At 40.3% G+C, this 57,671-nt stretch carries 34 protein-coding genes and 1 tRNA gene (2 of these 35 cut by a window edge); 12 read left to right on the top strand and 23 right to left on the bottom strand.

Annotation, left to right across the window (positions count from 1 at the left end):
* On the top strand, window positions 1-229 hold the 3' portion of the coding sequence (locus QZ574_RS04635; RefSeq protein ID WP_297087273.1) for a bifunctional riboflavin kinase/FAD synthetase. It extends 707 nt beyond the left edge of the window; 229 of the gene's 936 nt are visible here — the last part of the coding sequence; the start codon falls outside the window, past its left edge; it ends in the stop codon at window positions 227-229.
* On the opposite strand, the gene QZ574_RS04630 is transcribed toward QZ574_RS04635, so the two are convergent.
* Window positions 226-1,290 carry an endonuclease/exonuclease/phosphatase family protein gene (locus QZ574_RS04630; protein WP_297087272.1) on the bottom strand — a complete coding sequence of 355 codons (1,065 nt, stop codon included), beginning with the start codon at window positions 1,288-1,290 and terminating at the stop codon, window positions 226-228. The two genes, QZ574_RS04635 and QZ574_RS04630, sit on opposite strands and share 4 nt — an antisense overlap.
* An 83-nt stretch (window positions 1,291-1,373) precedes the next feature.
* The gene (gene prmC / locus QZ574_RS04625) at window positions 1,374-2,213 is read right to left on the bottom strand and encodes a peptide chain release factor N(5)-glutamine methyltransferase (protein WP_297087270.1); all 840 of its coding nucleotides are present in this window, start codon (window positions 2,211-2,213) and stop codon (window positions 1,374-1,376) included.
* Between the two features lie 40 nt (window positions 2,214-2,253).
* Between prmC and ribD the strand changes: the two genes are divergently transcribed.
* Complete coding sequence (ribD, locus tag QZ574_RS04620; RefSeq protein ID WP_297087268.1) at window positions 2,254-3,309, top strand: bifunctional diaminohydroxyphosphoribosylaminopyrimidine deaminase/5-amino-6-(5-phosphoribosylamino)uracil reductase RibD; 1,056 nt, start codon at window positions 2,254-2,256, stop codon at window positions 3,307-3,309.
* On the opposite strand, the gene QZ574_RS04615 is transcribed toward ribD, so the two are convergent.
* Window positions 3,296-3,727 carry a DUF6146 family protein gene (locus tag QZ574_RS04615; protein ID WP_297087266.1) on the bottom strand — a complete coding sequence of 144 codons (432 nt, stop codon included), beginning with the start codon at window positions 3,725-3,727 and terminating at the stop codon, window positions 3,296-3,298. The genes ribD and QZ574_RS04615 overlap by 14 nt on opposite strands.
* 82 nt (window positions 3,728-3,809) lie before the next feature.
* Between QZ574_RS04615 and cls the strand changes: the two genes are divergently transcribed.
* Window positions 3,810-5,261, top strand: a complete 1,452-nt coding sequence (cls, locus tag QZ574_RS04610) for a cardiolipin synthase (protein WP_297087264.1) — start codon at window positions 3,810-3,812, stop codon at window positions 5,259-5,261.
* Between the two features lie 490 nt (window positions 5,262-5,751).
* Here the strand turns inward: cls and QZ574_RS04605 are convergent, their stop codons facing one another.
* The 11 genes from QZ574_RS04605 to sppA all read right to left on the bottom strand — a co-directional run bounded on the left by QZ574_RS04605 (window position 5,752) and on the right by sppA (window position 16,186).
* Window positions 5,752-6,624: a hypothetical protein gene (locus tag QZ574_RS04605; protein ID WP_297087262.1), complete on the bottom strand. Its 873-nt coding sequence runs from the start codon at window positions 6,622-6,624 to the stop codon at window positions 5,752-5,754.
* A gap of 272 nt (window positions 6,625-6,896) precedes the next feature.
* Window positions 6,897-7,229, bottom strand: coding sequence for a hypothetical protein (locus QZ574_RS04600; protein WP_297087260.1), 333 nt, complete (start codon window positions 7,227-7,229; stop codon window positions 6,897-6,899).
* A 172-nt stretch (window positions 7,230-7,401) separates the two neighbouring features.
* Window positions 7,402-8,010 (bottom strand): hypothetical protein, encoded by a 609-nt coding sequence (locus QZ574_RS04595; RefSeq protein ID WP_297087258.1) that lies wholly within the window; start codon window positions 8,008-8,010, stop codon window positions 7,402-7,404.
* Window positions 8,011-8,444: 434 nt separating this feature from the next.
* A complete protein-coding gene (locus tag QZ574_RS19415) occupies window positions 8,445-8,570 on the bottom strand; it encodes a T9SS type A sorting domain-containing protein (protein ID WP_363313503.1) in 126 nt (41 codons plus the stop codon).
* A gap of 52 nt (window positions 8,571-8,622) precedes the next feature.
* Window positions 8,623-9,258, bottom strand: a complete 636-nt coding sequence (locus QZ574_RS04590) for a hypothetical protein (RefSeq protein WP_297087256.1) — start codon at window positions 9,256-9,258, stop codon at window positions 8,623-8,625.
* 417 nt (window positions 9,259-9,675) lie between these two features.
* Window positions 9,676-10,620 carry a pyridoxal-phosphate dependent enzyme gene (locus QZ574_RS04585; RefSeq protein WP_297087254.1) on the bottom strand — a complete coding sequence of 315 codons (945 nt, stop codon included), beginning with the start codon at window positions 10,618-10,620 and terminating at the stop codon, window positions 9,676-9,678.
* 2 nt (window positions 10,621-10,622) lie between these two features.
* Complete coding sequence (locus QZ574_RS04580) at window positions 10,623-11,327, bottom strand: PrsW family glutamic-type intramembrane protease (protein ID WP_297087251.1); 705 nt, start codon at window positions 11,325-11,327, stop codon at window positions 10,623-10,625.
* 7 nt (window positions 11,328-11,334) lie between these two features.
* The gene (locus QZ574_RS04575) at window positions 11,335-12,279 is read right to left on the bottom strand and encodes an SMP-30/gluconolactonase/LRE family protein (RefSeq protein ID WP_297087249.1); all 945 of its coding nucleotides are present in this window, start codon (window positions 12,277-12,279) and stop codon (window positions 11,335-11,337) included.
* Between the two features lie 164 nt (window positions 12,280-12,443).
* A complete protein-coding gene (locus tag QZ574_RS04570; protein WP_297087248.1) occupies window positions 12,444-13,259 on the bottom strand; it encodes a purine-nucleoside phosphorylase in 816 nt (271 codons plus the stop codon).
* Window positions 13,198-14,304, bottom strand: a complete 1,107-nt coding sequence (lpxK, locus tag QZ574_RS04565; protein WP_297087246.1) for a tetraacyldisaccharide 4'-kinase — start codon at window positions 14,302-14,304, stop codon at window positions 13,198-13,200. The genes QZ574_RS04570 and lpxK overlap by 62 nt, the downstream gene beginning before the upstream one ends.
* 94 nt (window positions 14,305-14,398) lie before the next feature.
* Entirely contained in the window at window positions 14,399-16,186 is a 1,788-nt protein-coding gene (gene sppA / locus QZ574_RS04560; protein ID WP_297087244.1) for a signal peptide peptidase SppA, read from the bottom strand.
* A 168-nt stretch (window positions 16,187-16,354) separates the two neighbouring features.
* Here sppA and folK point away from each other — a divergent pair, with 168 nt between their 5' ends.
* On the top strand, window positions 16,355-16,849 hold the full coding sequence (folK, locus tag QZ574_RS04555) for a 2-amino-4-hydroxy-6-hydroxymethyldihydropteridine diphosphokinase (protein WP_297087243.1): 495 nt from the start codon (window positions 16,355-16,357) through the stop codon (window positions 16,847-16,849).
* Between the two features lie 33 nt (window positions 16,850-16,882).
* Here folK and hflX read toward each other — a convergent pair whose 3' ends face one another.
* The 3 genes from hflX to QZ574_RS04540 all read right to left on the bottom strand — a co-directional run bounded on the left by hflX (window position 16,883) and on the right by QZ574_RS04540 (window position 19,744).
* Complete coding sequence (hflX, locus tag QZ574_RS04550) at window positions 16,883-18,094, bottom strand: GTPase HflX (protein WP_297087241.1); 1,212 nt, start codon at window positions 18,092-18,094, stop codon at window positions 16,883-16,885.
* Window positions 18,095-18,167: 73 nt separating this feature from the next.
* Entirely contained in the window at window positions 18,168-18,857 is a 690-nt protein-coding gene (locus QZ574_RS04545) for an energy transducer TonB (protein ID WP_297087239.1), read from the bottom strand.
* A 110-nt stretch (window positions 18,858-18,967) separates the two neighbouring features.
* Complete coding sequence (locus QZ574_RS04540) at window positions 18,968-19,744, bottom strand: energy transducer TonB (RefSeq protein ID WP_297087237.1); 777 nt, start codon at window positions 19,742-19,744, stop codon at window positions 18,968-18,970.
* 145 nt (window positions 19,745-19,889) lie between these two features.
* Here QZ574_RS04540 and QZ574_RS04535 point away from each other — a divergent pair.
* Window positions 19,890-19,963, top strand: a tRNA-Ala gene (locus QZ574_RS04535).
* 89 nt (window positions 19,964-20,052) lie between these two features.
* On the opposite strand, the gene QZ574_RS04530 is transcribed toward QZ574_RS04535, so the two are convergent.
* Complete coding sequence (locus QZ574_RS04530) at window positions 20,053-21,183, bottom strand: PAS domain-containing sensor histidine kinase (protein WP_297087234.1); 1,131 nt, start codon at window positions 21,181-21,183, stop codon at window positions 20,053-20,055.
* A 413-nt stretch (window positions 21,184-21,596) separates the two neighbouring features.
* Here QZ574_RS04530 and QZ574_RS04525 point away from each other — a divergent pair, with 413 nt between their 5' ends.
* The 7 genes from QZ574_RS04525 to QZ574_RS04495 all read left to right on the top strand — a co-directional run bounded on the left by QZ574_RS04525 (window position 21,597) and on the right by QZ574_RS04495 (window position 35,821).
* On the top strand, window positions 21,597-22,799 hold the full coding sequence (locus tag QZ574_RS04525) for a PAS domain-containing protein (protein WP_297087232.1): 1,203 nt from the start codon (window positions 21,597-21,599) through the stop codon (window positions 22,797-22,799).
* 114 nt (window positions 22,800-22,913) lie between these two features.
* Window positions 22,914-28,841, top strand: a complete 5,928-nt coding sequence (locus QZ574_RS04520) for a PAS domain S-box protein (RefSeq protein WP_297087230.1) — start codon at window positions 22,914-22,916, stop codon at window positions 28,839-28,841.
* Complete coding sequence (locus QZ574_RS04515) at window positions 28,832-32,257, top strand: PAS domain S-box protein (protein WP_297087228.1); 3,426 nt, start codon at window positions 28,832-28,834, stop codon at window positions 32,255-32,257. Before QZ574_RS04520 ends, QZ574_RS04515 begins: the two co-directional genes overlap by 10 nt.
* Window positions 32,244-32,888 carry a B12-binding domain-containing protein gene (locus tag QZ574_RS04510; protein ID WP_297087226.1) on the top strand — a complete coding sequence of 215 codons (645 nt, stop codon included), beginning with the start codon at window positions 32,244-32,246 and terminating at the stop codon, window positions 32,886-32,888. Before QZ574_RS04515 ends, QZ574_RS04510 begins: the two co-directional genes overlap by 14 nt.
* 7 nt (window positions 32,889-32,895) lie before the next feature.
* Complete coding sequence (locus QZ574_RS04505) at window positions 32,896-33,357, top strand: hypothetical protein (RefSeq protein ID WP_297087224.1); 462 nt, start codon at window positions 32,896-32,898, stop codon at window positions 33,355-33,357.
* A gap of 6 nt (window positions 33,358-33,363) precedes the next feature.
* Complete coding sequence (locus QZ574_RS04500) at window positions 33,364-34,626, top strand: ATP-binding protein (RefSeq protein ID WP_297087222.1); 1,263 nt, start codon at window positions 33,364-33,366, stop codon at window positions 34,624-34,626.
* 7 nt (window positions 34,627-34,633) lie between these two features.
* Window positions 34,634-35,821 carry a hybrid sensor histidine kinase/response regulator gene (locus QZ574_RS04495; RefSeq protein WP_297087220.1) on the top strand — a complete coding sequence of 396 codons (1,188 nt, stop codon included), beginning with the start codon at window positions 34,634-34,636 and terminating at the stop codon, window positions 35,819-35,821.
* A gap of 56 nt (window positions 35,822-35,877) precedes the next feature.
* On the opposite strand, the gene QZ574_RS04490 is transcribed toward QZ574_RS04495, so the two are convergent.
* The 5 genes from QZ574_RS04490 to QZ574_RS04470 all read right to left on the bottom strand — a co-directional run.
* Window positions 35,878-41,037: a PAS domain S-box protein gene (locus QZ574_RS04490; protein ID WP_297087218.1), complete on the bottom strand. Its 5,160-nt coding sequence runs from the start codon at window positions 41,035-41,037 to the stop codon at window positions 35,878-35,880.
* A 205-nt stretch (window positions 41,038-41,242) separates the two neighbouring features.
* Window positions 41,243-41,656: a hypothetical protein gene (locus tag QZ574_RS04485; RefSeq protein WP_297087216.1), complete on the bottom strand. Its 414-nt coding sequence runs from the start codon at window positions 41,654-41,656 to the stop codon at window positions 41,243-41,245.
* Window positions 41,657-41,678: 22 nt separating this feature from the next.
* Window positions 41,679-42,947, bottom strand: coding sequence for a tetratricopeptide repeat protein (locus QZ574_RS04480; RefSeq protein ID WP_297087214.1), 1,269 nt, complete (start codon window positions 42,945-42,947; stop codon window positions 41,679-41,681).
* A 17-nt stretch (window positions 42,948-42,964) separates the two neighbouring features.
* Window positions 42,965-43,936, bottom strand: coding sequence for a type IX secretion system membrane protein PorP/SprF (locus QZ574_RS04475; RefSeq protein ID WP_297087212.1), 972 nt, complete (start codon window positions 43,934-43,936; stop codon window positions 42,965-42,967).
* Between the two features lie 8 nt (window positions 43,937-43,944).
* On the bottom strand, window positions 43,945-57,671 hold the 3' portion of the coding sequence (locus tag QZ574_RS04470; protein ID WP_297087209.1) for a Calx-beta domain-containing protein. Its footprint extends 13,288 nt past the window's final position; only the last 13,727 of its 27,015 coding nucleotides appear in the window; its start codon lies off the right edge, out of view — the gene reads right to left on this strand; its stop codon occupies window positions 43,945-43,947.

Here is a 57,671-nt window from a genome sequence, read left to right as displayed (position 1 = left end):
CAAGGGAATGTTAAACATTGGAACCCGCCCCACTTTTAATAACAACGCCGACAACCGCAGCATTGAAGTAAATATTTTTGATTTTGCTGAAAACATTTACGGCAAAAGCATCACACTTGTTTTTATTGACAAAATACGTGAAGAGAAAAAGTTTGCGGGAGTTGATGCCTTGGTTGAACAACTAAAAACAGATAAGGAAGTGGCGCAAGAACTGCTGCTATCGCTTTAATTGATTTTTCTCAGCTTGCAGCTAACGGGCAAATGGTCTGATTTCCGGTAATCCAACGTTTCAAAATCAAACGATTCAAAAGCATCACCGTGCATAATATAATCAATACGAAACGATGGCAATTTGCCAATGTAGGTACGCCCAATTCCCTGCCCCGATTGAACAAAAGCATCGCTTAATCCATTGCTTAAATTGCGGTACGAAAACGAAGCGGGTGTATCATTAAAATCGCCACAAAGGATGACATTATGGGGCGATTCGTCAATGTATTTTCTGATTTCGCGCACCTGCCTTGCCCGCAGCTGAAACGCATCCTTAAATTTGGCTCCCATCTCTCTCACCTCATCCAGGTCTTTCTCTTCGTTTAAGCCCGGCGACTCAATTATTGAATACTTATCAGGATCAATCAGGTACGATTGCAGATGGATATTAAAAATGCGAACGGTATCAAAATCAATCAACACATCGGTATAAATGGTAATGTTCCGGGAGTCTTCAAACCTAATTTCGCCCATATTTACAATAGGATAGCGGGTCATTGTTACCGAGCCGTAACTTGTGCTGGAACGCGCAAACTGGTAGTGTTTAATCGATTCGAGGTCTTTAACGGTTTGTGCCAGGTTAAAAATATTGTTTCGGCGCAAACGTGCTTCCTGCAAACAAATAATATCGGCATCCTGCCCGGCTAAAAATGTAATAATCTCTTTCGCATTTTCTTTCTGATTGCCCGTGCCATCAGCCACAAAATGTTTTACGTTATACGAAACTACTTTAATAGCTGCCTCGGTACTACTTTTGCCTTTTACCTGGTAAAAGCGGGTAACAAACCCCCAGCCAACAGCTACAACAATTAACGACAAAAGCGCATAGCGGGGTTTAAACAGCAACCAAAACAGTACGAACGCGAGGTTAGCCCCCAAAAGAAACGGATAAGCCAAACCAAATAGAGATGGAATCCAGAAAACATCCGGTGGAATATGTACCGACAGGTAGGATACAACCAATGCACTACATGCTAAAAAATTAAAAAGTAGCAGTATTTTAAGGATAACTTTTTTCACAGCTTTTGTTTACACGAATACAAGATAAAAAATCGTTCGAATTAATAAACGATAAAAAATGCTTTTACTGATACTGTCCGGTATTATTTTCTGCACCGCAACATCCGATTTTTATTTTCCAAATCCCGTCTTAATTCTACCGAACTAAATCCCAACGACTTAACCAGGTTCACCATTTCTTCGCCAAAACTCTCGTTAATTTCGAAAAACAGTAAGCCACCGTTTTTTAAGTGGTCTTTAGCAAACTGCGCAATGGTGCGATAAAACAACAACGGATCGTTATCGCTCACAAACAAGGCCAACTCGGGTTCGTGCTCCAGCACATTGGCCTGCATTTGTGCTTTCTCGCTTTCGCGAACATACGGAGGATTGCTCAGCACAACATCAAACTGTGGCCAATGCTCTTCCTGCCAGTTTAATATATCTGTCTGTTTAAAATGTAGCTGCAGATTATTTGTTTTCGCATTTTTTGCGGCAAGCTCCATAGCTTTTTCCGACTTGTCAACCGCCCAAACTTCGGCATCGGGTATTTCGTTTTTTATAGCCAGGGCAATACACCCGCTACCGGTTCCAATATCGAGTACACGTGCCTGTTTTGGCAATTGGGTTTGGCACACCCACTGCACCAGCTCTTCCGTTTCGGGCCGTGGAATTAAAACTCCGGGTTCAAGCTCCAGTTGTAATCCGTAAAATTCTGTTGCACCTAAAATATATTGAATAGGTTCGTGGTTTTTCAGTCGGCTAACAATGGTTTTAATTTTTTTGACATCCTCTTGCTCCAACATACGTGTTTTAGCCAAAATCATTTGTGTGTAAGAAAATCCAAGCACCTGGTCGAATAGTAGCTTTGTAAACCCCAGAATCTCGCTTTCGGGGTAAATCCCTTCCAATTCTGTTCGGATATATTGAATAGTTTGTTGCATTGTTTACTTTTGTTGCTGCAAATTTAGTTTTTCCTTGAAAATGACAACCGACGAAAAATACATGGCCCGTTGCATCCAACTGGCTAAAAAAGGGTCAGGTGCTGTTTCGCCAAATCCAATGGTTGGCTGCGTTATTGTTTACCAGGGGCAAGTTATTGGCGAAGGATATCATCAAAAATATGGCCAGGCGCATGCAGAAGTGAATGCCATAAATGCGGTTGACAACCCGGAACAACTAAAATCAAGTACCATTTATGTTTCGTTAGAACCCTGTGCCCATTTTGGGTTAACCCCTCCCTGCTCCGACCTGATTATCAGAAAACAAATACCAAAGGTTGTAATTGGCAGTATCGATCCGTTTGCCGAGGTGGCCGGTAAGGGGATTGAAAAACTTCGCAAAGCCGGCCTTGAGGTGAAAACAGGAGTATTAAAAAAAGAATGCGACGAGCTAAACCGACGTTTTTTTACTTTTCACCGGAAGAAGCGCCCGTATATTTTACTTAAGTGGGCACAAACTACCGATGGCTTTATTGATATCGACCGCAAGGAGGAAACTTACGGAGAACCTACCTGGATAACCGGTTCTGAAGCCTTGCTTAGCGTGCATAAAATGAGGGCTGCCGAAGATGCCATTCTGGTTGGTACCAACACGGCCGAAAAAGACAACCCCTCGCTAACGGTGCGGCATTGCAGTGGAAAAAATCCGCTGCGTATAGTTATTGATCGTAATTTACGACTGGAAAAAACACTGCACCTGTTTGATAACGCAAGCGATACGCTTATTATTAACGGAATTAAAAACCGGGTTGAAGAAAAAACAAGCTATGTTAAAATTGATTTTTCGGAAAATATTCTGCCACAACTAATGAATGTGTTGCACCAGAAAAACGTATTATCGCTAATTGTTGAGGGAGGAAGGCAGCTATTAAACAGTTTTATAACTGAAGATTTATGGGATGAAGCCCACATTTATACCGGCAATAAAACATTTGGCAGAGGCATAAAAGCACCGGAGATAAATCATTTACAAGGCGTACGCTCACAATTGGGCAACGACACACTTTTGCTTGTAAGCAATGCCACTAATAAAAAGTGAGCTTAGGCCCACCCGGGATAATTTTTACTTTTAGCACATTCTCAACGTACATAAAATAGTAAAACAGCTTATGGTTCATTTCAAAGCCGTAATCTTCTGTTGGATTGTAACCTACCACGGGTTCAAAGGTCCAGCTTGACGATGCCGTTGCGCATTTTGCATTCCAGGCAGAAACATATTGCCTGTTCCAGTTTTCGTAGTAGGTTTGCGTGCGGTATGCGGCCGAAGTGTTTTGCCGTTCGTACCACATATCAAATTTTGCATTAAACGTTTCAACGTCGTACTCAACACTATCCTCAGCACTTACCTCAATGCTCGATTTTTCTGATTTGGCACTATTTTTTGTACCTGAACATGCGTAAATAAGCAAGAAACTACCAGTAATAGCCCAAAGAAATATGTTTGTTAATTTTTTCATCTCTACCTGTAACTACGAAAATTATGCAAATATTGTTTTTACTCAAATAAATTTGGAAATTTACCCTAACAAATTACAAAATATGTTTGATTGGAGTCAATTCTGGAACTGGTTTTATTTTATTTTTCTGCTCACAGCTATTCCTGTTGCGCTCATGATTATTCTGGAAAAACGCTCGCCTTTTAAAACTGCAGCCTGGATTCTGGTACTTATTCTGCTCCCCATTTTTGGTGTGGTTTTTTACCTGGTTTTCGGGCAGGAATACCGGAAGCGCAAAATGTTTTCGCGGCGGGGCATTAAAAGCCTCAAAGAGCTGCGCCGGTTGAGTACAGAACAACTTAAAAATATCGAACAGAAACAACTCATTTCAAAAGCAGGCCTTAACAATCAGGCGCAACTTATTCGGTTACTGTTAAACAATTCCGACTCGTTGCTAACCACGGGCAACACCCTTAAACTGTTAAAAGACGGAGAAGAAACATTCGAAAATATATTTTATGCCATTGAGCAGGCCCGTCACCATATTCACCTTGAATATTACATTTTTGAGGATGACAAAATTGGCAACCGCCTAAAAAATTTACTGATAAAAAAACGCAACGAAGGTGTTGAAGTACGCATTATAATTGACGATGTTGGCAGCTGGGGGCTATCCAGGCGCTTTTTCAAAACTTTTCAGGCAAACAACATCGAAATTCACCCATTTATGGAGGTTCGGTTTCCACGTTTTACATCGCGGGTAAACTACCGCAACCACCGTAAAATTATTGTTATTGATGGAAAAACGGGCTTTATTGGCGGGGTAAATATTGCCGACCGCTACCTTGAAGGACTTAATGGTATAGGGGCCTGGCGCGACACTCACCTGCAAATAAATGGCGATGCTGCAACAACCCTGCAGGTTATTTTTGCTGCCGACTGGTATTTTATAACCAAACAAAACCTTTACGGTTACCGGTATTTCCCTCCGCTTTCTGATGCGCCGGGAGTTCCGGTTCAGGTTTCGGCCAGCGGCCCCGATTACAGCTGGAAAAGTATCGAACAAGGTTTTTTTGCTGCCATTGCCGGGGCACATAAAAAAGTATACCTGGTTACGCCTTACCTGATGCCTCCGCAGGATTTAATTACCGCCCTAAAAACCGCTGCTCTCAGCCAGGTTGATGTTCGAATTATCATTCCCGAAAAATCGGATGCCACCATTTCAAAATGGTGTTCTTTCTCTTATGTCGAGGAATTATTGGAGGCCGGCGTTCGTATCTTTTTCTATCAAAATGGCTTTATCCATAGTAAATACCTTTTGGTCGATGATCATATTTCAAGTGTTGGAACAAGCAATTTCGACTTCCGAAGTTTTGAAACCAATTTTGAGGCCAACGCTTTTATTTACCAGAAAGAATTCGCGGATGAGTTGGAAGAGCACTTCCTGTCGGACATGAAGAATTGCCGTGAAATAAAATACAGGGAATGGCGTAAACGCTCGCTGTTTTTCAAAGTACGCGAATCGCTCGCACATATTATAAGTCCGATGTTTTGATGCTGGATAATGGATGCTGAATCGTTGGTTATTGATTATTGATCATTGGTTATTGGATATTCGACAATGTCATTCTGAGCGCAGCGAAGAATCTGTTACAGCAGAGAACAACTTCCCGCAAAATTGCGCCGCTATTTTTTTGTGCAAAAGTTGCCCGTTGCAAAGTTGCAGGAGCCTACCCGGCATAGAAAGTTAGCAGTCGCACAACTGCAGGAGTCAATCTTTTGTAAAAATTCCTCTCTCGCTGATTTGCAAGAGCATTTCTGACGAAAAAAGTTGGCTCTCGCTGAGTTGCAGGGGTAAAACCTACGCCTCGGGTAAGCTCCCGCTGATTTACAGCTGGCAATCCTACGGAAAAAGTTACTAGCCGCAGATTTGCGCGAGCCTATATTTCAGCATCTTACGATTAGTTCCAAAAAAAAGACCTTCAAGGTTTTAAAAACCTTGAAGGTCTAAAAAACTACTAACTACTGAGACTGTAAACTGAATCCTATTTCTTCACCACCAGCTTACCGGTAAGTATATCATCCTTGTATTTTACACGCACCATATAAACGCCCTCTTTCCAGCCTTGGGTACTAATGGTTGTGCTTTTACCTTTTAGTTTTTGTTTTTTAAGCTTCAGACTCTGAACATTATCATATACTTCAAGAGCCCACTCGGCATTCTCATCGAAAATTGTTTCGCTTGAGGCTGATTTTAGAGTTTCGTCTTCGCTAACTTCAGGCTCAATACTTACAATAGTCTCGCCACTGGTTGGATTGGGACTCATTTGAAGCATTAAACTACCACTTTGGATAAAATAAAAATCCTGAGATTTAATATCTCCCCATCCACATCCATTATTGAACTTAAGATTCACAGTGTAATATCCTTCATGACTGGCAACAAAATAGCCACCTGTACCCGAAGGACACAAAGTCATTATTTGCTGTTGCTGATCCCAAACAGTCCAAATATAATCTGCAGCATCATCCGAAGGGTGTGGTAAACTGGCTCTAAATTCAAACGGAGTTCCTGTTGTTAAATACCAGTTATAGGCATTTTGGTTTAAATCGAAAGGGCTGAACACCGTGGCCTCCTCCGTGCCTACCCAAATATTTTTCCGTGGCAAAGTTATTTCCCCACAACCAGTAGTGGTTAGGATTGCCTCAACCCATCCTGCTCCTGAACCAATAGCGGTAAAAGTTCCAGGGTTCAGCGGGTCTTCAGTGAGGTTTCTTGATTCATTCCAGGTAACGGTGGTGCCGTCAGGTGGATTGTTGACGGTAAATGTGCCAGAAGAGCAGACTAGGGAGGGGCCAGAGATAGTCGAATGAAATACATTTTGAAGAATTGTTGTATTATCTATAAAATCTTTCATTCGTTCTATTTGCAATTCAGAGAATAAACTCCGGCAAGGTTTATATGCATATGACATAAGATTAGAGGCATCAGGTGAATATTCATCACCATTTGCATCCGTACCAGTTCCTGTATAAGTACAACTGCTACTTGACCATACGTTGGGATCAGCAGCGGTATCTTCAATATAATCACCGCATGTCAAGGAATTATCACCATTAACTAATTCGGCACATTGATCAAGATCACCACCTCCCTCATTCATAGTCCCGTGATGAGTATGATAAAGGCCTAAACAATGCCCATTTCATGAGGCAAACTTGATGTATCATAATAATCGCCATGGATAATTAATGCAGTTGAAGGGATGTCATCTGCCATTCCTGCCGCTATCCAATTTGTTGACTCGCCAAGAACATAGATATCAATGGCTTCGCAATGTGAATTAACACCGAAAAGCTGATTTTCTTTTCCACTAAAATTCACATAATAATAGTCATTATCAATAAATTCTGATCCTAACAACGAAAACTGGATATCAGCATCCGAATAATTACTATTTAATGAGTTTACAATTGTTGATAAAATTCCTGTATCAAAACCTTGACCACTACTACTCCTCACAATATGGACAAAATATTCAATGAGTATGATCGAATAGTCAATAAGGATCTTGCTGATTTATTATAAATCCATTGGGGAGGCTCAGGTGACGTGGTTAAGCATTGTTCTTGAGCATTTACTATTAATACATTTAAAATCAATAAAAAGAAAATAATAATTTTTTTCATAAAATTTAGTTTTTAGCGGTTACAATGAAGACAAATTGATAATCATCAATAGTTGCATCGGGTTGGTTATAATTTGTTGGCGATGCTTTTGCCATAAAAATTCGGAATGGTGTATCTTGAATTAACGAGCCTTCACCAAATAGATTAGTGAACGCATCAACGAAGTAGGAACTATCATTTAAATTTGCCGGAGCAGATTCTAAATCGTCAATCAAATCATTTACATCCTGGATATCATGTCCATCATTTTCGTAAAATAAGGCTCCACAAGGTTTGGATGCTATTTTCACTATTTTGTCCTGATTATTTATTTGCAAATAGGAATAAACTCTTACGGCCAAAGATCCATCTACGTTATTACTAAAATCAGTTAAAGAACAATCTACATTAACACTATCGTCAACATCTGTAATCGATAGTTCTACTTTTTCTCCTTTGTAAGCAACCTCCATTGAATCGCCATATTTGAGTTCAAAGACACGTACTAAATCACCTATATCGTCAGAAATACTGGTGTCTAATCCATCATCATTACACCCTGCCCCAAGCAACACCACACAAAGCGGCAAAAGGAACAGGAGAATTGTTAATAGTTTTATTTTTTTTGATTTCATATTTTAAAAGATTTTTAGATTGTGAGTATTTAGTACAGAGTACTTTAAAAAACAGGTTCTTGTAAGATTAAGAACTGAAAAAAGAGCGCATTAAAAAAGGTCGGTTTCTGTTGCTTTGGCAACGCAGGGTTTGCGGCAATGTGGGTGGCTAACTTTACAAACGGTTTGTTTTGTTTTTTCTGAGTTTTACGAGGTATTCATGGTTGGTTGTATTTTTATGTTTATGGAATTAAGATGTTTAAAGATAAAAGAGGGTTGCGTCAAAAGCAATAATTTGGGCTTATGTTTAGTAACAGATTAAGTGGTCACTGGAAAATCAAAAGCCCATCATGTTTCTACAAACCGTGAAGGGCTAAAAACTGCGAATTGTGATTGCAACTCTACATGCGAAATAAATGATTAAATTAGTACTTCACACAATGTCAAAAGGTAAATTACTTTTTAACTATCAGCTTACCGGTAAGTATTTCATCCTTGTATTTTACACGCACCATATAAACACCTTCTTTCCAGCTTTGGGTGTTTATTCCTGTACTGCTGCCTTTTAGTTTTTGTTTTATCAGTTTCAGGCTTTGAACATTATCGTATACTTGATACGATTCCGAGGATTCATTAGAAACTAAAGTTAAAGGTTAAACTATAAGGTAATTCAATTCGGGAAAGATAATTGGTGTGTTTAACTCTATTATCTGGAGCGACATTTGTTCCTTCCGTTTTCCAATATTCGAATTTGTTTTCAATACCTGTTTCAAAAGCTAACGATAGATTATTTGTTAGCAATATTTTTACCCCTGCAAAAGGGATAAAATACAATTTAAAATAATCATCAGTTTTAGGGTAGTCCATATCATCGGTAACGCTGAAATATGATCCAATATCAGCTCCATAATAGAAAATAGCTTTATTGAGTTGTTTTTGAAATTCATATCCGAAAGAGAACGAGAAATTGGTTTTTTCTACTTTTCCCGTTAATTCATAGTTATCATCGTCTTGAGTAACATGATACTTATCCACTAAATAAGTGGCTCCAATACCAAAGCGGTAAGCCCCTTTTATTTGGTTATCTTTAATATTGTTTAGTTTAAACAGCACTTTATCGGGAATGCCATCGGAGAAGAAGTTCTGAAGGTCTACAGCTATTTCATATTTGTTTGTAGCTGTAGTTGGGTTTTGAGCTTTACTATTAGTAATACCCGTAAAAAATAAACATAGTATACCAATAAATAAGGCAATTTTTTTGTTTTCCATTTCTTTACATTTTTTTGATTTAATGATTAATAATGCTTGAGGCAGTATAAACTTATAATACAATTTCCGGTTCAACTATTTATTGAACAAAATTTAGTTAATGATTGAATTTGAAGATGAAAATTAAGGGGTTCGTGGCATGGCAATCTGCTAAAAGGTTTATATATAAATTTGTGTTTTAAAAGTATATTTTCTTTGGTCAACTTCAAAATTATGAGCCTATGTTAAATAGCACAATTAGTTTAGTGTTATTTGCTACTAATTTGCAAAGGGTAGAAAGGGTGCCTTCTTTCTCTGTATAAAATGAATAAAGATGGTATTCTAAAAAAACCTGATACCGGATATTCGATACTGGATAATTTAATACTGCCAACTGAGACTAAAAACTTGTTACTGGCTTAATAAGACTATCATCAGCTAAAACGGCAGCTTCCCTAAATCCAGATTTCCGCCCGAAAGAATAATACCCACTTTTTTGCCTTGCACATCCACTTTCTTTTCCAGGATAGCAGCCAGTGGCACCGCCGACGATGGTTCGATAATTATTTTCATTCGCTCCCAAATCATGCGCATGGCTTCCACAATACTTTCTTCCGAAACGCATACAATATCATCCACCTTGTCGAGTATTATTTTGAAATTCCGTTCGCCTAACGAAGTCAGCAAACCGTCGGCAATTGTTTTAGGATTTTCGGAAGGCACCCATTTTTTAGAATGAAACGAACGATAAGCGTCATCGGCTCCGGCCGGTTCGGCAGCAATAACTTTGCAGGCGGGCAACAATTGTTTGCTTGAAATTGCCGTTCCGCTTAACAACCCGCCACCACCAACGGGTGCCATAATAATATCAAATTTGCCTTTGTCTTCAATCAATTCTTTGGCGGCTGTTCCTTGTCCGGCAATTATATAAAAATTATTGTAGGGATGAATTTCTGTTGCTCCGGTTTCTTCAATCACTTTTGCCAGCGTACTTTCGCGTGCCTGCAAAGTAGGTTTGCAAAATGTAATTTTAGCACCATATCCGGCTACAGCTTTCTTTTTTATTTCGGGCGAGTTTTCGGGCATTACAATATGCGCATCAATGCCACGCATACGGGCTGCCAGCGCCAGTGCTGCGGCATGGTTTCCAGACGAATGTGTGGCCACACCTTTTTGCGCTTCTTCTTCACTTAACGAAAACACGGCATTACAAGCTCCCCGAAATTTAAATGCTCCTACCTTTTGCAGATTTTCGCATTTAAAATACAACTCGGCTCCGACAATTTTATTAATACCTGCCGACGACATCACCGGTGTACGATGGGCATATTTTTGTACAATTTTGTGTGCCTGTTCAACGTTGATATAATTCGGAATATCCATAGCTACTTTGATTTCCCCAGTTTGTCGTTCAATAAATTATAATCGGTGTTGTAAATCGATTGTTTCGAAAGTTCGCGCATACGTTTAAGGCCCGAAACATAGAGGTAAACCACAAACCCCACAAAAACTATTGTTAACCAGGCAATTTCGGTAAACAAAATAAAATCGTAAATACCATGTAAAACAAGGGGTAACAACAGCGCTTTCTGCTTGAGTTTTTTCTGTTCCTTTTCGTAAAATCTTGCCAGGCCAAAATAAAAACCCATGGTAATTCCGAAAATAGCATGCGCCGGCACAGCAGTTACCGCCCGCATAAGTCCGGTGCTTAATCCGCCATCCATTACGTACAGTACATTCTCAACTGCAGCAAACCCTAACGACACGTAGGTGGCATAAACAATGCCATCAAATTTTTCGTTAAACTCGGGGCTTTTCCAGATCAGGAGATACAAGGCCAGGTATTTAAAGAGTTCTTCAGAAAAAGCGGCCACCACAAATGCTTTCCATGCTGCCGAAAGCAATCCTGGAAATTGCAGGGTAAACCGGTCTAAAAAACCTTCAAGAAAAAGAATTGGAATAACAGTAAGCCCTCCGGCCAACAATGCAAAAAACAAGAGGCGTAGAGGTTCCTTTTCGTATTTATCGCGAAAATAAATATAGGCGGCAATAATAACAACAGGCGCAAGTGCCAATACAAGCAGATTCATAAACCAGTTAGTTTACATCGTTAAAATAAAAAGCCTGCACGCCTTTAACACCGGGTCTAAACTTAAACACACCACCGGCATGTGGCCATTTCTCCAGTTCTTCGGGGCTGGTATTTTGCCGGGCCGAGGTAATGTAGAGTGTTCCAAGGTCGTTATCGCCAAAGGCACACGAGGTGACATTTTTTGCCGGAACTTCAATTTTATCAATCAGCTCTCCACTTTCGGGATTCCAGCAGCCAACTGCCGAACCTCCCCAAAGGGCTATCCAAAGGTTATCGTTTTCGTCGATGGTCATTCCATCGGGGCCACCCAATTCGTTTGGGATAGTTAGGGCCACTCGTGGATTTGAGATTTCACCGGTGGTGTCGTCATAATCGTAAGCCATAACTTTGTGGGTAGGCGTATCAATGTAGTACATTTTTGTTTTGTCGCCCGACCAAACAATGCCATTTGAAATACTCACCTTATCCACCATTTTATGAATTGAGGTATCCGGATCGAAGCGATACAATGCGGCCACTTCGCGCTCGCCTTTGGTACTTATCGTTCCGGCCCAGAACCTTCCTGAAGGGTCGCACTTCCCATCATTAAACCGGTTGGCAGGCTTATCGGGTTCAGGGGCAGCCAGTAACTTTTTACTCCCGGTTTCAATGTCGAAAAAATAAATGCCTTTTTGTAAAGCCACCAGCGCATTACCACTTTCGGCAGGCACTACGGTTCCAATCATTTGCCCGGTAAACATTTCTTTGTTAAAAGCCGATGCCGGATTATAAATATTCAGAATCTCCTTTTTTATATCTACCCACATTAACTCGCCGGTTTTGTAATTCCAGATGGCTCCCTCGCCCAATACCGATTGCGAGTCGAGCACCAATTCTGCAGTTTTAGTTTTGTTTTCGGTACAACTAAAAAGCGCAAGTGCCATTATTAAAATAAAAACTAAATTTTTCACGTGTATAATTTTTAATTTCATGAGCTATAAAAGAATCGAATCCGACGGCTGAAACCGCTCTGGTTGTTACACTTCACCGGTGTTCTTTTATTCAAAAAAGCCTGGTGAAGGAATGATTTTCCTTCCTCCTTCTCAATCAAAATAAGAGAAAGACGATGTGTTATCTACTCAATACTCTGTATTAGTTCTTTCATAATCAGAGTCATATTCGGTTCTGCTTTCATTGCAACTTCCTGCACTTCTTCGTGCGATATTTCAACAATTTCGCCGGGCACTCCGCTGTCGGTTACAATTGAAATTCCAAAAACGCGCATGTCCATGTGTCGGGCAACAATTACCTCGGGCACGGTTGACATCCCCACAATGTCGCCACCCAAAATGCGGAACATTTTATATTCGGCAGGAGTTTCAAAGGTAGGCCCCGAAACGCCTACATAAACACCTTCTTTTACATCAATACCGTTTTGCAGAGCAATAAGCTTAGCCTTGTTGCGCAAACGCTGGCTGTATGCCTTACTCATATCCGGGAAACGCGGTCCGAGTTCCTCCTGGTTTTTACCACGCAGCGGATGATCGGGGAAGAAATTAATATGATCGGTAAGCAATACAATTGCGCCAACCTGCCAATCGGGGTTTAATCCGCCACTGGCATTGGAAACAAAAAGATTTTTTACACCAACAAATTTCATTACCCGCACCGGAAAGGTAACCTCTTTCATATCGTAACCTTCGTAATAATGAAAGCGACCTTGCATGGCCAACACTTCTTTATTTCCCAGTTTGCCGTAAATTAACCGGCCGGCATGTCCGTCAACTGTCGACACCGGAAAATTCGGAATATCAGTATAGGGTATCGAATCAATTATTTCAATTTCGTTAACCAGGCCTCCAAGACCGGTTCCAAGTATAATACCAATCTCAGGACTTGCCTGAATTCTTTCTTTTATGAAGCTCGCGGTTGCTTTTATTTTCTCCAACATAATTCAATATCTTCTTATTAAACGATTTTTTTTCTTCTTCAAGGAAATCAACTTTTACCGGCAGGTAGTACATGGCCGCTTTTAAGGCATCGCTTATTTCCTCGATGTCTTTAAAACGCATAGCATCCTTTTCGGTTGTAACAATTATCTTTTTTTCTGAGTTTATTGCCTGAAATCGTTTTTCAATTTCAACAATATCGTTGGTTGTATAGGCATGGTGGTCAGAAAATGTAAGCGTTTCCATTTGTGTGCCCATTTTTTTAATAAACGAGTGCATTTGTTTTGGCGATGCAATTCCGGTTACTACCAGCATGTGGCAGCTTACAGTTCTGTAACTGGCCTCATCCAATTCAGGCGCATTAAAAATGGGCTGCAAGGTTCCGTATACCAGCCGGGTAAAATACAATTTCTGGTAGGGCAGCAAATTTACATCGTTTTGCAAAATACGGCGCATTATTGGCGTAACCTCTTCGGGGCATTTTGTAAATAAAATAATATTTGCACGTCGCATTTGGTATACACCTTCGCGTAAGCGGCCGGCAGGCAATAGGGTATCATTTTTTATTTGCCGGTTGTAATCAATCAACAAAATATTTATTCCCGGTGTTATCCTCCGGTGCTGAAAGGCATCGTCGAGCAATACCACATCGGGTGTTTTTCCTTCGGCAGGTTCGAGTAATTTTTCCACACCTTTTACCCGATCTTCGCATACCGACACTGTTACGTCCGGAAATTTATTTTTAATCTGCAAAGGTTCATCGCCAACTTCAAGGGCGGTAGATTGCTTTTCAACCCAACGAAACCCTTTTGTTTTTCGTTTATACCCCCTGCTTAAAGTAGCCACTTCGTAGGTATCTTTTAGCAGATTTACCAGGTATTCCACATGAGGAGTTTTGCCAGTTCCGCCAACGGTAATATTACCGATTGAAATAACAGGAACATCAAATTCTTTCGACTTAACTATTTTTAAATCGTAGGCTCTGTTTCGTAAAAAAATAACAAAACCATACAGCCAGGAAAGCGGGTAAAGGAAAATTTTCGCCATTTATAATTGTTCTTCAAAAAATAGAAAGCTAAGATAAGAAAAAGGATGCATCACAGCTTATGATGCATCCTTCTAATTTTATGTATTACCCGTATTAATTCAGATAAATATCGTAAGGCATACGGGCATATATTCCATTCATGCCGGCTGCTTTTTTCATGTATTCGTAATAGCGGTATTTGTCGCCAAGTTCGCCCTTTAAAATGCGTGTTTTTGCGTTACCGCCCAGCTTAAACATTTCTTCCAAAGGATTTGGCAATTCGGGCAGTGCGATGGTACGGTAATCCTCAAGGCCTTCCATTTCGGCAGCAAGCTCAATGGCATCTTCCAAGCCGCCAAATTCATCAACAAGGCCAATCTCCATGGCATTTTCGCCACTCCACACGCGACCCTGCCCAATGTTGTCAACCTGTTCTTTTGTCATTCCGCGGCCATCGGCCACATGCGACAGGAAGGTATCGTAACCAATTGAAATATATTGGGTCATGCGTTGTTTCTCGTAGGGAGTCATGGGGCGCGACAAAGAAATAAAGCTCGAATGTTCGTTAGTGCCAACGGCATCGGTTGTAATACCAAGCTTATCGTTCATTAATTCGCCAAAGTTTGGAATCTGACCAAAAATTCCGATCGATCCGGTTATTGTATTTGGACTGGCAACGATTTTATCAGCCGGGCACGAGATATAATAACCACCTGATGCTGCTACATCGCCAAACGAAACCACCAAAGTTTTTTCTTCGGCAGCCAGTTTTACCTCGCGCCAAATTGTTTCCGAATCAAAAACTGCGCCTCCAGGCGAATTAACACGCAAAACAATAGCTTTATAGGCACTGTCCTGACGAACTTTCCGAATCTCTTTTCCGAGTTTATCGCCGTTAATTCCTTCTCCGGCACTAAGTGCAGCTCCTATTTCGCCACTGGCATAAATAACGGCAATTTTATTACGGCTGTATTTTTTTGTTTTTCCTTTAACCGGAGCCTTTGCATAAGCTTTTACATCAACAATGGGTACTCCTTCAGTGCCTTCTATTCCTGTAATTTCGCGCATATCATCCAGCACTTCATCGCGGTATTTGGCAGCGTCAATCAAACCATTTTCCACCATTGCTGCTGCTTTTTTAAAGGTCTGTACTTCGTCGGCCAAAGCATTTAAATCCTCTACCGAAATACCCCGTGCTTCGGCTATTCCTTTTAGCATATGATTCCATAAACTATTCATATACACCAAACGCTGTTCGCGGTTTTCCTGGCTCATTTTATCAAGCATAAAAGGCTCTACTGCTGCTTTAAACTTATTGTTTGGGCCACGAATTATCTGCATTTCAACACCCAGTTTATCTAATGCATTTTTAAAGAAAGTTAGTTCACCACTCAATCCGCGAAAATCGAGTGATACTTCAGGATGCAAAACAATCTGATCGGCCACTGTGGCTACATAATAACCTTTCTGGTCGAGTATCATTTGGTCGGCACAGGCATAAATGGGTTTGTCGCAGCTGTCTTTAAAAGCAATTAGTGCATTTCGAATTTCCTCAACCGATGCCATTCCTCCGTTTGTTGTCGACAATTTCAGGTAAATGCCTTTAATCCGGTCATCATCAACAGCTTTCTCCAACGATTTGCTAATATTATCGAGCCCAATGGTTTTAACTAAACTAAAAATTCCCGGAAGCTCCAAATCTTCGAATGGATCGTTGGGGGCACGATCAACAATACTCTGACTTAAATCAATTACAAGCATTGATTGTTCGGCAACAGTTACTTCTTTTTCTGAAGAGGCAACAATAGCTCCGATAACAATAAACATTAGAAAAGTACCAATAAGCGACAAGGCCAAAACACCAACAATGGTCGCTAATACGTATTTGAAGAATTCTTTCATGTGTTTAATTTTTTATGTTTGTTTTAATAAATTTCGTACTACTCTTTCCCAATTTAGTCAACAATGTAGGTAATAAATAGCTAACTTTATTGGGTCTCATTTTATATTTTTGCTGTTCACTACTAAATGAGTAATATTTTACTGAAGGAATTACAAATATAAGACACAATGAACAAGGTATTTCTTGGCATAGGTGGAAATATTGGCAATAAGGAGAAAAATTTTAACCATGCTTACACATTAATAGAACTAAAGCTTGGTAAAATAGTTCAGAAATCATCGGTTTATGAGACTCCACCCTGGGGTTTTCAGGCCGAACATGCCTTTTGGAACCAGGTAATTGTTATTGAAACAAAGCTTGAGGCAGAGGAGCTGCTTTGGCGAATTCATGAGATTGAAGCCGATTTTGGCCGAAAAAGAGGAATTGAACGCTATTCATCGCGCGAAATGGATATTGACATTCTGTATTTCAACGATGAGTTTATGGAAACAAAATCGTTAATTATACCTCATCCAAAAATTCATGAACGCCGTTTTGTTTTGGTTCCTTTGGTTGAAATTGCTCCGGAGTTAAAGCATCCTTTGCGGCGTTTAACCAGTATCGAAATGCTGGAATCGTGCAGAGATGACTCCATCATTAAAAAAATTCAGGAAAAACCATAAGCGCTTCTCCTTTATAAAATATAATATTAAGACTTACTGCACGCCTTCCGTCCACTCCGAATTATACAGATAATCGTTATACGGGAAACGCTGCGAATGAATTCCTTTCACTTTTTCGTAAAGTTCTGTTTTAAAATCTTCGATATTGGTTTTCTCTTTGGCCGAAATAAAAAGTGCGGGTGTATTGCTTTTTGCCATCCACGATTTTTTCCACTCATCTAAAGTAAAGTTATCCCTTGTCCGTGGCGACAAGTCGTCTTCGTCTTTTTCCTCGTAGGTAAATGCGTCAATTTTATTAAAAATGTAATAAGTAGGCTTATCGCCGGCCTCTATTTCTTTTAGGGTACTGTCTACCGTTTCTATCTGCTCTTCAAATCCGGGATGCGAGATATCTACCACATGAAGCAATATGTCGGCTTCCCGCACCTCATCCAATGTTGATTTAAATGACTCTACCAGTCCGTGTGGTAATTTGCGAATGAAGCCAACGGTATCGGCCAACAGAAAGGGCAAATTACCAATAACGACTTTACGCACAGTTGTATCGAGTGTAGCAAAAAGTTTATTTTCAGCAAAAACATCCGATTTTGCCATCATATTCATAATGGTTGATTTGCCCACATTGGTATAGCCCACCAAAGCCACACGCACCATTTTTCCACGGTTTTTACGCTGAGTAGCCTTTTGTTTGTCGATTTTTACCAGCTGTGCTTTTAAACGGGCAATTTTATCGAGAATTATCCGGCGGTCGGTTTCAATCTGCGTTTCACCCGGTCCCCGCATTCCGATACCTCCACGCTGGCGCTCGAGGTGCGTCCACATTCGGGTAAGACGTGGCAGCAGGTATTGGTATTGTGCCAATTCTACCTGTGTTTTCGCATGAGCCGTTTGTGCTCTTTTGGCAAAGATATCAAGTATAAGATTTGTACGATCCAGAATTTTACATTCCAGAATTTTTTCAACGTTTCGCAGTTGTGTTGGTGTTAGTTCGTCGTCGAAAATTACGGTATCAGCCTCTACTACTTTTATGTAATTGCTTATTTCTTCCAATTTTCCGGGCCCCACAAATGTAGCTTTATTCGGAACATCGAGCTTTTGCGTAAATTTTTTTAATACTTGCGCACCGGCAGTATCGGCCAAAAACTCCAACTCGTCAAGGTATTCCTTTGCCTGACGTTCATCCTGATCCTGGTTAATCAGTCCTACAATAACTGCTTTCTCTGTTTCTGGTGCTGTTTCTATCATTTACATTACTTTTTAAACAAAAAAACTCCTGCTTCTATTGAAACAGGAGTGCAAAAATATTGTTTTTTCTTTGTTACTGCAACACGAAATTAATTGGTACCGTGTACGATACATTAACCGGTTTTCCGCGCTGTTTGCCAGGCTTCCATGCAGGAAGGGCATTAACTACGCGAAGTGCTTCTTTATCCAGTGATGGATCTACACCCCTGGCAATTTTAGCATCGGTAACTTTACCTGTTTTACTTACAACAAAAGTTACATATACCTTTCCCTGAATACCGTTTTCCTGTGCAATTACAGGGTATTTAATCGAGTTGGCGATATACTTACGCAATGCCAAATCTCCACCCGGGAATTCAGGCATATCCTCAACAATAAAGAATACCTGAGCTTCTTCTTCTTCTTCTTCTTCGGCTGTTTCAATAACAGGAGCCACATCGATTACAGTTTCGTCATCAGCCTCTGAATCTTCAATTTCCAGCTCGTCTTCAATTTCTACTTCATCGTCAACAATGTTCAGTACCTCAACTACTTTTGGTGGTGGAGGTGGTGGAGGTGGTTTTACCTCTTGCTCACGAGTGATAGGGATGATTTCTTCTTCAACTTCGGCTGTTTCAATGGTACCCAAAGACTCAACTTTTGAAGGTTTTGTGGTCCACTCAAAAGCCAGTAGCGAAACTCCCAACGCGACTACTAACCCTACCAGCCAAAAGGTATTTTTTTTGGCTTCCAGATCAGCTTTTGGTGATTTTTTAAGTTCCATACTTAACTCTTTTATTTGTTTTATTTGATTTTTTTTGCCCTCTAAAAACGGGGCTTAAAGATAGAAAATAATCTTCACATACAAGTTAATTTTTAATTCATTTCAATTTTCTATCGCAATATAAAATTGATGGGCACTGTATAGCGAACTTTTACCGCTTTATCTCCCTGTCTTCCGGGTTTCCACCGGGGCATGGATTCTACTACACGAATGGCCTCTGTATTTAACGATGCGTCAACTCCGCGGGCGAGTGTTACATTAAAAACAGTTCCGTTTTCATCAATAACAAATGAAATGTATACACGCCCCTGTATTCCGTTTTCCTGCGCAATTGCCGGATATTTTACCTGATGTGCCAGATAGCTTAACAGTGCTGCATCGCCTCCCGGGAATTCGGGCATTATTTCAACATGGTCGAGGATGTGATCCAAATTCTCTTCTTTTTCTGTGTTTGCCTTAAAAAGACTTTCGAAATCGAATAGTACCGGTTCTTCCGGATCGTCGCCTTCCCATAATAGCTCCTCTTTTATATGAACATTATCTTTAACAACTTTAAAAACCGGGACTGTAATGACCGGTTTTTCAGACTCTGGTTTTTCGGTTTTTGTAATTGGAATCACCAGATCTTCGGGCGGAATAAAATTATCATACCCTTCAACAATCCGTGCTTTGTTAACTGGGGTTTTCCACTCAAAAGCAGTAAACACCAAACATAGAGCAATTACCAACCCAATCAGGAAAAGCGTTGTTTTTTTGCTTTCAATATCCGCATTTTTTGTCTTTTTTATTTTCAGCTTTATCCCATTTTCGGGCGCAAAAGCAGTAGACTTAGGTTGCTCCTGAAAATAATTTTTTGAAAGATCGTTTTTAAATGTTCGTTTCATCATGGCTTCTAATTTTATTTGGATTATCAATAAATTAAAGAACGCCGGCTTCTGGTTTTCTGCAGTTATTTTTAATACAGCAAAAACTTTACCAAAAAAATATTTTGACGGTTTGTGAAAATTATTTTTATATTTGCAGCCACGTATTGGGGGATTAGCTCAGTTGGCTAGAGCGCTTGACTGGCAGTCAAGAGGTCACCGGTTCGACTCCGGTATTCTCCACTTGATAATCAAAGAGTTACAGCAATGTGACTCTTTTTTTTGTACGTAAAACGTATATTCAAAAAAAACAGAATAAAAGCAAAAGTCCTCTATTTCAATTGAATAAAAAAGGTGGTTCCCGCATCTTTTGTACTTTCAAACCACACCTTTCCACCGAGGTATTTCTCTCCAAATAATTTCATGCTGTAGGTACCTAAGCCCCTGCCGGCTCCTTTTGTTGTGTATGATCGTTTAAAAAGTTGAAGTTGGGCATCGCGCGCAATAAATCCGGCATTATGAACCGAGAACAACTTTTTCTCTCCCTGAAGTAGTGCTTTAAGTACAACTTTTGAACCGGGCAATGAAGCCTCAAGAGCGTTCTTAGTCATATTTCCAATAATTCGTCTTAATAACGAAACATCTGTTTCTATTATAAAATCTTCCGATACATTATCAATACCAATTGTTTTTCCATATGCCACTTCATGATTGGCATATAACTGGGCAATTTCTTTAATTAATTGAAAAGCACTATAATCTGAGAGGTTTAGCTTTAGATCGCCACGTTCGGCAGCACTTAATTGTCGTTGAGATTGAATATCGCCAATAAGGTTATGTGCAGAAGTATGTATCATTCCCGCAATTTCATCAATTTCCTTTTGGTCAACAACAGTTCCAATAATATCCGACAATCCGGCAATACCCCCGGCACTGTTTAAAACATCGTGAAAGAAAACGCGCTCTAAACTTTTACGCCTTTTTTCATGGCTAATATCATTTATCTCAAAAATTGAATACTCTTCTTTCTTTATCGTTAATGGGGTAGCTGTAACTTTTAAATCCAGAGCATCTCTGCTTTCTGTTATTATTCTGCACTCCTTAACCGCCTGTTTACCTTGCTGAGCTTCTAATATGGCATTAACAGCTCCGCATGTACGGCAAAACTCCGAGGTTCCACACCCTCCAGTACTTTCAATAGCGTGGGCACATTTTACAGCCTCGCCCGGGCGCTTTCCAATATACGAATCGGGCGTTAAAAGCCCCAGGTTATTCATGAAGTGCTTGTTGGCATAAATAATCTGTCGATTTTTATTGAGTACAACCAACATCTGAGAAATAGCATCGCAAAACTGAATAACCATTTCATTGGCCATAATTGTTTGTTTCTGGCTTTTCAATTGCATTTCAGTACTCCTTTCTGCAGGAGCAAATTTCGTCTTGTTTAAAATTATACTATCCATAACAACCCCCATTTTTAGCTTTCGCTTAAGCTAAGCTATCATTCGCATTTTACTATCAAACAAAATGATGAAACCCAGGGTAGGTATTGCCCATTTTACTGTTCAGAAATGCCTATTCTTTATAAGAATTGCGAACAAAGGAGTGTGCAAACATATGCTCACGAATGAATTAAAATTACAATCCACCAACAGTACGTCTAAATGGGCTTTGCCAATCGCCTAAATTTCAGCAGTTAATATGGAACAAAACGATTATCAGCAAAAATAATTATCAATTATTGGAAGCATTTTGTAAGTTTAAAGAAAAAAGCAACACCTACTGTTTTTCTTAGATAAATTGAAATTGCGGATCAACTTGCTGTGCTAAAACTGCATTTACCAACATCGTTTACAATTTTAAGGAACTTGTGATTATGCCAGAATTTACCCAAAACGGGATACTTCAAACGATTGCCGAGTCGATACCTGGCAATGTAGCCATTATTAAACCCGACGGAGATATCTGCAATGTAAATCAGGATTGGATAACATTTGGAAACAATAACGGGATTAACACCGAAATAAACTGGCATACTTATAACTACTATAATATTTGTAAAAAAGCGGCCGAAGAGGGTAGCCAGACAGCAGAAGATGTGTTGCAAGGAATCCGGAACTTGCTGAACAGAATTATTTCATCGGTTTTTTTTGAATACCCTTGCCACAGCCCTATAAAAAAACGGTGGTTTGAGCTGCACGCCAAATTAATTAAAATTGAAAACAAAACTTTCGTTTGCCTAATACACCAAGAGGTTACCGAAAAAATTAAGGCACAAAAAAAGTTAATTGAAAGCCAGAAAATGTTTCGGATAATTAGTGAAAATGCGCCCTATGGTGTTGGGTTAAGCCAAGGCAATATTTCGCACTATGCAAATGCAAAGTTGCTTAGTTACCTCGAGTACGAAAATTTTCAGGATTACACAAACACACCGCTTCTCGAAACTGTTCACCCGGAAGACAGAAATATAATTACCGAAAAGCTCAAGCTTATTGCCGAAAAAAAAATTAGCTTCCCGTTTAATGTAAAAGCACGTTTTTTAACCGCGAAAGGAAGACCACGTTTTTTTTCTGTTGATGTGCATCAGGTTTGTATTAATAATGAAGACTTCAACCTGGTAAATGTTGTTGATGAAACCGACAAAATAAACCTGGAAAGATCGGAAAAACAGTTGGTTATCGATGCCATGTATTTAAACCGAAAACAGGAAATCCTGGAATCTTTTTCACAATTTATTGAAGACATCCGACTCAAATACAGTTTTTCAGAAGAAGATCTATCCAGATTTTCAGAAATAAAAAGCCAGTTTAAATTTCAGGCAAACGATTGGAATTTAATGAAAACTCATTTTAGGCTCATTCATAAAGACTTCTTTCAAATACTATCCGATCGATTTCCGGAGTTAACCCAACACGATTTAAACTTTTGTGCCATGCTTAAACTAAACTTTACTACAAAAGAAGTGGCGCGTTATTTAAACATTAAAGTTAGCAGTGTGCAGCGCCGGAAAGTACGTTTAAAAAAGAAGTTAAACTTAAGCATGGAGGAAAATCTAATCGCTTTCGTTCAGTCAATTTAGTCAATTGTCATACATTTGTCATACCCTCAGTGGTATTTTCAATTTCTCTTTAATGTATATTTGTTGACAGAACATCTAAAATCATTGAAAGATAACGCATTAACAAAATATCCTATGGATTCAAACGATCTTTATGTAGTAGGTATAGGTGCATCAGCAGGCGGACTCGATGCCATTCAGCAATTATTCGACAGCATTCCATCAAACACGGGGCTTGCATTTGTAGTAATACAACACCTTTCGCCCGATTTTAAAAGCCTTATGCCGGAGCTATTGGCCAAGCATACCAAAATGCAGATTTTTACTGCCGAAGACAAGCAGGAACTCAAACCCGACTGCATATACCTGAATCAACGAAATAAAAACTTACATCTTAAAGGAAATAAGCTCTATTTGCTCGATAAAGGACCTAAACATAACCTCAACCTTCCCATCGATATTTTCTTTCACACTTTGGGTGAGGAATACAAAGAAAAATCCATAGGCGTTATTCTTTCAGGTACAGGCTCCGACGGCTCCCGGGGGATTAAAACCATTAAGGAAGCAGGTGGAACCATAATTGTGCAGGACCCCAATTCTGCACAATTTGATGGAATGCCCAATACTGCCACTGCCACCAATTTAGTCGATTTTATTTTGGACCCCGAAAAAATGGCCGAGGTACTGGTTAAAATTCCCGGACAAAGGTTACTCCTCGATAGCGACAATGAAAAAACAAAATCGAACGATGTAGTTTTCTTTGGCATTCTGGAAGAAATTCATAAATCATCGGGGATTGATTTCAGGCAATACAAACGCAACACGCTTTTGCGCCGCCTCGAAAAACGGATGAATATCAACAACATCGACCAGTTGTATGATTACCTTACCTATTTAAAAAGCAACAGCGAAGAGAAAGAAATTTTAAAACAGGATTTTCTGATTGGTGTTACCAGCTTCTTCCGGGATATTGAAGCTTTTGAGTCGCTGAAAACAAAAGTAATTCCGGAACTCTTTAAAAATAAAACCGACAAAGACCCCATAAGGGTTTGGGCTGCAGGCTGTTCAACCGGCGAAGAAGTGTTTTCCATTGCCATATTGCTTGATGATTATATACGCACCAATAAAATTAATTTCGACTTTAAAATATTTGCCACCGATGTTGATGGAGAAGCCCTGAGCAGTGCAGGCATGGGAAGTTTTCATATTAACATTAGTAATGAGCTCGAAAAATATTACCTCGAAAATTATTTTGTTAAAACCGGCGACAAAATTCAAATTGCCAAACGCATACGCGAAAAAATTGTGTTTTCAAACCACAATGTTTTAAAAGATCCACCTTTTATTCGGATGGATTTAATAACCTGCCGAAACCTGCTAATTTATTTAGAGAGCAAGGTACAACGAAAGGTCTTGTTAAATTTCCAGTTTGCCTTAAATAAATTTGGTTATCTCTTTCTGGGGAATAGCGAATCGTTAGGCGAAATTTCAAAATTTTTCAAGGTGGTCGATAACAAATGGAAAATTTTTCAGAATATATCCGACACCAAGCAAATACCAACACAAAGCAATCCGGAAGACAAAATATCAACCCTTTCGTATAAAAGTCCTATCCGCCACATTGCGCAGCCCGAATATCGTTTTAAAGAAAATCCGGAAGCAATTTTCCAAAAATACCTTAGCAATCGTTTTAGTCCTTCCAGCATTTTTATCGACAAAGATTTTAATATTATCTATCTGAAAGGTAATATTAGCGACCGCTTACGCCATACCGATGGCATTTTTGTTTCGAATCTTTTAAAAATGGTTAGTCCGGAACTGGCAGCCATTTTACGAAATGGAATCCGAAGGCTGGAAGCCGAAAAAAAGGATATTATTATAAAAGATATTGTGGTTGAAAATAAAGGCGAAAAAAATATGTTCGACCTTACTTTTCATAAAGCCACAAATATTGATGAATTAAATAACATTTACCTGGTACACTTTAGCGAAGAACGTGTTTTGCCAGAAGATTACGAGGTGGTTAAAAACGTACCCATTGATGAGGTATCCAAACAACGTCTCGAAGATTTGGAGAATGAGTTAAAGGCCACCAAAACCGAACTGCAAAATGTGGTGGAAGAACTGGAAACCAGCAACGAGGAACTACAGTCTTCCAATGAAGAGCTAATGGCATCGAATGAAGAGTTGCAAAGTACCAACGAAGAATTGCAATCGGTTAACGAAGAACTTTACACGGTTAACTCTGAGCTTCAGGAAAAAAACAAGGAATTACAAGTATTAAACAACGACGTAACCAACCTGCTCGACAGTACCGATATTGGCACACTATTTTTAGATACCGATTTACGAATACGAAAATTTACACCGCCATTGATGCGGCATTTTAACCTGCACGACAGCGATATTGGCCGGCCAATAACCAGCTTTGCATCCACCTTTACTGAGGCAACGCGGCAAAGCATCATCCACGATTCTAAAGTTGCCCTGGATAAACTTACCACCATAGAAAAGGAAATAGAAGATGCCGAGGGCAACTATTACCTGAAGCGAATTAGCCCCTTTATAACAAACGATAAAAAAATTGATGGAGTGGTAATTACCTTTGTTGAAATTACCGAATTAAAAGAAAAAGAAAAGGACATTGTTGAAGCCAACCAGCGTTTTGAAATAGCCTCGGAAGCAACCGGAATTGCTTTTTGGGAATGGTACCCACAAGAAGACCGCACCATTGGAAATGCCAAATGGGAAGAACTATTTGGTTTTGGCGGTAATGGTAACATAAAGGAACAGTGGATTGATTTTATGCACCCCGATGATGCCAAAACCATTCCTCCGCTTTTGGAAGCACACTTAAAAGGCGAAACCGAAATTTACCATGTCGATTTCCGATACAACCACCCTTTGCTAAAAAAACAACTTTGGATACAATCAACAGCCAAAGTAACAGAATGGGATGATAAAGGAAATGCAATAAAATTGGCAGGAGTTAGTTTGGATATTACCGAAAAAATGCAGCAAATTGAGCTTTTGAATCATGAGAAACAATTTACCGACAAAGTATCTCAAACCGCACCGGCAGGCATTTATGTTTACAATTTAGAAAAAGGCATCAACGAATATACCAATTCCCGGTACGAAGAAATTTTAGGATATTCTAAAGCTGAAATGAATGCCATGACAGATGAAGAGTTTTTTACGCTTTTTCATCTCAAAGACCAGGAAAAAATTGCCTTGCATATGAAAAAGCTTTCGCAAGGTAAAAATGATGAAATTGAATACCGTTTCAGGCATAAAAACGGCAACTGGATTTGGTGTAAATCAAACGATGCGCCTTTTGAAGTAGATGAAAAAGGCAAAGCGAAAAGCTTTATTGGGGCTTTTCTTGACATTACCGAATCTAAGGAACGCGAAAAACAATTACTACATTTCCAAAAAGCCATTGATTCTTCATCTGATGCCATTGGCTTAAGCACTGCTGATGGAAAACACTTTTATCAAAACAAAGCTTTCGACAAACTCTTTGGATATACATTGGGAGATTATCCAAATAACTCTGCTAAAGTTATTTATCACAATCAGAAAGCAGCAGACACTGTCTTTAATAAAATTATGAATGGAAATTCGTGGGTAGGTGAATTGGAAATGAGAAACAAACAAGGAGATATATTCCCTGTTTCATTGCGGGCCGATGCCATAAAAGACGATAAAGGGACGTTAATTGGTTTAATTGGAATGCACCGCGACATTTCGGAACGTAAAAAAGCCGAGCATATTAAAGAAGAGCAGCATGAAAAAACGCTTACCATGTTCGATGCCATTGATGAAGTGGTTTATGTTGCCGACCCGGATACCTACGAGTTGGTATTTACCAATAAAAAATTTAATGAAATATGGGGAGATGGAAAGGTTCCGGCGGACAAAAAATGCCACCAGACTTTGCAATGCCAGGACTTCCCTTGTGAGTTTTGCACCAATAACATCATTTTTAATGAAAACCCGGATGAAACCTATATTTGGGAGTTTCAGAACAAAGCAAATGGCAAATGGTACCGATGTGCCGACCGCGCCATTGAATGGATTGATGGTCGTAAACTCCGTATGGAAATGGCTATTGATATTACAAGCGAAAAAGAAAACCGAATTGCACTGGAAGAAAGCCAGGAACGCTACAACCTTGCCACAACGGCCAGCGATAATGGCATATGGGACTGGTGGGTTGAAAAAGACGAATTGTTTTATAGCGCACAGTGGAAGGCTCAATTGGGCTACAAACCCAACGAACTAAAAAACGAATTTAAAACCTGGGAGAACCTGCTCCATCCCGATTGTAGGGAAAGAATGATGAATGAAGTACAAGATTTCCTTCAAAATCCAAGAGAATTTTTTATTGCCGAATTCAGGATGATGCACAAAGACGGAACTCCGCGGTGGATTTCGAACAGAGCCGCAGCAGTTTTAAACAAAGAAGGAAAAGTAATACGAATGTTTGGCGCCCATAAAGATATTACCGAACAAAAAAGAGCCGAAGAGGAGTTACGCAAAACCGACCTGATGTACCGGGGAATAATAGAGAATGCCCCCGACGGTGTGGTTATGGTTAGTTACGATGGAAAATTTAAGTTTGCCAGTAACTCTGCACTGGAGATGTTTGGCTACGACGATGAATTAGTTAAAAATGGTAATCCAAATGATTTAACACATCCCGATGATTTGCCAAAAGTATTGGAAACCCTTCAACAAGTTATTGAAAGTGAATCAGATTTTACACCAAAGCTCCAGTACCGCTTTAAGCACGGTAAAAACGAATGGCGCTGGATAGAAAGCACCTTCAGTAAATCGGCAGATGAGGATGGAAATCCGGCAATTGTTATAAATTTCCGCGATATTCAAGAACGCAAAGAGTACGAGGAGAAGTTGATTGAAGCCAAAAAGCAAGCAGAACTGGCCAACTTCCACAAAAACTACTTTTTGGCTAATATGAGCCACGAATTGCGTACACCAATGAATGGCGTTATTGGATTTTCTGATTTGTTAAAAAATGAAAACTTGAGCCATGATGAAAGAGAGCATTACATTAATATCATCGATGGAAATTCAAAACAGTTGCTTAACCTTATTGACGATATTATTGATGTTGCAAAAATAGAATCAGACGAATTAAAGATTACGAAAAAGGCCTGCCATATCAGCAAAATAATGCTGGAACTGGAAACCTTGTTTAACCAAATTAAAACACAGAAAAAGAAAGATGACCTGGTTTTTGTTTCTGAAATTCCGGCTAATTCAGAAAGCCTGATTATAAAAACCGATTGCTCTCGTTTGCGGCAGGTATTATCAAACTTACTTAGCAATGCACTTAAATTTACCGAAACGGGCACCATTAAATTCGGATTCAAAATAAATGAAGACAAAGTTCATTTTTATGTGCAAGACACAGGAATTGGTATTCCGGAAGAAAAACAAAGCGAAATATTTGAGCGCTTTAAACAGGTTAATTACAACGAAGTTGCCAGATACGGCGGAACCGGTTTAGGCCTGGCAATTTGTAAAGGAATAGTTAGTTACCTGGGTGGAGAAATTAGCGTAAAGTCGGAGCTTAACCAAGGGGCTGTTTTCAGTTTCTATTTACCCCTGGAAATTATGGAAGAAAATACTGTTTTGAAAAAACACTCTGTTGTACCGACTGATAATGAACTGCTGAAAAACAAAACCATACTTATTGCTGAAGACGATAAAATTGTGCAGCTGTATTTTACAGAGCTATTAAAAAACAAGGGATGCAAGCTACTAATTGCCGAGGATGGTTTATCTGCGGTTGAACAGTTTAAAAACAATCAAAACATTAACCTGGTGTTAATGGATATAAGAATGCCCAAACTAAATGGCTTTGAGGCAATTAAACAAATTCTGGAGTTAAACCCTGAAGCTAAAATTATAGCACAAACTGCTTATGCCATGCCCGACGAAAAAGAAAAGTGTATGGAATTGGGCTGTAAGGCCTACCTTACAAAACCGATTCAGAAGACCACTTTATTCGAAACACTTCAAGAATGGATTTAAGTTTTCAGATTATGAAGCAGAACGATATTACCAATAGCAACTTGCACAATATTTTACCGGGTATAGTTTTCCGCTGTAAAAACGATGCTGGGTGGACCATGCTTCAAATGTCGGACAAAGTAATCGACATACTTGGGTATTCGATGAAGGAAGTTAACAAAATCACTTTCAATAAAATAATTAATACTAACAACCGAGATGAAGTTCGAAGTACTATAAACCAGGCACTGGAGAAAAAACAATCGTTTAAAGTAAACTATTCTGTTACTACAAAAAGTGGTAAAATTTTGTGGCTGGAAGAATACGGCAAGGGTGTTTTTGAAAATGAAAATGCCATTTATATCGAAGGCTACATTCATGACATTACCGAACAGGTACAATATAAAAAAGAAAACAAAAAGCAATTAAAAATTTTAGAACGAGCTGAAGATTTAGGACTTACCGGCAATTGGGAGTTTGATTTAAACACAAACATGGTGTATACATCAAAAGGAGCACAAACAATTTATGAGCTGGAAGACAAAGTCCACGATATTGAGTTTGTTCAGAAAATTCCCTTATCGAAATACAGAAAGCCGCTTGACAAAGCACTAAAACAGCTTGTTAATGGTGCAAAACCTTACAATGTTCAATTCGAAATTAAAGGCCCTAAAACGGGAACGATAAAAACAATTGAATCGATAGCTGAATACAGTAAAACCCGAAATGCGGTATTTGGCGTTATTAAAGATATTACGGTTGAAACCAAAAACAAACAGGAACTTATTGCAACCAAAGACAAGTTCAGAATGATGACCGTAAATTCGGCCGACTGCATTTGGCAAATGGATAAAAGGCTTAATTTCACTTACTTAAGCCCGGCACTCTTCGATATTTTTGGCTATAAACCCGCCGAATGGATTGGTACCCCACTCTATTCGCATACCTCATGGATTCATTTTGCAAAAATGGCCCGACTGGCTCTTCGCACACTCAATGATTTTAAAAACTTTAAACACGTAACTTTTGAATCGTATCTGTTTAATAAAGAAAAAGAATTAATTCCTGTTGAAATAGTTGGAAAACCCTTACTAAACAGCAAAGGCAAACTTATTGGTTTACAAGGCGCAACACGTGATATTCGTAACCGAAAAGCGTACAGAGAAGAAATTAAACAAGCAGATATCAATTATAAAACATTATACGACAACGTCCCAAACGGTATTGCCACTTTCAGCTCAGAAGGGAAAGTGCTTGTAATTAATGAAAATGCAGCACAGAATATGGGCGGAGAAGCTCAAGATTTTCTGGGGAAAACACTCTGGGATTTTTTAGATAAACAACAAGCCGATTTAATTTTTGAACGCCTCACCAAATGTTTTCAAACAGGAGAGAAACTGAGCTTTAGAAATGAAACGCAGGTTGCAGGAAAAGCCTTTGCGTTCCTGTCGAAATATGCCCCCGTATTTAACCTTAACAATGAAGTAATTTCCGTACAGATTTCGTCAACAGATATTTCTGAACTGCAAAACGCACACAACCAATTAAAATTATTAAAGCACAGGTTGGAAATTGCCAACCAGTCGGTAATTAATGGCGTTTGGGACTGGAACCTCGATAGCCAGGAACTGTATTGGGATGATTTAATGTATAGCATTTACGGGGTACAAAAAGGCGATGAATCGTTAAACTATCAAAACTGGGAAAACGCAGTTCTACCGGAAGATTTAGATTTTGCCAAACAAAAAATTAATGAAGCGATTGAAACTAAAGGGATACTTGATTTTCAATTCCGTATTAACCATAGTGCCAAAGGTATTCGCTACATAAAAGCTTTTGCAAAATATGTAGAACTGGATAAACCTCATTTAATTGGGGTAAATTACGACAATACTGAAAGAGTTGAAAGCAGAAAAAGGCTTGCCCAAAGCGAACAACAATTCCGAAAACTTTTTGAAGACAACAACGATATTATTGCCATACTTTCGCCACAGGGAACATTGCTTAATATTAACAGTAAGGGATTAAATAAATTTGAAATCGATCCCAAAAAAATGAATGAATTTTCTTTTGCAAATGTAACTGTAACTGCTGAAGACGAGGAACACTCTGCAAATGTGATTAAAAAGGTAGAAAAACATATCGACATAAGCCCTTACTACAAAAAATTCAGTACAAGAGGCGGGAAAATACAAGATTTCGAGGTTTCAGTTTCTCCTCTTTATGATAACAATGGCAAGCTCATTCAAATCGTTTCTATTATCCGCGACATTACCGAGCGTATTGAATACGAAAACGAATTATTAAAACAAACACAAAAAGCCCAGGAAAGCGACCGCCTGAAATCGGCATTTTTAATGAACATGAGTCACGAAATTCGCACTCCGTTAAATGGAATTATGGGCTTTACCGATATTTTGGGATCAACAGAATTAGACCCTTCTCAAAAAGAATATATTGAACATGTTCAGAAAGGAAGTAACCGCCTGTTAAGCACTGTTAATGATTTGCTGGAAGCTTCGCAAATTCAGCAAAATCAGTTTAAAATAAGCCTTTCCGAGGTTGATTTAGCCGATTTAATTTCTGAAGTGTACTACTACAGTAAAGAGCGGTATAAAAACGAACTGCAACATATCGATTTCTTTTTTAACTCCAATATAGCAGACAAAACTACCGTACAAATTGATGCATCAAGGCTTAAAGCAATTCTGGTCAGAATTATTGATAACGCCTTCAAATTCACTACAAAAGGAAGTATTACCTTTGAATGTTTAAAGAACGATTCGCAGGTTGAAATAAATATTAAAGACACCGGCGCAGGTATTAAACCTGAAAAACTTAAGCTAATATTCGATTTTTTCAGGCAAGGAGACGAAAGTTTAACAAGAGGTTACGAAGGTTTGGGGCTGGGATTACCCATTGCCAAAGGTATTCTGGAACTTATGAATGCAACAATTGACGTAATTTCAGAACCCGAATTAGGCACCAACATATCCATTGGGTTACCCCTGAATAACCACAACCATGAGGTATTTAATTTTGAGCTCCCTGAAACAAAAAAATTTACTGGCGACTGCTCTGTTCTTTTGGTTGAGGATGATGAGCATTCAAGCAGGTACATCGAAATCATTCTAAAAGATTTTCAACTTAAAGTGAGTATTGCAAGAGATGGACGCAGCTGTAAGTCGCTTTTAAACAACCATACTTTTAATATCGTTTTTGTTGATTTAAAGCTACCCGATGTAAGTGGATTGGATTTAATTCCATTGATAAGAAGCAAGTTACCCGATTGCCACATTGTGGTGCAATCGGCTTTTGCCAACCAGGGCACTATTGAGCAGGCCATAAACCTGGGAGCCAACGATTACCTTACCAAACCTGTTAACAAGAAAAAAATGATTGAAATTGTAAAACAGTTTACAAATGGAAATCAATGATTCGCAAATTTCAACTGGCTATTTAAATGCCTTACTGGCTGGCAAAAGAAAGAAGGCACAGCAGCTTTGCAATTCGTATATTCAGTCTGAGAAATCGCTGAAAGAACTATACGAGAATGTAATGAAGCCAGCGCTTTACGAAGTAGGTAAACTGTGGGAGCAAAACAAAATTTCGGTTGCTGCCGAGCATTTGGCTACCGCCATCACCGAAGGTATTCTGAATTCGTTTTACGCAGATGTTATACCCGAAAAGTACAGCGGTAAAAAGGTGGTTTTAGCTTGTGTAGATAAAGAAGAACACCAGGTTGGAATAAAAATGGTGGCCGATGTGTTTGAAATGAACAAGTGGGAAAGCTTTTTTCTGGGAACAGGATTTCCAACTTCTGAACTGATAAAATACATTAAAGAAGTACAACCTGATGTTGTTGCACTCTCGTTAAGTGTCTATTTCAACTTTGCGCAGTTAAAACTAATGCTCAACAAGCTTAAAAGTGAATTTCCGGAAATAACAATCATTATTGGCGGACAAGCTTTGGCACATGCTACCGAAACCACTTTGGCTGAGTGGAAAGATATTTTACTTTTCTCTGATTTATATGAATTGGATAACTATTTAAGAAACCTAAAATAAAACCAAAATGACGAAACAAATTTTATTAAAAACGGCGGCATCACTTCATCAGCCTTCAAAAGAAGCCCAAAACGAATTTAGCCAAAAGTTAACTTCACTGGTTGAAACGATGAACAAAACCATGCTTAACCGTTCGGATATAAAAAACCTGGTTGGCAAAGACAACATTGAAATGATGAAAGACAACCATGCCAATCATGCCCGGTTTATGGAATCCGTATTTGAGAATTATATTCCCGAGGTTTTGGTTGATACCGTACTGTGGGTTTTCCGCGCCTATCGTTCGCGCAATTTTAGCTCTACATACTGGGCAGCACAACTTAATACCTGGATAACTATTTACGAAACAGAATTATCGGAGAATTGCAACAAGCAAATACTTCCGTTTTATAAATGGATGCAGGTAAATATTCCATTGTTTAATCAATTGGCCGAGGCCGAAATTGACGCTCCTCTGTCGTCGCATTAAATAAACATGGACGCTAATTTACTAAAAGACTGGGATGCTGTTATTTCTGAATTGAAATTATCATCAGAAAATGTTGCTTTGGCTCTGTACAATTCCAACGAAACACTTCTTTACGCCAACAACCTGATGTGCAGCCTTTTAAAAACATCAGAAGAAACATTAGAACCCTCTTGCTTTCTTATCAACCCTGATTTTGGGAAATTGAAAGAACTTCCCCCTAATCAACACCACTGCATTTTTAAAGGCTTATTAACCATTGGGAATTTTACCGATATTTCGTTTGGACTACAGGCGCATATTTACAGAAAAGAGGAGCAGTTTTTTATCTATGCTGAACCCGATTCGCTGGCTTTATTCGATGCCAATAAAAAAATGAGCCGCTTAAACCAGGAGGTGAATAATTTACAGCGGCAATTATTAAAAGAAAAATCGAAACTGGAAAAAACATTAAAAGAACTCCGGGAAACACAGCAAATGCTTATTCACTCCGAAAAAATGAATGCGTTGGGGCAAATGGTTGCCGGTGTTGCACACGAAATTAACAACCCCATTGCCTTTGTAACCAACAATTTACACGAGCTAAAAAAATATACTTCCGAAATTTTTGAGGCGTTTACAAAACTCGAAAAAGAACTTGCTTCATCCGAAAACTCAAGTGCCTTAAAATTACTGCACAACATAAAAACACAATTCGAATTCGATTATTTAACAGAAGATATCTCGGATGTACTAACCGAATCGCAAACCGGGGTTGAGAGAGTAAAACGTATTGTGGAGGATTTACGCAAATTCTCGCGACTTGATGAATCAGAGATAAAACACATCGATCTGGTTGAAAATATTAATTCAACACTTTCAATTATAAAACCAGAGCTTGATAAAAAAGAAATCGATTTTAAACTGATTGCCCCTGAGCAGTTATTTACCGATTGTTACCCCGGGCAATTAAACCAGGCTTTGCTGAATATTTTAATTAACGCCATTTATGCAGTTGATATTAAAGGCTCTGTTATATTAAGCCTAAAAAAAACCGACAAGCAGCTTGGTATTTCAGTAGCCGACAATGGGTGTGGCATTGATAAAGAAACAATTGACAAAATATTTAATCCGTTTTTTACCACAAAACCGGTTGGTGCAGGTACCGGACTTGGCTTAAGCATAAGCTATAAAATAATAAGCGATTTACATAAAGGAACAATAGAAGTAGAATCAGAACCCGAACGGGGTTCAACTTTTACGATTACGATACCGGAAATTATTAAATCTTAGAAGAACAATGAACAACGAATTTCAACAACACTTGTTGGTTATTGACGATGAAGTGGAAATTACCAAATCTATTTTTCGTCAGTTTCGAAGAAAATATAAAGTGCACACGGCAACAAACGGGAACGATGCAATTAAAATAATGGAGGAACAACCCATTCAGGTAGTTTTATCAGACCAACGCATGCCCGGAATGACAGGTGTTGACTTTTTTAACCGGATAAAAAATAAATACCCCGATGCTTTAAAATTAATTTTAACAGGCTACTCCGATATTGAAGCAGTAGTTGGTGCAATAAATGAGGGGCAGGTATTTCGTTACCTCACAAAACCCTGGAGTCCGGTTGAGCTGGATTTAGCCATAAAGGAAGCTTTTGAAAAACACGAGTTAATAACAAACAACAAAAAACTTCTGGTTAAATTAAAAGAAGCAAACGCTCATTTGGAGGAAAAGGTAAAAGAACGAACGCATGAACTAGAATCAGCCAACAACAGGTTAAAACACTTAAATATTGAGAAAAATAAATATGTGGGTATAGTGGCGCACGACTTACGAAATCCGATTGGTAATGCTTACAATTTCTCTGAACTTTTGGTTTCTGATTTTAACGGTTATCCGGAAAAAGAAAAAATGGAGTTCCTGAAAATTATAAACGACCGCTGTGCGTACTCATTAAAGCTTATTGAAGACTTCCTGGATACCTCGAAAATAGAATCGGGCATTCTGGATCTGGATTTTAAAGAGTGGGATTTTTACCAGATTGTTTCAAATTGTATTGCTCAAAACCAAATGTTTGCAAAGAAAAAATCGCAGCTAATAATTTTCGAGAAAGCCGGTGAGCAAACAAAGGTGCTGTGCGACAAAGATAAAATTGAACAGGTAATAAATAACCTGCTAAGCAACGCCATTAAATATTCGCACGATGGAAAAACGATATGGATTAAAGTAAACACTGAAGATTCGCAGCTGGTAACCCGGGTTATTGATGAAGGAAAAGGCATTGCTGAAGAGGAACTGAATTTCCTTTTTAAGGATTTTCAAACGACCTCAACAAAATCAACAGCCGGAGAAAAATCGACAGGCTTAGGCTTAGCCATTGTTAAGAAAATTATTGATTCGCATAAAGGTAAAATTTCTGCCAGGAGCACACTTGGAAGCGGAAGTGAATTCAGCTTCAGTTTGCCGGTTAGCAACTAAGTTTTTTGCAAACTAAAGTCTGCAAGGTAAAAAGGCACAACATATGCCGCCAGAGTTTACCGGGCAAATAACGAACTCAAACTCTGGAATAGTTCTTTTTTGTTTACCGGTTTTGTAATAAAATCGTTGCAGCCAACATTTAAGGCCATTAACGCGTCCTGATCCTGAGCAAAAGCTGTTTGGGCAATAATTTTCACTTTGGCATTAAACTTTCGAATTTCCTCTGTAGCTTCATAACCATCAACTTCAGGCATTTTTATATCCATCAGAATCAAATCTAAATCGGGATGCTCGCGGGCAAGATCAATGGCTTTTTGCCCGTTTTCTGCCACAATCATTTCGTTACAAGTAGGGCCTAAAACAATTTTGAGCAATTCAACCGAAACAGGATCGTCTTCAGCAATCATAATTTTTAAATTGTCTGGCAGCTTTTCGGTAGCTGATGGGTACTCATCAAATGTCAGGATTGAATCAGTCGGTTTTTTATAAGGCAGCCTGATGTAAAAGGTGGTTCCCTCGTTTTCTTTTGATTCCAGTTTTATTGTGCCGCCAAGCATTTCGGTATACGATTTACTTATTGAAAGCCCCAACCCCGATCCTTCAAAAACGCGCGAATCGGCAATGTCGGCCTGCACAAAACGATCAAAAATGGCTTGTTGCCGATTTTCAGGTATGCCAATGCCGGTGTCTTTCACCACAAATGTTATGGCATCATCAACAATCTCATACCCAAAAGTTATGCCTCCTTCGCGGGTAAATTTAACGGCATTTTTTATCAGGTTCGAAATTATTGAATGAAGTTTTACAGTGTCAGCCTCAAAGGTTGGCGAGTGCTGGTCGTTTTCGTTACTAAAGTTTAGGTAAAGTTGTTTTTTTGTGGTTTCCGGTTCAAAAAATAACTTAATATCGGTTAAAAATGATTTTAAATCGATGGTATCCAAATCCACACCAACCAGGCCCGATTCTATTTTTGAGATATCAATAATATCGTTAATGGTTGACAGCATACGGTCGCCACTTTTTTGAATTATGGAGATAAACTCGTTTTGTTGCTCGCCACTCAGACTTGGGTCCTTTAGCAGCTCGGTAAAGCCCATAATTCCATTCATGGGAGTTCGTATTTCGTGGCTCATATTTGCCAGAAATGCCGATTTTAGTTTATCGCTTTCTTCAGCTTTTTCTTTGGCAACTTTTAAGTCCTCGATTAACCTTATGCGTTCGGCAATTTTCCAAACATTATCCATTAACAAGGTAAGCTGCCTTACATCCGATTGATTATAATTACTTTTTTTATTGGCGACCCCTGCAACTGCAACAATTTCATTATCAGAAAAAACAGGAATCGTTAAGAACTTTTTAAGGGCCACATGGCCTTGTGGTGTTCCCTTTTTGTAGGGGTTTTCAGCCTCATAATCGTTAATAACAATTGGCTTACGCTGGCGCACTGCTTCGCCCCAACAACCGGTGGTATCTAAATCATAAACCGTTTCCGGGTTCATTACCCGGCACTCCTTCATTACCTCGCGCGACCAGGTGTTCAGTGTAAACTGACGGGTATTTTCGTTGTAAAAATAAATGTACCCAATTTTACTTTCGGTAAGGTTTACAGCCTCTTGCAAAGCAAAATCCAGTAATTCCTGTGTTGAGCTGGTATTTATTTGCGAAATGCGAAACAAACTTTCCAGTCGGTCGTTGTGCAGTTGTACAATATCTTTCTGTGCAATTACTTCTTTTTCATTTTTTTCGGCCAATTCTTTGGCAATTTGTAAATCCGAAAGGATTTGTTTTTGCAGGGTAATATCTTCTTTAATGGCTATAAACTGTACAATCTCTGCATTGCCATTGGTAATTGGCGAGATGCTTCCTTTTTCCCAATACAATTCACCATTTTTCTTTTTATTATGAAACTCGCCATGCCAGATCTGACCACTTAAAATGGTATTCCACATATTTTTATAGAAGTCTGGTGTTTGCTCACCCGATTTTAAAACCCGGGGGTTGCGTCCAATCACCTCTTGCAGTTGATACCCGGTTTTTTCTACAAAAAATGGATTTACATATTCAATATTACCATGAACATCGGTAATTACCACACTCACCGGACTTGCTTCCATTGCTTTATAAAGCATGGAATTTCGGCTTTCAAGATGTTTTCGCTCGGTTATATCGATTGAAATTCCTCCAAGTAGGGCTTTATCTTCGCCAATGGTAAACTTATAGGTCAAAAAGTCGCGCATACCTCTGCCCACTACCGGAAATTGTTCTTCGTATTTATGCCTGCCCTGAAGCAGTGCTTTTTCATCATCTTTCACCACATTATCCACAATATCATCAGGAATTACATCGCGGGTATTTTTTCCAACCCAAGTGGTGGCATCCATATTTTTTTCCAGAAAACGATTTACGTACTGAAAGTTAAGTTCACGGTCTTTTATAAAGGCCGATCCGGGTAGGAAATTCATAAAGGCTGCAAATTTCTGCTCGCTTTCGCGAGCCTTTGTAATTGCTCGCAACAATTCCAGCTCGGTTTGTTTTAACTGAGTAATATCCTGAAAACTCTCTAAAACCAATCTTTCGCCATTAATTAAGATTGTTTGGGCATTTTTAAGCACAGCGGTTTCGCTTTGGCTTTTACCTTTAATAACGGTATCCATTCCGGTAAACGAATCAACTCCCTTGGCCCACACCGGACATTCAGTTTTACAGTCTGTTTTCGGACAGATTAACTTACATTCCTGTCCTTCCAATTCGGCCCTCTGATAGCCGGTAATTTTACAAGTTTGCTCGTTTACACGACGGATTCTGTAATTATCGTCAATCATTACAAATCCACTTGGCATACTTTGTAAAACAATATTTAACAGGTGTTCTGATTCGGTAAGCTTTTGTTCGGCATTTTTATGGGTGCTAATGTCCCGAATTATTGACATAATCATCCGTCGTTTTCCAATTTTGAAAATACTGGAGTTTACTTCAACCGGAATGCTTCTGTTATCTTTTGTTTTATGAAGCGTTTCATAAATGCGTTCCGGCTTATCTTCGCTCCATGAGGTGTACCCTACCGAAAGCTGTTTTACTGAGCTGTTGAGCAGTTCGCTTCGCGAGTAGCCATATAAAGTGCAGGCTTTTTCATTTACCTCAATAATTTTTTGGTCTTCGTTTTCGTAATCCTGAATAATTATGGCATCGTTAATGGCATTAAACAACGAGCGGTATTTGGTTTGCGACTGTATAAAAGCATTTGTTGCTTTCTTGCGTTCTGTTATATCCGAAATAAAGCCTTCCAGCACTTCGTTGTTGTTTCGGGTAACGCTTCTGCCACGCTCCCAAACCCATTTTTCTTCTTTGTTTTTGGTAATTATTTTGTATTCAATCTCAAAGGGTTTTTTGCTGGTAATGGCATTTTGTACTTTTTCCCAAACCTTATCGCGGTATGCCGGATGTATGATATCGTTATAACAAAACACGTCTGACTCAATAAAATCTTCGGGCTGGTAACCGGTTAACTCTATGCAGCCTTTGCTCATAAAAATCATTTCCCAACTTTTATTATTGTGGCAAGCATAAGCCATACCTGGCAAATTGTTTAAAAGGGTATGTAACTGATTTGTTGTATCTTCAAGCTTCTTATTTAATTGCTGGCGTTCTGTTATATCTCTAACCCCGGCTATTCTAACATTTTCGCCGTTGTAGCTAATACCTTTACTTTCTATTTCAATAAATACAGTACTACCGGTTTTTGTTGTTGCGTTTACCACATACGGATCGTTTTTATCGTTTTTTGAATGCATTTTTACCAAATCAATATCATTCGTGCTCTCCAAAAAATCGAAAATGCTTTTCCCTATTAGTTCGTCTTGTTTATACCCCGACAGTTTAGCCATGGCCTTATTGGTTTCGAGGATAATGCCGTTTTTATGAATTATTATTCCCTCGAAGGCTGAATCAGCCAAAAAACGATAACGCTCTTCACTTTCCTCGAGGTTTTGCATGGTTTTTAAACGTTCTGTAAGATTATGAAGCACAACCTGTAAAGCGGGTTTTCCTTCAAATTCAACTGGGATTACTGTTACTTCAACAGGGATCTCGGTTCCATGCTTAGTTTTCGCCAACGATTTGTAGGTATTTCGGATTACTTTCCCTTCAGTTCGCTGCCGATATCTATGCATCACTTTATCCACTTCCGACTCGGCAATAAACTTGCTAAAAGGTTGGTTCAATAATTCTTCTTCAGTATACCCCGATGTTTGGCAAAGCGTACTGTTTACGTATTTAATTTGGTCATCCTGTAAAATAAAAACCGAATCGTTGAGCCCCTCTACCAATTTTCGATACTTGCTTTCGCTTTTTTTAAGCTCATTGCGTTCGATGTATGCTTTTGTGATATCGGTAACTTTTCCGAGTCGGTATTTATGCAGTTGGTTAATCCGGGATGACACCTTGTAAATTCGATTGTCAAATTCAATCTGCAGCTCTTCTACGTCTCCCTCTTTTTTTAACACTTTTAGTGCTGATAAAACAGTTTTGGCACTTTGTTTATTGAGGTGCTCCTTTGCCAAATCCTGCATGTTTTTGCCAACAATAAAATCTTCGTTGCAATTAAACATTTTGCAAAAAGCCGTATTGGCTGAAACAAAATTAAGCTCTTTATCAAAGGTAATATATGCTTCGTTTGAAGCGGCGATAAAACTGGCTGCGTCTTGTTTAGTTTTTAAGTTACTTAATGCGTAACCAATACTTTTTGCAGTATCGGCAAAGGTTTCTGCTTCTTTCGGATGAGCAGCATCTGCAGAGGGTACTGCGGCACACATCAGGCCATACTGATCGTTGTCGATAGCAATTGGGGAAATAAATGAACTGTAATTTTTAAACGTTTCAGCTAACGGACAGTCTTTTTGGGGTTCATCTAACTTGATAAAAGTATTTTTGGCAAGGGCTTTTTTTAAATTCCCGTTTAGGCGGCCGTTTAACAAGTCTTCTTTTAGTTTATCAAATCCCTCAACATTTCCGGAGCTTTCAATACTGCATAACTTTCCACTTTTATCAAACAAGCCAATCCAGCAAAAATAATAGCCCCGTTTTTGAGTTAAAGTCTGGCAAATCTTCCGAATCATTTTCGCCGGGTCGTGCTCAGTAATCAGAATATTATTTACAGCTTTTAGGGTATTAATAATGCGGTGGAAAAGCTCAGTTTTCGCTTCAGGTAAGTGGCTCATTTTTTTGGTTTTATTTTTATCCCCGCTTCATAAAAATGAAAGCAGGCATAAGTTAGCAAAAAAAAGTGTTGCTCATTAAGGCGCCTAACTGATTTTTAATGTATTTATCTCCCAATTGTTGTAAGCCATTTGGAAGATTGAAACACATTTCTCTTAAAAAAAAACACAGCTAAGCTTAACTCTACCACTGCCCGGCAGATCGTTTTTATTGCTCTATATCAGAACCAAAACCATAAAACGATCCTTTTTTCAGCCAATTAATTGCAGCAGTTTTAGTTGAAAAACAGGCATAAGCATAAACTTTTAACGGACCTACCATTTCCTGAAAAATTGTACCCATGGCCGTTTCAAAAGGCGTGGAAAGAACAATTGCATGCCGAACCTCAACAAATTTATTTAAATGCTTTTTTATCTCATCGTAATAAACACCCATTTCCGGTACCGATAAATCAAGTGTTGAACGGCGCGCATCTTCAAGAATATATAATACGCGTTGGTTTCCAAATTCCTGAATTACACGTTTCAGTATATTTATTGCATCCGCCAAATCAATGCACCCTTCCCGCGAGATGTATACTATTCGGTCGGCACCTTCAATTTTCACCTGCATCTTGCTCATTGGTTTTAAACAAAATAACTACCTACTCATCATTATCTAATTGAAAAAAATAGAGATCATCCTGACCTTTACCTTCGGGTCGGTTTGAGCTAAATATTCCGTGCGACTTTTCGGTAAAAACAATTGAAAAGTCGTCGTAGGAAGAGTTAAGTGGTGCTTTCAGGTTTTCCGGTTCTTGCCACTGTCCATCTTTTAATATGGAAACAAACAAATCAAGCCCTCCGTACCCCATATGCCCATCAGAGGCAAAAAACAGTGTGGAATCGTTTTTAAAGCTGGGAAAAAATTCATTACCAAAGCTGTTTATTTGCTCGCCGAGGTTAAGCGGCGTGGTCCATTCGTTATTTTGCAACTCGCAGTAATACAAATCGCTCTCGCCCAAGCCTCCCGGTTTGTTGCTGGCAAACACCATTTTTTTTCCATCGGCCGATAATGCCACGTGCCCTGTTGAATACAGATTGCTGTTATGGGCAAAATACGCTCCTGTTGATTTTGACTCACTTAGGTCAAGCTCGGCAATAAAACTAAAATGAGTTTGCACCGAATCCTTTTTGTAACGTTTGTGCTTTTCGGTACGTGTTATATAGACTTTATTTTGGGCAGAATTAAAACACACCGGCCCATTATGGTAAGCCTGATTAAATTGCTTTGACAGCATTGCCGGCGTTGCATATCGCATACTATCAAGCCTGGGCGAATAAAAAAGTTTCAGGTAGCCGTTGCCAGTCCAGTAGAAGTTATTGTTGTCCAACTCATCAACATTACGGTCTGAAACAAATACAATTCCGCTTTTGTACACCACCGGCGAAAAATCGGAATACGCCGAGTTTAAGCTTGATGCATTTTTAATTGAAGCGACTGGCTTAAGGTTTTTCCACCTGCTTATTTCTTCGCAATACCTAAGATATTTTTGGGCTCTTACATCGTGCGGAACACTTTTTAAATAGCGCTGAAATTGCTGCCTGGCAGATTGATAATTACCCAGAGTTCTTAATACATTTCCGTAATTGTAATAAACTACCGCATCATTGCCGTCATACTCCAGCGCTTTCTCGTACCATTTGGCAGCTACCTGGTGCTTATTGGTAAGGCGATAACAATCGGCAAGCTTTACTGTAGCTTCCTGTTTGTTTTGGGCTTTTTTACTATTGACAACTTTTAAATAGAAGGGAATAGCCTTAGCGTATTTTAGCTCGCCATATAACTTATTGGCTGATTTTATTTGCGCATTTAGCATACCCGGAAAAACAATTACCGGAATAAGTAAAATCAAAATTATTAGCTGTTTCATTTTTTTTGTTTTTCGAATTAAAAGTAGCGAGGAGTAACCATTCTTGGCTCAAAAATATTAATGTCAAACGCGAGCCTTATCTCGTGCGACCCGTAATTATACAATTGCAATTTATTAAAATACACGTCGTAAGAGTACCCCATTCTTATCCCCTCCATCAGGGCCAATTCGGTTTGTACCGAAAGTGCTTTTTCGGTTCGGAATGATGCCCCGATTAAGAAGGAATTTTTAAACAAAAAACTTCCGTTTATGTCAATCTGCAAGGGCGATCCGCTAACAAACTTTACCAAGGTGGATGGTCTGAACCGAATATTTTCGGCCAGCTTCCACACCATACCCGACATTAAATAAAAGTGACGACTAAGCCGGTTAAAGCTTGTTTTTTCGTTGTCCATTATTATTCCGTAATCGTTCTCGAGCAGGTGTTTCGAGCTTAATCCGGCAAAAAAGGTTGGGGTTTGGTAGTACAACCCAAAGTTTACATCCGGTGTAATTTTCCGAATATTCTCCGGATCAAATAAATAATCTTCGTCCCTCAGGTTCATTTGCGAATAATCATAATCGAAATAATTTAAACCTCCTTGCAAACCAAAAGCAAAAAAGCTGTTTTCCATTATTATTTTATACGAATAGGTACCCATAAAACTGTTGTTTGCAGTTGGCCCCAGCACATCACGATTGACATAAAAACCCAGTCCAACCCGGTTGTTCTTTCCTGCAGTGTGAGCACTAACGGTCAGGGTTTTAGGGGCTCCCTCAATCCCTGTCCACTGCGCTCTGTTCACCACAGTAATATTCAATCCATCGCGACTGCCGGCATAACCCGGGTTTACCAACAATTTATTAAAGGTATACTGGCTAAACAAGGGGTCTTGCTGTGCCTGTGCCCCAAAACCTATAAGAACAAGTAACAGAGCAACTATAGACTTCACGGTTTTCATATTCGCTTGTGTTTTTTTATTTCCGGATTTGTAATCTATATTTTTCATCGTTCTTCTTATTTACCTGTTCTTAACTGAATCCAACCTGTATAATTCTCACCACCTTCTATTTCCAAAAGGTAATAATAGGTACCATCCGGCAGGTATTCTCCCTTCCGGTTCCTTCCATCCCAATTGTTGTAGTCGTTGTGGTAGTTTTCAATTGATATCAGTTCGTCGCCCCAGCGGTTATAAATTGTCACCCTGTTATCGGGGAAATACTCGATGCCTTCAATGTACCACACATCGTTATTGCCATCGCCATTCGGGGTTATTCCATTCCTTATATTCAGCTCGGTGGCCGATGCAGGAATAACTACTACCATAAAACTATCGCTAACCACGCAACCCGAAATTAAATCGCTTACCTGAACCACAAATTCGGTACTGGCATTCAAAGGTTGCGTAAACACATCCATCGACTGATTCATATCCAGCAACTCATTGGGGCTCCATAAATACTCGTAGTTACCATCTTCAGGCAGCACATTGGCACTTAATACAGCGCTTGAACCGGCAGTAATTGTATCGTCGCCGCTTATTGAAACCTGCAGGGAAGTATTGTACTCAATAAACATGGTATCGCTAACCTGAATCTCACATGCGCCGGATCCTGTTCCGGTTAAAATCAGCATAACGGTTGCATCATCGTTAGCAGCCGGTTCGTAGGTGGGCGTTAAGGTATATTCTCCCAACAGGCTACCCTTGCCATTGCTTATCCAATGTACTTCTGCTACATTTTCGGCACTTGCTGTTTCAACAGTTACCGGCGAGTTTACACATGCTACCCGGCTTTCACCGGCACTAAGCACTGGCGCCTCTTCAATTAGTATCAGCACGGTATCTTGTGTTTTTCCGCAGCTACCGCTTGTTTCAGCCATTACATACAGCTCAGCCATTCCGGCCAAAATATCATTGGCTCCGGGATTGTATACCGCATCCAGGACAGTGGCATCATCAAAATTACCGTCTCCGTTTGTTTCCCATTTAACCGGCATTCCTTCCGGAATTACTGAAGCGCTTAATGCTATTGCCTGGTTGCTGCAAACACTTGAATCGTTTCCTGCAAAAATGTGCACTTCTTCAGCAAAGCTTACAAGCACTGTGTCTGATTTTTCAGGGCATGTGGAATTACCTCTTCCGGTAAGTATTAATTGAACATTACCCGCTGCCAAATCACCTTCTCCAGGCAGGTAAGCAGCATTCAACTCCTGCGGATCGGTAAAACTACCGTCGCCCAGTGTTTGCCATTCAATACTAACATTATCAGAAGCTGTTGCCTGCAACAAGGCAACCTCGCCACTACCACAACTTAATAGTGGTTCTCCTGCTTCCAGTTCAAATGATTGGTGTACAATAATGGTTAATGTATCGGTAACACATCTGCCATCCGGATCGCATACCTGAATTGGAATTATAAGTTTACCTGCAAAATCATCTCCCGGGACAAAAACAAAGGCTCCATTTTCGGTAATTGAGAAGTCGCCAACGGTGATGGTTCCAGCATCAAAATTCGCAACACTCAGGTCGTGTCCTTCAACATCATAATCGCCATTGGCAAGTATATTTGCTTCCAGTGTAAGCCCATAACACATTTCAAATGTTTCATGGAAAACTCTTGGAGCATCATTGTCTTCGTAAACGGTAATTTTAATCTCTGCACTTGCCTCTCCCCCATTTCCATCAGAGATGGTATAGCTTATTGTTCCAGGGTTACCATTGTAGTTCTCATCGGGAGTAAACGTGAATTCACCGTTCTCCTCAATAATCAGTGTTCCCTTGCCTTCCAACCCAATTAAGTTTCCGGGAAGATAATTGATTCCATTCACCGTTAATCCGATAACAATTAAGGTATCGTTCTCAACATCCGAATCATTTTCAAGAACATTAACAAACACCTGTTTGTCCTCCAGTGAATTAATGATATCATCAACAGCGATTGGATCGTCGTTAACAGATTCAACCAATATACTTACCTCTGCTTCTTTGGCGCTCCAGTTCCACCCGTCAGAAACAATGTAGCTAAAGGCTGTTGTTCCATTCCAGTTGCTATCTGGTTTAAAAATTAACTTCGATAAATCTTCAGCACTAATACGCTGGCCTTGCTGTACTGGCATTCCACTCAGGAATAGATTTCCATTGTCAGGCAAACTCATTATTTTTATTTCGCTCAAATTGTCGTTGTTTTTATCGCTAAAAGCGGTTGCAAACAAACTTTCAGAGAACGTAAGCCACTCATCTTCCAATCCTGAGATTTCAATATCTCCGGCAAGCGGAGCGTAATCATCATTCAGGATCGTCACTTTGGCTTCTGCTTTCGAAATCGTTACTTGCTTAGATGTTGCAACAAGATTTGAAATCGTAACATTAAAATATTCATCTGACTCCACAACTCCATCATTAATTACCGGGATAGAAATACTTGCCGTCGTATTTGTTGTCGACCCGGCTGATATTGTAATTGTTCCCTCAATAAATTGATAGTCTTCTGTTTGTACCGCCGATCCGTTTGAAAGGGTATAATCAGCTGTTACTTCATCCTGAACAGCTCCACTTAACCTTACAATTACGACAGCCTCTCCATCAGCCTCATTTACAGTTATATTCTCAATTGAAATATTAGCTTCATCGTCATCAGTAATTGAACCTATGGCAATTGAATCCGTAAAATCAATCAATGCATCTTCGGTTTTAAGCAGCTCAACAATAAAGTATTCAGTAGGCTCAGCAAATAAATCATCAACAATATTTACTGTGATAGTCTGAGTTGCTCCATCCAATGAATTATCAGGGAAATGAGCAGTCATTGTATCAGCCAATGTATAATCCGAATTCAATACAGTTGTGCTATCATTAACTGAATATCCTACGCTAAAGGCATCCTGTACATTACCGCTGAGGATGATCGTGAAGATGGCCTCTCCGGCGTCTTCATCTACATTTACTCCTGCAATGGCTACAGAGGCCGCATCGTTATCGCTGATGCTGGCGATAGCTGTGGTGTCGGCTATCGTTACCAGACCGCCGCTGATATTGCTTAACCCGGCGGTGAAGCTTTCCGTGGCTTCCAGCAGACTGTCGTCTGTTATGGCTACCGCGAAGTGGATGGTATCCTGGTCCTGTAGCTTGTCGCCGCTGAAGGTCAGCGTGGCGCTGCCGGAGGTGTAATCGCTGCCGGCAAGGGCTGTACCGCTGGCGGTGGATACATCTACGCTAAAGGCATCCTGTACATTACCGCTGAGGGTGATGGTAAAGATGGCCTCTCCGGCGTCTTCATCTACATTTACTCCTGCAATGGCTACGGAGGCCGCATCGTTATCGCTTATGCTGGCGGTAGCTGTGGTGTCGGCTATCGTTACCAGACCGCCGCTGATATTGCTTAATCCGGCGGTGAAGCTTTCCGTGGCTTCCAGCAGACTGTCGTCTGTTATGGCTACCGCGAAGTGGATGGTATCCTGGTCCTGTAGCTTGTCGCCGCTGAAGGTCAGCGTGGCGCTGCCGGAGGTGTAATCGCTGCCGGCAAGGGCTGTACCGCTGGCGGTGGATACATCTACGCTAAAGGCATCCTGTACATTACCGCTGAGGGTGATGGTAAAGATGGCCTCTCCGGCGTCTTCATCTACATTTACTCCTGCAATGGCTACGGAGGCCGCATCGTTATCGCTTATGCTGGCGATGGCTGTATCGCTCACATTAATTTCATCAATACCGGAAACCAATGTAAGTTTTGCAACAAACTGTTCCGTTGGTTCTAAAATATTATCGTTTGTTGTTGGCACCGTTACGGTTTTAATTCCTTTTTCACCTGCTGCAAACGTAATATTTTGGGCTGTTGCAGTATAGTCGTCATTGCTGGTTGTGCTATTTTCAAAATAAACCTGAACGACTACATCGTCTTCAACATTTTCAGTTAATTCCAAATTGAAATTAATATTGTTGCCCTCTTCAACTGAGGCATCAGAGATTGTAATGGCAGCCGCATCATTATCTATAATAGTTCCGGCTCCAGTATCTGAATCATCAATAGAACTATTACCTGAAGTTAATGCAATATTTGCTACAAATGTTTCGTCCAGCTCCAGTGTTTCATCGTCGATTGTAGCAATGACTACTTCTTTTGTTCCTTTTTCACCATTTGAGAAAGTGAAACTCTGTGTTGCGCTATTAAAATCACCAGGTTCTGTTGTTGTATTAACAAATGATACATCAACAACAACATCACCTTGCACATCATTGCTTAACTCAAGGCTAAGGGTGATATTTTCACCTTCAAGAGCAGAAACACTGTCGATGGTTAATGCTGCGAAGTCATCATTTAAAATGGTAACAAATGCTTTATCAGAAATATTAATGGACATTGTGTTTGACAAATCAGACATGGAAACAACAACTGTTTCGTCATTTTCCAAAATATTATCATTTATCGGTGACACTACAAATGTTTGTGATTCTCCGGCATTGCCTAAGAAATTAATTGTTTGGTTTACAATTGCAGTATAATCTCCCAAGCTCGTTGTTCCATCTGCAGTGTTTACCTTTAAATTAAATGCATCCTGAACATCTGCATCAAGCAGCAGGGTAACAGTAATATCTCCATCGTTTTCTGCTCCACTCACATCTGCAATTGTAATTGCGGCATTGTCATTATCCAACAAGGTTCCAGTTCCCTGGTTATTTTCTTCTGAAATATTTACAACGCCCTGGTTGTCGGAAATTGAATTCAGGAGAATACTAAATGTTTCTGTCGCTTCAACAACTGCATCATTATTTGTAGCAATGGTAATCGAATGCGATTCTCCTGCTGTTCCCGTGAAGCTTAGCTGCGAATCCTGATCGGTATAATCGCTGCCCGCAACGGTTGCGGTACCATCATTGGATTGGTAGTTTACGGTAAATCCGCCCTGAACAGCTTTGTCTACTGAAACAGTAAATACTACATTATTCCCCTCGGTTACCGCCGTTGGGCTGTTGATGGAAACCACTGCCGTATCGTTATCGGTGATTATTCCGGTTGCAACATTTTGGCTGATGCTTACAATTCCAATGCTGATTTCACTTAATGTTACCAGGTAACTTTCATCGTTTTCAACTACCTGGTCGTTGTTGATTAACACATTGAATGTTTGCGTATCGCCATCTTCTGAGCCGGCAGGGAAGCTTAAAGTTCCGCTTGCCGATGAATAGTCGGGGCCAACATTGGCCGTCAGGTCTGAGGTGGCATAGTTTACCGTAAAACTTTCCTGGACATTGCCACTTAAGCTTACCTCGAAGGTCGCGTAACCTGTTGCCACATCTTCGTCTACCGTTACATTGGCAATGGCTATGCTCGCCAAATCATCGTCGGTGATTGTGCCTGTGCCTGTGCCTGTGCCAATTGATACATTGGCCTGCGTTTCCAGAATCTCATTCAGGCTTACCGTAAAGGTTTCATTTAACTCCCTGATGGCATCTTCGCTGCTGGCAACAGTAAAGCTATGGCTTTCGCCGGGCGTACCTGTAAAGCTTATCGTATCCGATACGGAGCTGTAGTCCAAGCCGGCTTCTGCTGTGTTGTCAAGGGTGGCAAAACTTACATCGAACCCGCCCTCAACAGCTTTATCTACTGAGATGCTAAATGTGATGGTTTCGCCTTCGTCAACTGCCGATGGAGTGTTAATACTTACCACCGCAGCGTCGTTATCGTTAATGGTGACTGGCAGCGATAGGGTACCGGCAATTACATCCTGATTATTGTATTCCGATTCAGAAATTGTTGCGGTAAAACTTTCCTGGGCTTCGGCAACCTGGTCGCCTACAATGGTTAATGGTAGTTTTACACTGGTTGCCCCTGCCGGAATGGTAACGCCGCTATGTGTTACTATATAGTCGGTAACCTCGGTGGCGGTTCCGGCTGTGGTGGTAAAGTTTACTTCCACATCGTACTGTGCCTGGCGGGTAAGGCTCACAACAAAACTATCGGTGGCATTTACATCGCCCTCGGTAGCTGTAAAACCGGTTAAGTTAAGCGTTGCTGGGTCGTTATCTTCTATCGTTCCAATAGCCTGGGCATCAAACGATACCAACTCATTGGAGATGTCCGTAAAGTTCAACTCAAAGCTTTCATCAGGCTCCAGAATATTGTTGTTGGTACTGGAGATGCTGATTGTTTTGATCTCGCCATCGGTACCCGAAAAGCTCAGGCTGCCGGTGCTGGCCGCATAGTCGATTGAACCGATACTGCTGGCCGTTACATCGTTGCTGGCATAATCAATGGTAAAGGAGCCCTGTACATCGCCACTTAAAGCTACTGTAAATACAAGGTTGCCGCCTTCGCTTACGCTGCGGTCTGAAACGCTAAGTTCCGCGCTGTCGTTATCGTTAATCGTGGCTGTCGCCTGGTTGTCCTCGTCGGTTACCAGCGTATTGCTGATGTTCGACAAATTAACCACAAAACTTTCTGTTGATTCAAGCAAGGCATCATCTGTGGTAGAAATGGTTATGGTGTCTTTTTCGCCATCGGTACCGATAAAACTTAAGGTGCCGTTGGTGTTCTGGTAATCGCCACTGGCATCGGTGGCTGTTCCATCGGCACTGGCATAATCGATGGTAAAACCACCTTGCACTGCCCCACTTAAGCTAACTACAAATACAGCATCGCTGCCTTCGGTAAGCTCAATGTCTTCGATACTAATGCTGGCATTGTCGTTGTCGGTTAAAACTCCTGTTCCGGCGTTGTTGCTGCCCGAAACAACTACATTGGCTGTAGTGCCACTTATTGTTCCCAGCAAAATGCTAAAGTTTTCAACAGACTCCAACAAGTCGTCGTCAATCGTGCTTACGGTTATCTCATGGGCTTCGTCTTTATTCCCGGTAAAAGTAATGGAGCCGCTGTTGTTGGCATAGTCGGTGCCGTCTCCTGCGGCCGTTCCGCTAATACTGCTGTAGGCAATGGTAAAACCGCCTTCAACATCGGCATTTAAAGAAACGGTAAACACAACGTTGGTGCCTTCCGGTACTGCTTCAGGATCATCTATGCTAACTAGCGCCTGGTCGTTGTCGAGGATGTTGCCCGATCCCGAACTCTGTTCGCCTGAAATTGAAACCGCACCTGCATTATCCTCAACAGATGTGAGGGAAACAGTAAGGTTTTCTTGCTGCTCCACAATCGCATCCTGTGTGGTAATAACGTTTATTGTTTTTGTTTCACCAACCGTTCCGTTAAACGAGAGCTGGTTATCGTTATCGGTATAATCTCCGCTTGTGGCAGTACCGTTGTTTGTGATGTAATTCAACTTAAATCCACCCTGAACGGCTTTATCCACAGAAACGGTAAAAGCAAACGTTCCACCTTCCGTTACATCGGCGGCATTAACAATAGAAACAATGGCTTCATCGTTATCGCTTATCTGCCCGGTTGCACTTCCCTGGGTTGCAGAAACAGCTACACTGGCGGTTGTTCCGCTAACCGATTCCAACAGAACGGTGATGTCTTCTGTAGCCTCGATAATGTTGTCGTTTATGGTGGTAACCGTTATTGTTTTTATTTCGCCGGCACTTCCGGAGAACGACAATGTTCCATCATTATCCGAATAATCACCATCGGCAATTGTTGCGGTTCCATCGTTTGTGGTATAGCTAACATCAAATCCATCTTCAACCTCATTGTTTAAAGTTACAGTAAACGACAAGCTGTTTCCTTCGGCAACGGTTGTTGCATTGGCAATACTAAGTTCAGCATTGTCATTATCGGGGATGATAATTGTAGCAAAATCGTTTGATGTGTCAATACTAATATCAGGATCGCCCGAAGTTACTTCAGTTAAAGTAACAATAACCGATTCGTTCTCTTCAACAATAACATCGGTAAGAACGGTTATGGCAATTGTTGCCGCAGAGGTATTGGCCGGAATTGTGATTGTACCTGAAAGCGCTGCAAAATCAGATGCACTTGTGGCAGTGCCACTTACCGTATAGCTAACTGTTGTAGCTGAAGAACTTTGCTGGCTCAGGCTAACGGTAAACTGCCCGTTATTGCTGCCAGATTCATCAACTTCTGAGTCGCTGGCGGCGATGCGTACCACAGCATTGTCGTTATCGGTTATGGAAATTTCGCCCTGGCTATCGGAAACAGTAATGTTTTGCCCTGCTGCCGACAGCGAAGAAAGGTTGAGGTAGAAACTTTCTGTGGCTTCCACCAGGTTATCATCTTCAATGGCAACTGTAATGGTTTGTGTGTAATTGTTGCCTGCTCCAAAATATAATGTGGTGTCGGCACGTTCGGTGTAGTCAGAAGGTTCAACTGCAGTATTATTGCTTGAAGAAACATGCAGGCTGAATTGGTTTTGAACAGTATTATCTAAAGTAAGCGTTAGGCTTGCTGTTCCATTTCCTTCGTCAACGGTCCGATCATTTATGGTAATATCGGCTGAATCATCATCGTTTATAGTACAAGTACCCTGGGCAAGCGGCATGCTAACACTTTGGCCTGCGGCGGTCAGGTTTGAGAAATTCAGTAAGAAACTTTCGTCTGGCTCAACCACCGTGTTGTTTAAAATATTTACGGTAATGGTTTGTGGCGTAGAGTTGCCGGCTCCAAAATATAAAGTCCCCGTTTTCGATTGATAATCACTTCCGGCAAGGGCGTCGTTATCGGCCGTTGCATAATCAATACTAATTTCTTCTTTTACGGTTCCGCTCAGCGAAACACTAAACGAAACGGATGTTCCATCTTCGCTAACAGTAGGATTGGTAACAGCCAGAGTTGCCTCGTCGTTATCGGTAATGGTGCCTGTTCCCTGACTAACCGTATTGGTAATATTTTGCCCTGCTGTATTCAAGTTTTGCAGGTTCACATAAAAGGTTTCCTGTGGCTCAATATCCGAATCGTTATTGGTAACTACCGATACGGTTTGAGCAGCAGCTCTTGATGCTCCAAAAGTTAATGATGTTGCACTTATTGCGGTAAAATCAGCAGGAGCTGCAGCAGAGTTATTTTGTGTTACATACTGAATAGTAAACTCGTTTTGAACGGTACCGGTTAAGCTTACGGTAAAATCGATGGTACTGCCCTCGGTTTTAGCATCCGGACTATCAATGGCAATGGTTGCCTCATCATCGTCGCTGATGGTAATTACCCTCGACATGGTTCCGGTGGTAATGGCCTGTGCACTGGCGTCGCTTACCGAAATGGTTCCGGTGAAATTCTCACTTGGTTCCACAATATCGTCTCCGGCAATTGTTATCGGAAGTGCAATTGAGGTTGTTCCTCCGGGAATAGTAAGGGTTGGAGTACTCACAACATAATCGCCAGTTTCTACTGCCGTATTTGGTGTGGTTGCAAAAGCAATTTGCACATCTTCCTGCATTTCATGCGAAAGGCTTACGGTAAAGTCTTTGGTCTGGTCTACATCGGTTTCCGACACCGAAAATCCTGCCAGATTGATGGTAGCTGTATCGTTGTCTTCAATGGTTGCAACAGCCAGATTATCGAAACTAACCAGACTATTTGAAACGGAAGATAAAACAAGTTTAAATGCTTCTTCAGGCTCAACAATACTGTTGTTTGTTGTTGGTACGGAAATCTGGTAAAATTCATTAATTATTCCACCAAAATTTAGTGTTCCGCTGCGGCTTGAATAATCGGAACCAACCAGTGCTGATGAATCAGCAGTAGTATAATTGATTGAAAAGGCGTCCTGAACGTTTCCGGACAGTGTTACGGTAAAAATTACACTTTCGCCTTCGGCAACAGTTTGGTCTGAAACGCTAAGTTCGGCAGGGTCGTTATCCTGAATAAAGGCACTTACCTGTGTCCATGCGCCACCGCCGTTAAAAGTTACGGCCTGGCTATTTGCCCAAATACTGTGTATTCTTCCGGTAAAGTCTTCTTTTGGTTCAAGATAGGTATCGTTATTAATGGTTATTTCAACGGTTTGCGATACTGGCTCGCCGGCACCAAAATACATGGTAAATGGCAGCACTTCAATATAATCCTCGCCAACACCGTTTAGTGCGCTATTATCAATTGTTTGGAAAGTAAAACTGATGGAATCCTGCACCGGGTTGCTTAATTCAACTGTAAAGTCGGCTGTTCCAACATCTTCAAGCACATCAAAGCCGGTAATGGTTAGCATTGCCGGATCATCGTCGGTAATGGTACCTGTAGCTTCGCTGGTACCAATTGAAATAATTTGGCCATTAGCGTTAACCAGGGTTATTTTTCCGGTAAAAGTTTCATCAGGCTCGCAGGTATTATCGGCTATAACTACTACCGGAATATTCACTGAATTTTGACCGGGTTGGATAATGTATTGTTGCGCGCTTTGAGCAGTAATATCCGAACCATGACTGGCAGTACCTGCTGTTGTTGTAAAGTTTAACACAATTTCTTCCTGCGCCACTTTATCCATGGTTGCCACAAAGTTGTAAGCCTGGTTGGCATCCAGTTCCGACTCGGTAAAACCAGTCAGATTTATTTCGGTTACCGGGTCTTCATCAGTAATTTCGCATTCGCCCTGGTTGTTGGTAAATTCACTGGCACCTGTGCAAACAATATTGCTTAAGTTTACTGTAAACTGTTCGGTAAGTGGTTCCGAAATATTGTCATCGGTAATAACAATAGTAATGGTGTCTTTTGTGTTCGAAACTGCCGAAGCGGGGAAGGTAATGGTTCCGCTCTGATAAACGTAATCGCTGTCGTCATCATCAATGGCAGTGCCATCGGTGGTGGTGAAATCAACGCTTAATTCATCCTGAATATTACCGGTTAATGTAAGGGTGAATTCTGCCGGCCCTTCGTCTTCGTTTAAAGCCACATTATCAATTGAAATGTAAGCAGTGTCGTTATCTTCAATTGTAGCATCGGCCGACAAGGTCGCTTGTCCACCATCTAAGGTTACTGCCTGCCCTGCCGGCTGCAGCTTGCTTAATGTTCCGCGCAAGTCTTCTGATGGTTCAACCCAGGTATCGTTATTAATATCGATGGTTACCGTTTGCGTTAATGGATGCGCAGCTCCGAATTTAAATGCTGTTACTCCATTTTTAATTACGGCGGTATAGTCTGCTCCGGCAACTGCCTCATTCGTAATATCAGCTGTTGCAAAATCAACCGTAAATTCGTTTTGTACCGCACTACTTAGCTCAACAGTAAACCGGGCCAGCGTACTTCCAACTTCCGATTCGCTATAGGTAAATTCAGATAGCGTTAGTACTGCTGAATCGTCGTCGTTAATGGTGTATGTGGCGCTTGATTTTACAATGCTGTATTGCTGACCATTATCAGTAGTCATTGCTACGGCACCCGAGAAGGTTTCTGTTGGCTCAATACGGGTATCGCCCAAAACAGTAACTGGAATTTCAAGCGAAGTGCTTCTTGCAAGGAAAGTTACCGAACGGTCGTTATCGGTATAATCTTCGCTTGCTAAGGCGGTATTATCGGTAGTGGTAAAACTCAGTACAAGGTCTTCCTCTGCTTCAATATTCGACGACAAAATGTAATTAATTATTTCATCGCCGTTTGTTTCGGTTACGGTGCTGTCTTCAAGTGTAAACTGAATAATGTCGTTATCGAGAATGGTGGCTGTTGCTGCATCGCCATTAGTAGTAAACGATGCCTGCTGGCCATTTTTATTAGAGAAGGAAACAAGGCCTTCGAAATACTCGGTAGCTTCAGCAATTACATCGCCGGCTATGGTTGTTGCGCTTACATTGGTATTTGCGGTTGAATTGGCTGCCAGGGTCACCACTTCGTTGGTTTGCACCTCAAAGTCGCTGGTAGAAACGGCTGTTGGTGTAGAACTCTCTTGCGACGAGAACAACAATGTAATCGGGTATTCCGAGGCAATGTCCTGCTCAATGTAGAAACTGGCTGTTTGCTCAGCCTCTGTTTCCGTAACATCGGCAAAAGCATGGAGGGTAATTTTTACCTCGTCATTATCGGTAATCGTACCCAAACCAACGGTATTGGCAAAGGTAATATCGGCATCGTTGTTCACATTAAGAGCCGAGAGGGTAATCCGGTATTCTTCGGTAGGTTCGGCAATGTTATTCTCGTTAACAGTAACAATTATATTTTGTGAAGTATTTGAATTGCCTGCATTAAAAGTTAGCGTTCCGCTTAAGGCGTTGTAATCTTCGTCTGCTGTTGTTGAAACATCGCTTGAAGCGTAGTTTAAGCTTACCTGGTCTTGAATAGTTCCGCTTAAGCTAACGGTGAAAGTTGCTGTTCCGGCGGCCTCATTTACCGTTACTGAATCGATGGCAAATGTTGCTGCATCGTCGTCGCTAATGGTTATTTCGGCCTGGGTATTGCCAAAGCTTACATTTTGGGCTTTCCCATCAATTTTATTGCTGATGGTTCCGTAGAAACTTTCGGTTGCTTCAGCAATATCATCGCTTAAAATTGGTATGCTTACCGTTTGTGATTTTGTTCCGGCGCCCAAAGTTATTGCATTTGCTCCGGCACTGGTGCGGGTAACAGTTGTATAGTCGCTCGTTGCTTCGGCAGTATTGTTTGATGTAGCAAAATCAATTGTAATGGCATCCTGTAAATCGTAATCCAGTTCAATTGTAAAGTCGGCAGTGCCTGCTGCTTCGTTTACCGTTTCGCCCGCAATTGTTATTTCAGCGGCATCGTCGTTTGTAATTGTTCCGGTAGCCTGGTCGGCAGTAGACGAAATTTGCGAAAGTATATCTTCAGGCAAACTGCCACAGCGAATGTTGCTTAAGCTAACTGTAAAACTCTCTGTTAGCTCAACTGTATCGTCGCCATTAATGGTAATCGTAAATGTTTGTTCTTCATTTTGCGTACCTGCAAACAGCAATGAGTCAGTTTCTGGTTCATAATCGTTGTTGGCATCGGTGGCTGTACCGTCAGAGGTGGTATAATTAATTTTTATGTAATCACCTTCATCAACCTGAACATCCTGGCTCAGCTGCACGGTAAAGGTAAGTTCGGTGGTGCCTGCATCGCCTTCGGTAATTGCAACAGGGTCGGCAATAGCAAAAGTAGCTGCATCGTCGTTGGTTATAGTACCCAGCGCAACTCCATCGCTTAAGCTTATAACTTTACCGTTGTTTACTGTAGCTTCAGGAGTAAAAAGATTAACGGTGAATTGCTCATTTTTCTCTACCTTTTCATCGCCATTTACAACTATTTTTATTGTTTGCTCTTCAAGTGCTGTTCCAGCAAAATATACGTATCCACTTTTTTGTTCAAAATCAAAATCAGTGCTGAAAGCAGAAATCTGATTAATATAAAATCCTACTCTAAATCCATCATGAACACTGATATCAGATTGGGTGATGGTAAAAATCAAGGTATCCGTTCCTGCATCGCCTTCAACAATTGAATTATCGGCAATTGAAATGGTTGCTGCATCGTTATCGTCGTTTACAACTGCTACATCATCCGGATCGAGACTATCGTACTGATCGAAAGTGTTAAGCTGGTCGACAGCAAGTTGGATGGTATAATTTGTTCGGCCATCAACATCGGCATCGTCAACACCTGTAACGGTAACAGTTTGTGGAGTAGCCCAGTTGGCTGCCGAAAAGGTAAGACTCGCTTTATCAACAGTACCTTCATCGGTATTGCTGCTAAACACGGTTAGTACCACATTTTTAGTAAAATCGGAGTCGGTAGCCGGCTGACTGTTTAATTTAACGGTAAAGGTTGCAGTTGTTCCATCTTCATCGGTATGGTTTGAAATGGCCGAAATGGTATAACCTGCTGTATCGTCATCTTCGTTAACAACGGGAACATCCT

The sequence above is a fragment of the uncultured Draconibacterium sp. genome (assembly GCF_913063105.1).
Lineage (GTDB): Bacteria > Bacteroidota > Bacteroidia > Bacteroidales > Prolixibacteraceae > Draconibacterium.
The sequence above is the reverse complement of the archived record's forward strand: the minus strand, read 5'-3'. Positions and strand labels throughout refer to the sequence as shown.

Excerpts from the sequence above, each read along its gene's own strand:
- QZ574_RS04570 (WP_297087248.1), bottom strand. The coding sequence starts at position 13,259 with ATGTTGGAGAAAATAAAAGCAACCGCGAGCTTCATAAAAGAAAGAATT.
- QZ574_RS04485 (WP_297087216.1), bottom strand. The coding sequence starts at position 41,656 with ATGAGCAAGATGCAGGTGAAAATTGAAGGTGCCGACCGAATAGTATAC.
- QZ574_RS04505 (WP_297087224.1), top strand. The coding sequence starts at position 32,896 with ATGACGAAACAAATTTTATTAAAAACGGCGGCATCACTTCATCAGCCT.
- QZ574_RS04530 (WP_297087234.1), bottom strand. The coding sequence starts at position 21,183 with ATGGATAGTATAATTTTAAACAAGACGAAATTTGCTCCTGCAGAAAGG.
- cls (WP_297087264.1), top strand. The coding sequence starts at position 3,810 with ATGTTTGATTGGAGTCAATTCTGGAACTGGTTTTATTTTATTTTTCTG.
- QZ574_RS04585 (WP_297087254.1), bottom strand. The coding sequence starts at position 10,620 with ATGGATATTCCGAATTATATCAACGTTGAACAGGCACACAAAATTGTA.
- QZ574_RS04495 (WP_297087220.1), top strand. The coding sequence starts at position 34,634 with ATGAACAACGAATTTCAACAACACTTGTTGGTTATTGACGATGAAGTG.
- prmC (WP_297087270.1), bottom strand. The coding sequence starts at position 2,213 with ATGCAACAAACTATTCAATATATCCGAACAGAATTGGAAGGGATTTAC.
- QZ574_RS04605 (WP_297087262.1), bottom strand. The coding sequence starts at position 6,624 with ATGAAAGATTTTATAGATAATACAACAATTCTTCAAAATGTATTTCAT.
- hflX (WP_297087241.1), bottom strand. The coding sequence starts at position 18,094 with ATGATAGAAACAGCACCAGAAACAGAGAAAGCAGTTATTGTAGGACTG.
- QZ574_RS04475 (WP_297087212.1), bottom strand. The coding sequence starts at position 43,936 with ATGAAAAATATAGATTACAAATCCGGAAATAAAAAAACACAAGCGAAT.
- QZ574_RS04590 (WP_297087256.1), bottom strand. The coding sequence starts at position 9,258 with ATGGAAAACAAAAAAATTGCCTTATTTATTGGTATACTATGTTTATTT.
- QZ574_RS04540 (WP_297087237.1), bottom strand. The coding sequence starts at position 19,744 with ATGATGAAACGAACATTTAAAAACGATCTTTCAAAAAATTATTTTCAG.
- QZ574_RS04520 (WP_297087230.1), top strand. The coding sequence starts at position 22,914 with ATGGATTCAAACGATCTTTATGTAGTAGGTATAGGTGCATCAGCAGGC.
- QZ574_RS04480 (WP_297087214.1), bottom strand. The coding sequence starts at position 42,947 with ATGAAACAGCTAATAATTTTGATTTTACTTATTCCGGTAATTGTTTTT.
- QZ574_RS04490 (WP_297087218.1), bottom strand. The coding sequence starts at position 41,037 with ATGAGCCACTTACCTGAAGCGAAAACTGAGCTTTTCCACCGCATTATT.
- QZ574_RS04545 (WP_297087239.1), bottom strand. The coding sequence starts at position 18,857 with ATGGAACTTAAAAAATCACCAAAAGCTGATCTGGAAGCCAAAAAAAAT.
- QZ574_RS04580 (WP_297087251.1), bottom strand. The coding sequence starts at position 11,327 with ATGAATCTGCTTGTATTGGCACTTGCGCCTGTTGTTATTATTGCCGCC.
- QZ574_RS04515 (WP_297087228.1), top strand. The coding sequence starts at position 28,832 with ATGGATTTAAGTTTTCAGATTATGAAGCAGAACGATATTACCAATAGC.
- QZ574_RS04595 (WP_297087258.1), bottom strand. The coding sequence starts at position 8,010 with ATGAAATCAAAAAAAATAAAACTATTAACAATTCTCCTGTTCCTTTTG.
- QZ574_RS04615 (WP_297087266.1), bottom strand. The coding sequence starts at position 3,727 with ATGAAAAAATTAACAAACATATTTCTTTGGGCTATTACTGGTAGTTTC.
- lpxK (WP_297087246.1), bottom strand. The coding sequence starts at position 14,304 with ATGGCGAAAATTTTCCTTTACCCGCTTTCCTGGCTGTATGGTTTTGTT.
- QZ574_RS04510 (WP_297087226.1), top strand. The coding sequence starts at position 32,244 with ATGGAAATCAATGATTCGCAAATTTCAACTGGCTATTTAAATGCCTTA.
- folK (WP_297087243.1), top strand. The coding sequence starts at position 16,355 with ATGAACAAGGTATTTCTTGGCATAGGTGGAAATATTGGCAATAAGGAG.
- QZ574_RS04525 (WP_297087232.1), top strand. The coding sequence starts at position 21,597 with ATGCCAGAATTTACCCAAAACGGGATACTTCAAACGATTGCCGAGTCG.
- QZ574_RS04500 (WP_297087222.1), top strand. The coding sequence starts at position 33,364 with ATGGACGCTAATTTACTAAAAGACTGGGATGCTGTTATTTCTGAATTG.
- sppA (WP_297087244.1), bottom strand. The coding sequence starts at position 16,186 with ATGAAAGAATTCTTCAAATACGTATTAGCGACCATTGTTGGTGTTTTG.
- ribD (WP_297087268.1), top strand. The coding sequence starts at position 2,254 with ATGACAACCGACGAAAAATACATGGCCCGTTGCATCCAACTGGCTAAA.